This window comes from Streptomyces sp. NPDC035033, from assembly GCF_040636735.1.
GTDB lineage: Bacteria > Actinomycetota > Actinomycetes > Streptomycetales > Streptomycetaceae > Streptomyces.
On record NZ_JBEZUZ010000020.1, the window covers coordinates 1 to 42,393 of the forward strand.

General features: G+C 74.0%; 28 protein-coding genes. 14 read left to right on the forward strand and 14 right to left on the reverse strand.

The genetic code is table 11. The features are described from left to right. Positions 1-119: 119 nt before the first annotated feature. Genes AB0E83_RS11305 through AB0E83_RS11320 form a run of 4 tightly spaced genes read right to left on the reverse strand, consistent with a single transcriptional unit; the run spans position 120 to position 3,878 of the window. Complete coding sequence (locus AB0E83_RS11305) at positions 120-1,277, reverse strand: acetyl-CoA C-acetyltransferase (RefSeq protein WP_362109005.1); 1,158 nt, start codon at positions 1,275-1,277, stop codon at positions 120-122. Between the two features lie 29 nt (positions 1,278-1,306). Then, positions 1,307-1,903, reverse strand: a complete 597-nt coding sequence (locus AB0E83_RS11310; RefSeq protein ID WP_362109007.1) for a TetR/AcrR family transcriptional regulator — start codon at positions 1,901-1,903, stop codon at positions 1,307-1,309. After that, positions 1,900-2,715 (reverse strand): SDR family oxidoreductase, encoded by an 816-nt coding sequence (locus AB0E83_RS11315; protein ID WP_362109009.1) that lies wholly within the window; start codon positions 2,713-2,715, stop codon positions 1,900-1,902. The genes AB0E83_RS11310 and AB0E83_RS11315 overlap by 4 nt, the downstream gene beginning before the upstream one ends. Further along, the gene (locus AB0E83_RS11320; protein ID WP_362109011.1) at positions 2,712-3,878 is read right to left on the reverse strand and encodes an acyl-CoA dehydrogenase family protein; all 1,167 of its coding nucleotides are present in this window, start codon (positions 3,876-3,878) and stop codon (positions 2,712-2,714) included. The genes AB0E83_RS11315 and AB0E83_RS11320 overlap by 4 nt, the downstream gene beginning before the upstream one ends. Positions 3,879-3,923: 45 nt before the next feature. On the opposite strand from AB0E83_RS11320, the gene AB0E83_RS11325 reads away from it, so the two are divergent. Genes AB0E83_RS11325 through AB0E83_RS11340 form a run of 4 tightly spaced genes read left to right on the forward strand, consistent with a single transcriptional unit; the run spans position 3,924 to position 8,233 of the window. Further along, positions 3,924-4,958, forward strand: a complete 1,035-nt coding sequence (locus AB0E83_RS11325; protein ID WP_362109013.1) for an enoyl-CoA hydratase — start codon at positions 3,924-3,926, stop codon at positions 4,956-4,958. After that, the gene (locus AB0E83_RS11330) at positions 4,958-6,127 is read left to right on the forward strand and encodes an acyl-CoA dehydrogenase family protein (RefSeq protein WP_362109015.1); all 1,170 of its coding nucleotides are present in this window, start codon (positions 4,958-4,960) and stop codon (positions 6,125-6,127) included. The genes AB0E83_RS11325 and AB0E83_RS11330 overlap by 1 nt, the downstream gene beginning before the upstream one ends. Continuing rightward, on the forward strand, positions 6,127-7,113 hold the full coding sequence (locus tag AB0E83_RS11335; protein WP_362109017.1) for an acyl-CoA dehydrogenase family protein: 987 nt from the start codon (positions 6,127-6,129) through the stop codon (positions 7,111-7,113). The genes AB0E83_RS11330 and AB0E83_RS11335 overlap by 1 nt, the downstream gene beginning before the upstream one ends. Positions 7,114-7,150: 37 nt before the next feature. Then, positions 7,151-8,233 carry an acyl-CoA dehydrogenase family protein gene (locus AB0E83_RS11340; RefSeq protein WP_362109019.1) on the forward strand — a complete coding sequence of 361 codons (1,083 nt, stop codon included), beginning with the start codon at positions 7,151-7,153 and terminating at the stop codon, positions 8,231-8,233. An 82-nt stretch (positions 8,234-8,315) separates the two neighbouring features. On the opposite strand, the gene AB0E83_RS11345 is transcribed toward AB0E83_RS11340, so the two are convergent. The 8 genes from AB0E83_RS11345 to AB0E83_RS11380 are packed head-to-tail and all read right to left on the reverse strand — an operon-like array spanning position 8,316 to position 15,172. After that, positions 8,316-9,722 (reverse strand): condensation domain-containing protein, encoded by a 1,407-nt coding sequence (locus AB0E83_RS11345; protein WP_362109021.1) that lies wholly within the window; start codon positions 9,720-9,722, stop codon positions 8,316-8,318. 8 nt (positions 9,723-9,730) lie between these two features. Further along, positions 9,731-10,444 (reverse strand): 4'-phosphopantetheinyl transferase superfamily protein, encoded by a 714-nt coding sequence (locus AB0E83_RS11350; RefSeq protein ID WP_362109023.1) that lies wholly within the window; start codon positions 10,442-10,444, stop codon positions 9,731-9,733. Then, positions 10,441-11,112, reverse strand: coding sequence for a cysteine hydrolase (locus AB0E83_RS11355; protein ID WP_362109025.1), 672 nt, complete (start codon positions 11,110-11,112; stop codon positions 10,441-10,443). Before AB0E83_RS11355 ends, AB0E83_RS11350 begins: the two co-directional genes overlap by 4 nt. Then, positions 11,109-11,348 carry an acyl carrier protein gene (locus AB0E83_RS11360; RefSeq protein WP_362109027.1) on the reverse strand — a complete coding sequence of 80 codons (240 nt, stop codon included), beginning with the start codon at positions 11,346-11,348 and terminating at the stop codon, positions 11,109-11,111. Before AB0E83_RS11360 ends, AB0E83_RS11355 begins: the two co-directional genes overlap by 4 nt. 28 nt (positions 11,349-11,376) lie before the next feature. After that, on the reverse strand, positions 11,377-12,384 hold the full coding sequence (locus tag AB0E83_RS11365; protein ID WP_362109029.1) for a methyltransferase: 1,008 nt from the start codon (positions 12,382-12,384) through the stop codon (positions 11,377-11,379). A gap of 7 nt (positions 12,385-12,391) precedes the next feature. Then, positions 12,392-13,429, reverse strand: coding sequence for a nitronate monooxygenase (locus AB0E83_RS11370; protein WP_362109031.1), 1,038 nt, complete (start codon positions 13,427-13,429; stop codon positions 12,392-12,394). Further along, a complete protein-coding gene (locus AB0E83_RS11375; protein WP_362109033.1) occupies positions 13,416-14,267 on the reverse strand; it encodes an aminoacyl--tRNA ligase-related protein in 852 nt (283 codons plus the stop codon). Before AB0E83_RS11375 ends, AB0E83_RS11370 begins: the two co-directional genes overlap by 14 nt. 32 nt (positions 14,268-14,299) lie before the next feature. Continuing rightward, the gene (locus AB0E83_RS11380; protein ID WP_362109035.1) at positions 14,300-15,172 is read right to left on the reverse strand and encodes a diiron oxygenase; all 873 of its coding nucleotides are present in this window, start codon (positions 15,170-15,172) and stop codon (positions 14,300-14,302) included. 377 nt (positions 15,173-15,549) lie between these two features. Between AB0E83_RS11380 and AB0E83_RS11385 the strand changes: the two genes are divergently transcribed. From AB0E83_RS11385 to AB0E83_RS11425, 9 genes are all read left to right on the forward strand, one after another. Beyond that, positions 15,550-17,436, forward strand: coding sequence for an ABC transporter ATP-binding protein (locus AB0E83_RS11385; protein ID WP_362109037.1), 1,887 nt, complete (start codon positions 15,550-15,552; stop codon positions 17,434-17,436). Next, positions 17,433-19,235, forward strand: coding sequence for an ABC transporter ATP-binding protein (locus AB0E83_RS11390; protein ID WP_362109039.1), 1,803 nt, complete (start codon positions 17,433-17,435; stop codon positions 19,233-19,235). The genes AB0E83_RS11385 and AB0E83_RS11390 overlap by 4 nt, the downstream gene beginning before the upstream one ends. 28 nt (positions 19,236-19,263) lie before the next feature. Continuing rightward, positions 19,264-20,349, forward strand: coding sequence for a phytanoyl-CoA dioxygenase family protein (locus tag AB0E83_RS11395; RefSeq protein WP_362109041.1), 1,086 nt, complete (start codon positions 19,264-19,266; stop codon positions 20,347-20,349). Next, positions 20,331-21,674, forward strand: a complete 1,344-nt coding sequence (locus tag AB0E83_RS11400; protein ID WP_362109043.1) for a DUF6271 family protein — start codon at positions 20,331-20,333, stop codon at positions 21,672-21,674. Before AB0E83_RS11395 ends, AB0E83_RS11400 begins: the two co-directional genes overlap by 19 nt. Before the next feature lie 216 nt (positions 21,675-21,890). Beyond that, a complete protein-coding gene (locus AB0E83_RS11405; RefSeq protein ID WP_362109045.1) occupies positions 21,891-23,324 on the forward strand; it encodes a hypothetical protein in 1,434 nt (477 codons plus the stop codon). A gap of 3 nt (positions 23,325-23,327) precedes the next feature. Next, positions 23,328-27,239 (forward strand): AAA family ATPase, encoded by a 3,912-nt coding sequence (locus AB0E83_RS11410; RefSeq protein WP_362109047.1) that lies wholly within the window; start codon positions 23,328-23,330, stop codon positions 27,237-27,239. Then, positions 27,232-31,047: an AAA domain-containing protein gene (locus AB0E83_RS11415; RefSeq protein WP_362109049.1), complete on the forward strand. Its 3,816-nt coding sequence runs from the start codon at positions 27,232-27,234 to the stop codon at positions 31,045-31,047. Before AB0E83_RS11410 ends, AB0E83_RS11415 begins: the two co-directional genes overlap by 8 nt. Next, positions 31,044-34,232, forward strand: coding sequence for a hypothetical protein (locus AB0E83_RS11420; RefSeq protein ID WP_362109050.1), 3,189 nt, complete (start codon positions 31,044-31,046; stop codon positions 34,230-34,232). Before AB0E83_RS11415 ends, AB0E83_RS11420 begins: the two co-directional genes overlap by 4 nt. Beyond that, positions 34,229-36,721: an ATP-binding protein gene (locus AB0E83_RS11425; RefSeq protein WP_362109052.1), complete on the forward strand. Its 2,493-nt coding sequence runs from the start codon at positions 34,229-34,231 to the stop codon at positions 36,719-36,721. Before AB0E83_RS11420 ends, AB0E83_RS11425 begins: the two co-directional genes overlap by 4 nt. A 140-nt stretch (positions 36,722-36,861) precedes the next feature. Here AB0E83_RS11425 and AB0E83_RS11430 read toward each other — a convergent pair whose 3' ends face one another. After that, a complete protein-coding gene (locus AB0E83_RS11430) occupies positions 36,862-38,127 on the reverse strand; it encodes an acyltransferase family protein (protein WP_362109054.1) in 1,266 nt (421 codons plus the stop codon). Between the two features lie 2 nt (positions 38,128-38,129). Next, positions 38,130-40,205 carry a glycosyltransferase gene (locus AB0E83_RS11435; RefSeq protein ID WP_362109100.1) on the reverse strand — a complete coding sequence of 692 codons (2,076 nt, stop codon included), beginning with the start codon at positions 40,203-40,205 and terminating at the stop codon, positions 38,130-38,132. Positions 40,206-41,043: 838 nt separating this feature from the next. Between AB0E83_RS11435 and AB0E83_RS11440 the strand changes: the two genes are divergently transcribed. Then, positions 41,044-41,994 (forward strand): glycoside hydrolase family 16 protein, encoded by a 951-nt coding sequence (locus AB0E83_RS11440; RefSeq protein ID WP_362109056.1) that lies wholly within the window; start codon positions 41,044-41,046, stop codon positions 41,992-41,994. The last annotated feature ends 399 nt before the right edge of the window (positions 41,995-42,393 follow it).

Here is a 42,393-nt window from a genome sequence, read left to right on the forward strand (position 1 = left end):
GGCGCCGGGCGCCCGCCCCGCCCCCCCCCCCCCCGACTCCCCCCCCCCCGCCCCCCCCCGGCCCGCGGGGGCCCGTCCCCCCCCCCCGGCGGACGTCGTTCCGCACGCCCCGGACGGCGCTACAGCCGCTCGATGATCGTCACGTTCGCCTGGCCGCCGCCCTCGCACATGGTCTGGAGGCCGTAGCGGCCGCCGGTGCGCTCCAGTTCGTGGAGGAGGGTGGTGGCCAGCCTGGTGCCGGTGGCGCCGAGGGGGTGGCCCAGGGCGATCGCGCCGCCGTTGACGTTGACCTTCTCCGGGTCCGCGCCGGTCTCCTTCAGCCAGGCGAGGACGACCGGGGCGAACGCCTCGTTGATCTCCACCAGGTCGATGTCGTCCAGCGTCATCCCGGCCTTCTTCAGCGCGTACGCCGTCGCCGGGATCGGCGCCGACAGCATCCGGATCGGGTCCTCGCCGCGCACCGACAGGTGGTGGATCCGGGCGCGCGGGGTCAGCCCGTGCTCCCGTACCGCCCGCTCGCTCGCGAGGAGCATCGCCGAGGCGCCGTCGGAGACCTGCGAGGAGACGGCGGCGGTGATCCGGCCGCCCTCGACCACCGGCGCCAGGCCGGCCATCTTCTCCAGGCTCGTGTCGCGGCGCGGTCCCTCGTCGGTGGTGACGTCGCCGTACGGGACGATCTCGCGGTCGAAGCGGCCCTCGTCGACGGCCCGGACCGCGCGCCGGTGCGAGCGGAGCGCGAACTCCTCCATGTCCCGGCGGCTGATGTCCCACGTGGTGGCGATGAGTTCGGCGCCGTGGAACTGGTTGACGGGCTGGTCGCCGTAGCGGGCGCGCCAGCCCTCGGAGCCGGCGTACGGGCCCTCGGTCATCCCGAGGGGGACGGCGGCCTGGCGGCTGGCGAAGGCGATGGGGACCATCGACATGTTCTGGGTGCCGCCGGCGACCACCAGGTCCTGGGTGCCGGACAGGACGCCCTGCGCGGCGAAGTGGAGGGCCTGCTGGGAGGAGCCGCACTGGCGGTCGACGGTGACGCCGGGGACCTCCTCCGGGAGGCCGGCGGCGAGCCAGGCGGTGCGGGCGATGTCGCCGGCCTGCGGGCCGACGGTGTCGAGGCAGCCGAGGACGACGTCCTCGACGGCGGCCGGGTCGACGCCCGCGCGCTCCACCAGCGCCTTCAGCACGTGGGCGCCGAGGTCGGCGGGGTGGACGGCGCTGAGCCCGCCGTTGCGCCTGCCGACCGGGGTGCGGACGGCTTCCACGATGTAGGCCTCGGCCATGGTCACTCCTTGTTCGGGGGGAGGGGTCATCAGGGGTGTGCGTCCCGGAGGGCGATGCCTTCCAGGACCGTCGACAGGTACTGGCGGGCGATCTCCTCGGGGCTGTGCCGGCCGCCCGGCCGGTACCAGGAGGCCGCGACCCAGACGGTGTCGCGGACGAAGCGGTAGGTGAGCCGGACGTCGAGGTCGGCGCGGAAGACGCCGTCCCCGACGCCGCGCTCCAGCGTGCCGAGCCAGGCCCGCTCGAAGGGGCGCTGCGCGTCGGCGAGGTAGCGGAAGCGGGGCAGCTCGGCGAGGTGCCGGGACTCCTTCTGGTAGATGGCGACGGCGGCGCGGTGCCGGTCGATCTCGCGGAAGGACTCGGTGACGAGGGCCTCGATGGTCTCCCGGGGGCCGAGCCCGGCGGCGAGCACGGTGTCGTACCGCCCCCACAGTTCGGTGAGGAAGGCCCGCAGGATCTCGTCGAGCATCGACTCCTTGGAGTCGAAGTGGTAGTAGAGGCTGCCCGCGAGCAGGCCGGCCGCGTCCGCGATGCGGCGCACGGTGGTGGCGTCGTACCCCTGGGCGGCGAAGACCTCGGCGGCGGTGGCCAGGAGTTCGCGGCGCCGCTCGGGGGCCGGTCTCACGGGTGCCGGCTGCTGACCGAGAGGACCTCGCCGGTCAGGTAGGAGGAGTAGTCGCTGGCGAGGAAGACGACGGCGTTGGCGACCTCCCAGGGTTCCGCGTGCCGTCCGAAGGCCTCGCGGGAGGTGAGCTCGGCGAGGAGTTCGGGGGTGGTGACCTTGACCAGGTGGGGGTGCATGGCGAGGCTCGGGGCGACGGCGTTGACGCGGACGCCGTACGCGGCGGCCTCCAGCGCGGCGCAGCGGGTGAGGGCCATGACGCCGGCCTTGGCGGCGGCGTAGTGGGCCTGGCCCCGCTGGGCGCGCCAGCCGATGACGGAGGCGTTGTTGACGACGACGCCTCCGGTGCCGGCGTCCCGGAAGCGGCGGAGCGCGGCCCGGGTGCAGCGGAAGGTGCCGCCCAGGGTGACGTCGAGGACCTTGTCCCACTGCGCGTCGGTCATGTCCACGAGGTCGGTGGTGCCGCCGAGGCCGGCGTTGTTGACGACGACGTCGAGCCGTCCGTGCCGCTCCTCGACGAGGTCGAGGAGGGCGGCGACCTGGGCTTCGTCGGTGACGTCGCAGGGCAGGGCGGCGACCTTGTCGGCGCCGAACTCGGCGGCCAGTTCCGCCTCGGACTCCTTCAGGCGGCGGGCGTGGGCGTCGGAGAGGACGACCCTGGCGCCCTCCTCCAGGAGGCGGCGGGCGGTGGCGCCGCCGATGCCGGCGCCGGCGGCGGCGGTGACGACGGCGCTCCGGCCGGCGAGCAGCCCGTGGCCGGGGACGTAGGGCGGCGGCGTACCGAGCGGGGAGGGCTCGGGCGGGGAGGGGTTCACGGGCGGGCCTCCTTGGGCAGGCCGAGGACGCGCTCGGCGATGATGTTCCGCTGGATCTCGTTGGAGCCGGCGTAGAGGGTGTCCGCGCGGGAGAAGAGGAAGAGCCGCTGCCAGTCGGTGAGGTCGTACGGTCCGCCGGCGGCGAGCATGCCGCCGGCCCCGCAGACGTCCATGGCGAGTTCGCCCAGTTCGCGGTGCCAGGTGGCCCAGAAGATCTTGCCGATGGACGCCTCGGGGCCGGGGGCCCCGGCGGCGACGCCGCTCAGCATCCGCAGGGCGTTGAAGCGGATGGTCTCCAGGCCGGTCCAGGCGCGGGCGATGCGGTCGCGGACGACGGGGTCGGCGGCGGCGCCGTTGCGGCGGGCCAGCTCGATGACGGCCTCCAGTTCGCGGCGGAAGCCGACCTGCTGGCCGAGGGTGGAGACGCCCCGCTCGAAGCCGAGGGTCGCCATGGCCACCTTCCAGCCGTCGCCGGGGGCGCCGACGACGTGGGAGGCGTGGGTGCGGGCCCCGTCGAAGAAGACCTCGTTGAACTCGGAGGTGCCGGTGAGCTGGACGATCGGCCGGATCTCCACGCCGGGGGCGCGCAGCGGGACGAGCAGGTAGGACAGGCCGTGGTGGCGGGTGGAGCCGGGCTCGGTGCGGGCGACGACGAAGCACCAGTCGGACTCGTGCGCCTGTGACGTCCAGACCTTCTGGCCGGTGACGACCCAGTCGTCGCCGTCGCGTTCGGCCCGGGTCCGCACGCCCGCGAGGTCGGAGCCGGCGTCGGGCTCGGAGTAGCCCTGGCACCACAGTTCGTCGACGGCGACGATCCGGGGCAGGAAGCGCTCCCGCTGGGCGGGGGTGCCGAAGGCGATGAGGGTGGGGCCGAGGAGCTGTTCGCCGATGTGGCCGACGCGCGCGGGGGCGTCGGCGAGGGCGTACTCCTCGTGGAAGGCGACCTGTTCCTCCAGGCTCGCGCCGCGGCCGCCGTACTCCTTCGGCCAGCCGACGCAGGTCCAGCCGTGGGCGGCCATGTGCCGTTCCCAGGCGAGGCGTTCGGCGTGCGCCTCGTGCTCGCGCCCGGGTCCGCCGCGGCCCTTGAGGGCCGCGAACTCGCCGGTGAGGTGGGAGCGCAGCCAGCTGCGGACCTCTCTGCGGAACTCCTCGACGTTGCTCATGGCCGTACGTTAACCTACCAAACACTTGTTAGGGAAGGAGGGCGGATGTCCGCTGCCCGCACCACCGCACAGACCCCCCACCCGGAGCCCGAGGGCCCCGGGACGGGGGTCACCGAGACCGCCCGCGACGAGGCCGTACGCGACGAGGCCGCCCGGGGCGAAGCCGTACGCGACGAGGCCGCCCGGGGCGAGGCCGTACGCGACGAAGCCGGGCGCGACGAGGCCGGGCGCGACGACCCCGACCGCCCCGGACCGGTCCGCTACGAGCGGCGGGGCCCCGTCGCCGTCGTCACCATGGACCGGCCCCGCTACCGCAACGCCCAGAACTCCGCGATGACCTACGCCCTGGACCGCGCCTTCTACCGCGCGGCCGCCGACGACGAGGTCAAGGTCGTCGTCCTCGCCGGGGCCGGCGACCACTTCTCCGCCGGCCACGACATCGGCACCCCCGAACGGGACGCGCACCTGCCGTTCGAGCGCCGGGCGGGGCTCTGGTGGGACCACTCGGACAAGGCGGGCGCGGAGTCCCGCTTCGCCCGCGAGTCCGAGGTCTACCTGGGCATGTGCCGCCGCTGGCGCGAACTGCCCAAGCCCGTCGTCGCCTCCGTGCAGGGCGCCTGCGTCGCCGGCGGCCTGATGCTCGCCTGGATCTGCGACCTCGTCGTCGCCTCCGAGGACGCCTTCTTCGCCGACCCGGTGGTCCGCATGGGCATCCCCGGCGTCGAGTACTTCGCCCACCCCTGGGTGATGCCGCCGCGCGTCGCGAAGGAGTTCCTGTACACCGGCGACCGGATGTCCGCCCGCCGCGCCCACGAGGTCGGCATGGTCAACCACGTCGTCCCCCGCGCCGAACTCACCGAGAAGACCATGGAGTTGGCGAACCGGATCGCCACCATGCCCCGGATGGGCCTCGCCCTGGCCAAGCGCGCGGTCAACCAGGCCGAGGACCTCCAGGGCCTGCACACCGGCATGGACGCGGTCTTCGGACTGCACCACCTCGCGCACGCGCACAACGCCGAGACCGCCCGCGACGCGCTGGGCGGCATGGACATCCACGCGATGAAGGCGGCGGAAGCCTGATGGACCTCGACCACTCCGCGGCGGACGACGCCTTCCGGGCCGAGGCCCGCGCCTGGCTCGCCGCCCACGTGCCCTCCGTCCCGCTCCCCTCCCTGGAGACCGAGGAGGGCTTCGCCGCCCACCGGGAGTGGGAGCGGACCCTCGCCGCCGGCGGCTGGTCGGCGGTCTCCTGGCCCCGCGCCTACGGCGGCCGGGACGCCTCCGTCCTCCAGTGGCTGGTCTTCGAGGAGGAGTACTACGCGGCCGGCGCCCCCGGCCGGGTGAGCCAGAACGGCATCAACCTGCTCGCCCCCACCCTCTTCGAGCACGGCACCGACGCCCAGCGCGCCCGCGTGCTGCCCGCCATGGCCTCCGGCGAGGTCGTCTGGGCCCAGGCGTGGTCCGAGCCCGAGTCCGGCTCCGACCTCGCGAGCCTGCGCTCCACCGCCGTGCGCACCGACGGCGGCTGGCTGCTCCACGGCCAGAAGACCTGGTCCTCGCGGGCCGCCTTCGCCGACCGCGCCTTCGGCCTCTTCCGCAGCGACCCGGACACCGCGAAGCCGCACCAGGGCCTCACGTACCTGATGTTCCCCCTCGACGCGGAGGGCGTGACCGTCCGCCCGGTCGGCCGGCTCGACGGCAAGCCCGCCTTCGCGGAACTCTTCCTCGACGGGGTCTTCGTCCCCGACGAGGACGTCATCGGCGAGCCCGGCCAGGGGTGGCGGGTCGCGATGAGCACGGCGGGCAACGAGCGCGGCCTGACCCTGCGCAGCCCCGGCCGCTTCACCGCCGCCGCCGACCGGCTCGCCGCCCTGTGGCGGGAGCACGCCGACCCCGCCGACACCGCCCTGCGCGACCGGGTCGCGGACGCCGTCGTCGGCGCCCGCGCCTACCAGCTCTTCACCTGGGCCAACGCCTCCCGGATCGCCGCCGGGGGCACCCTCGGCGCCGAGTCCAGCCTCAACAAGGTCTTCTGGTCCGAACTCGACATCGCCCTCCACGAGACGGCGCTCGACCTCCTGGGCCCCGCGGGCGAGTTGGGCGACGACGCCGCCGACGCCCCGGCGCACGGGAGCTGGGCCGAGGGCTACACCTTCTCCCTCGCCGGCCCGATCTACGCCGGCACCAACGAGATCCAGCGCGACATCATCGCCGAGCGCCTGCTCGGCCTGCCGAAGGGACGCCGGTGATGCGCTTCCTGCCCGACGCCGAGCACCGCGACTTCGCCCGCACGCTGGACGCCCTGCTCACCGCGGCCGGCACCCCCGGCGCCGCCCGCGCCTGGGCGGCCGGCGACCACGCCCCGGGCCGCGCCCTCTGGTCCCGGCTCGCCGGGACCGGCGTCTTCGCCCTGGCCGTCCCCGAGGCGCACGGGGGCATGGGCCCGCTCCCCGTCGAACTGACCTTCGCCTTCGTCGAGTTGGGACGGCACGCGGTGCCCGGCCCGCTCGTGGAGACGGTGGCGGCGGCGGCCCTCCTCGGCCGGCTCGACCACCCCGAGGCCGCCGGCCGGCTGCCGCGCGCGGCCGCCGGCGAGGAGATCCTCTCCCTCTGCGTCCCGCGGGCCGGCGGCCCCTACGCGCTGGACGCCGACGCGGCCGACGCCGTCCTCGTCGTGGACGGCGACGCCCTGCTCCTCGCGGAGTCCGCCGGCCCCGTCCAGCCGTCGGCCGACCCGGTGCGCCGCCTGGCCCGCCCGCTCGGCGGCACGCTCCTGGCGCGCGGACCGGAGGTGACGGCCGCCGCCGCGTACGCCACCGGGCTCGCCGCCCTCACGACGGCGGCGCAGTCCCTCGGCCTCGGCCGGGCGCTGCTCGACCGGACCGTCGCCCACGCCCGGCAGCGCACCCAGTTCGGCGTCCCCATCGGCTCCTTCCAGGCCGTGAAGCACCGCCTCGCGGACACCCTCATCGCCCTGGAGTTCGCCCAACCCCTGGTGCACGCCGCCGCGTTGGCGCTCGCGGCCGGCTCCGAAGAAGCCCCCCGCGAGATCGCCGCCGCCAAGGTCGCCGCGGGCGAGGCCGCGTACGCCGCCGCCCGGACGGCCCTCCAGCTGCACGGCGCCGTCGGCTACACGGAGGAGCTGGACCTCTCCCTCTGGATCCGCAAGGCCCGCCCCCTCCGCGACGCCTGGGGCACCCCGGCCGCCTGCCGGGCCCGCGTCCTGGCCCCCTGACCCCCGCCCCTCCCTCCGGAAAGGAAGCGACGGCATCATGAGACTCACCGACGAGCACGAGGAACTGCGCGCGTCCGTCCGGGCGTCGCTCCGGCGCCACCCCGGCGGGGCGGCCTGGCGTCCGCTGGCCGGGCAGGTCGGGGTCGCGGGCCTGGCCGTGCCGGAGGAGTACGGCGGCGCGGGCTGCGGGGCCGTGGAGGTCCACGTGGTGATGGAGGAGCTGGGCCGGGAGCTGAGCCCCGTCCCGTACCTCGGCTCCGCCGTCCTCGCGGTCCGCGCGCTGCTGGCCTCCGGCGACCGGGCGGCCTGCGCCGACCTGCTGCCCGGCCTGGCCGCGGGCACCTCGGTGGCGGCCCTGGCCTGGGCGGAGTCCGGCTCCTGGGACCCGGCCGCGATCCGTACCCGCGCCGCTCCGGCCGCCGGAGGCTGGCGTCTGACGGGCGCGAAGGAGCACGTCCTGGACGGCGCCCGGGCCGACGTCCTCCTGGTGGCCGCCCGCACCCCCGCGGGCCCCTCCCTCTTCGCCGTCCGTCCGGACGCCCCCGGCGTGCGCCACGAGGAGACGGTCCCCATGGACACCACCCGCCTCCAGTCCCGCCTCCTGCTCACCGACGCGGAGGCCCGCCTCGTCGGCGCCGAGGGCGACGGCGGCCGCGTCCTGGCCGAGGTCCTGGACCACGCCTGCGCGGCCCTGGCCGCCGAACAGGTCGGCGCGGCGGCGAAGTGCCTCGAACTGACGGTGGCGTACGCCGGGGAGCGGGTCCAGTTCGGCCGCCCGATCGGCTCCTTCCAGGCCGTGAAGCACCGCCTGGCGGACGCCTACGTCCGCGTGGAGTCGGCCCGTTCGGCGGCCCTGGGCGCGGCCTTCGCCGCCGCGGCGTCCGGACCGGGACCGGAGCTGACCCGTCTGGCCGCCTCGGCGAAGTCGATCTGCTCGGAGGCGTTCTCCGAGGTCGCGGCCGAGACGATCCAGCTCCACGGCGGCATCGGCATCACCTGGGAACACGACGCCCACCGCTACTTCAAGCGCGCCCACGGCACGGCCCACCTCTTCGGCCCCCCGCACTGGCACCGCTCCCGGCTGGCCACCGCCCTCGGCCTGGCCCCGCCCGCCGCCTGACCCACCGCCCGCCGGGAACGGGAGGGACCGCGCCGCCCACCCGGCGCGGCCCCTTCCCGTTGCCGGCGGGCGGCGCGGCGGCTCAGCCCGCCGCGGCGGGCCGCGCGCGGAGGGAGGCGACCGCCTCGGCGGGGGTGATCGCGCCGTGGACGCTCTCCACGAGGAGGGCCTCCATGGCGCGGAGCAGGCCCTCGATCACCGGGACCGGGAGGTAGTGGGTGTCGGCCATGAGGAAGAGGTGGAGGCTGTCGGGCGAGTAGGGGGTGTGGACGAAGTACTTGGCGTCCTGGCGGGCCCAGGAGCCGATGAAGGTGATCTCGCTCTTCTCCCGGAGGGCGAGCAGGCCCTCGGCGTCGTCGTCGGCGAGGTCCGGCAGCTCGTCCCAGCGGTCCTGCATGCGGACGTCGTTGAAGAACGCCGACAGGTCGACGTCGCCGCCGCGGGCGGCGCGGACCCGCTCGCGCACCCGGTCCATGGCCTCCGGGTCGTACTCGCCGCTGCGGTAGGCGCTCATCGCCGTGAGGAACCCGCCGCGGACGGCCTCCTCGAAGGTGCCGTCGCCGACGGCCATGGTGAACAGCGCGTTCTCGGTCTGGGCGCCGACCATGCGCTGGAGGCGGGGTTCGTTGCGGTTGCCCGCGATGAGGAGCATGACCGCCCGGTCGTGGCCGGTGTACGCGGCGAGGGTGACGGCCGCGGCGGTGAGGAGCACCGTGCTGGTGCTGACCCGGCAGCGGTCGGCGAGCCGCTGGGCCGCCACGGCGCCGGCGACGGACTCCAGGCGGAGGCGCACGAAGCGCTCCGGGTCGTCCTCGGCGGCGGCGTCGGGCGGGGGCGGGAAGTCGAAGTGGGTGGCGGGGACGGTGCCGAGCGCGCGCTCCCAGTGGTCGAGGGCCGCCCGGCCGCGCCGGGCGCCCTCGCCCTCCTGCTGGTGGCGGGCCTGGTCGAGGGGCTGCCATGCGACGGGGTCGGGTTCCTCGCCGCGCAGCAGGCGGTTCAGGTCGTCCTCCAGGACGCGGACGCCGCTGAAGTCGCTGGCCTGGTGGGAGACGACCAGGACCAGCCAGGCGGGGCGCCCGCCGTCGGTGAGGATCGCGTACCGCATGCCGAACTCCTCGGCGTTGCGGAAGGGGGTGGCGGCGAGGTCGCGGGCGAAGGCCAGGGCCTCCTCCTCGCCGGCGCCGTCGGAGGGGTGCAGGCCGACGTCGAAGGTGCCGTCGCCGTGGACGGTCTGCGTCGGGCCCTCGGGCTTCTGCTCGAAGGTGGTGCGCAGGGCCTCGTGGCGGGCGACGAGCCGGCCCAGGACGGCGAGGACCCGGTCGGTGGTGATGCCTTCGGGGAGCCGGTGGGCGCGCGGGAGGTTGAAGTAGTGGGCCTCCTCGTCGAGCCAGCGGATGGATCTCCAGATCGCCTGCTGGCCCCAGCTCATGGGGGCCGTTCCGGAGCGCAGGCCGGAGAACGGGACCGTCAGGGTGGTGCGCGGTGACATGCGATTCCTCACAGGGGCGTCTCGGACGGGAGGTCGGTGGCGGTGAGGGGACGGGCCGGGACGGCGCTGACCACCGTCACCACGGCCTCGCGGTGTTCGTCGGTCCAGTCGAGGACGTGCGGGCCCTCCCCGCGGTCCGGGCGGTCGCCGGGTCCGTCCGGACCGCGGGGAGGGGCCGGCGCGGACGGGCCGGGGCCGCGGGGCGGCGGGGCGACCCCCGCCTTGAACAGGGCCTCCTTGCGCACCCACGTCCGCAGCAGGGCCCGGCCGGGGTCGGGGGCGGCGGCCACGGCCCGCTGCTCGGCGTCGGTCAGGAAGCGGGCGGGAGCACCGGGCGGGCCGGGCCGCCGGGCGGCCGGCTCCACGTCGACGCCGACCGCGCCGGGACCCACGGCGACGGCGACGAGTCCGTCGGCGTGGCTGAGGCTGACACCGGTGCCGGGGTGCCCGCGCAGGTAGGGACGGCCGTGCCCGTACCGGCCGCAGGCGGCGCAGAACTGGGCCGGGTCCAGTTCGTACGCCGGCCTGCCGGTCCACCGGGCCGCGCAGAGCCGCAGCAGCAGACGGGCCGCGAGGACGTCGTCGCGGCGGCCCGGCACCCGGATCAGGTCGAGGCGCCGCCGCTCCCACGGGGCGAGCAGTTCCTCGCCGAGGCCGGGGCGGGCGAGGACCTCGGCCGTGGTGGCGACGGCGGCGAGCGCGGGCCCGGTGCGGCGGGTCACGGCCGGGCGGCGGCCAGCAGGGCGGACACGTGGTCGGTGGTGAGCACCTGCACGCCGATGCCGGCGATCTCGGCGAGGCCCTGCTCGCTGGTGCGGGAGAGGGCGTCCTCGACGGCGATCAGCCGGAAGTCCCGCTCGCTGGCCTCGATGAGCGCGGCGCGCGGGCAGTTGGGCAGGTTGCAGCCGGCGACCACCAGGGTGTCCACGCCGTGTTCGGCGAGCAGCCCCTCCAGGGAGGTGCGGTAGAAGGCGCCCCAGCGCGGCTTGAAGACCGCGTACTCCCGCGGGCCGAGGAGCTGGTGGCCGGGGCCCCGCAGCAGTGCCTCCGGGTCGAGTTCGGGCGCGCCCTCGGGGGCGAGCCCGGGGGCGAGGGCGCTGCCGGGGGTGCCGGGGGCGACGACGGGCGTTCCGTCGGCGAGGAGGGTGCGGCGGACCAGGTCGGCGTTGCCCCCTCCCTTCTCGTACAGGCGGACGACGTGGAGGACGGGGCGTCCCGCGGCCCGGAACTCGTCCGTGAGGCGGCGTACCCGGGGCAGGATCTCGGTGGTGCCGGGGATGCCGTGGGGGCTTTCGGAGAGGAAGTCGTTCTGGAGGTCGATGGTGACGAGGGCCGATGTCGCGAGGTGCGGTGCGAGGTACGGGTCGTCGGTCGGGGCGGTGGTGCTCATGCCTGCGCCTCGGCGGGGGTGAGGAAACGCTCCTGGATGCGGTCGAGGGTGCAGAAGTCGTCGATGCTGACCTCCTGGAGGTCGATGGTGCGGCCGGAGACGCTCTCGAGGAGGTAGATGAACTCCAGGAAGTCGAGGGAGTCGATGAGGCGGGCCTCGATGAGGTCCTCGTCGCGGCCGATCGGGCCGTCGAGGCCGGGGTTCTTCTCGTGGATCCAGGCGATGACGCGTTCCATGGCGGTCTGCTCCTTCTTCTGGTGGGGGCTACTCGGGTTTCCGGCCGATGAGGAGGCGGGCGGAGGGTTCCGGGGTGCGGCGGGCCTCGACGTCGGCGAAGCCGGCCTCGGTCATCAGCTCGGTCATCTCCGGAGCGGTGTAGCTGCGGCCTCCGCTCCAGAGGACGAGGGCGGAGAGGTTGTGCAGGGTGGTGAAGACGGGGGCGGTGCGGGACTCCTCCAGGAAGTGGCCGTGGACGAGGACCCGGCCGCCGGGGCGCAGCGCGGCGAGGGCGCGGCGGAGGATGTCGAGGCCCTTGTCGTGGCTCTCCTGGTGCAGCACGTTGGAGAGGAGGACGACGTCGAGGTCGGTGCCGAAGGCGTCCTGGTAGTAGTCGCCCTCGCGGACGGTGACGCGGTCGGAGAGTCCGGCCCCGGCGATGGTGGCGCGGGCGATGGGGACGACCCCGGGCAGGTCCACGACCTCGCTGCGGGCCTCGGCCCACGCCTTGCACAGGGCGATGCTGTAGGTGCCGGCGCCGCCGCCGATGTCGGCGACGCGGACCGGGCCGGGGTCCTCCAGGGTGTCGGCGAGGTCCTGTGCGGTGCGGGCGTTGTAGACGTGCATGCCGAGGATGAAGTCCTCGACGTAGGCGGGGTCGTCGCCGAGCCGGGTGCCGCGGTGTTCGACGGCGTGGCCGAGGCGGACGGCTTCGCCGAGGTCGCCCCAGGGGCCGTACCAGCGGCTCATGACGTCGACCCAGCGGCTGATGGACTCGGGCGATCCGCTGGTCAGGAGCCGTGTGGCGACCGGCGCGTTGGAGTAGGCGCCGGTGCCGGGGTCGCGGACGAGGAGGCGGAGCGCGGTGGCGGCGTCGAGGAGCCGGCGGCAGGGCTCGGCGGGGAGGGAGAGCCCGGCGGCGAGGTCGTCGGCGGGGAGGGGGCCGTCGGCGAGGGCGTCGAAGACGCCGAGGCCGGTGGCGGAGAAGAGCACCTGGGCGTGCCAGTAGCCGAAGGCCATCTGGCTGATCTGGCTGAGCTGGAGGTCGGGGGCCATGGGTGGGTCACGTCCTTCCGAGGACGGCGGGAGGGGCCGGTTCGGCGGCGGTGGTCCGGCCGCGGTAGCGGGCGACGACGGCGGCGGCCGGGACGACGGCGTCGATGCGCGCGGTCCCGAGGCCGGCGTAGCGGGCCATGTCGTCGACGCGGCCCTCCGCCTCGGTGGTGGGCGCGGCGGCGGAGCCGAGGGGCACCGGCCGCCGGCGGCCGTCGGCGACGGTGGTCCAGGCGATGAAGCGGGCGGGCGGTGGTTCGGGGGCTTCGGTGACCGGCCCGCGCAGCACCCGGTGGGGGCGGCCGGGCCAGCCGATGGTGAAGCGTTCGGTGATGGTGGTGCCGTCCTCGCCGGTGGCGACGAGGGCCTGCTTGTACGCGGGGTGGGCGGCGGACTCGGCGGCGGCCACGAAGGCGGTGCCGCAGAGGCAGCCCGAGGCGCCGGCGTCGAGGAGGGGGGCGAGGTCGGCGGCGTCGTGGAGGCCGCCGGCGGCGAGGAGGACCTGGCCGGGGAGGGCGGCGGCGGTGCGGGCGAGCAGGTCGCGCAGCGGCAGGGTGCCGAGGTGGTGGCCGCCGGCCTCGGTCCCCTGGAGGGCGACGGCGGCGGCGCCCAGGTCGGTGGCGCGGGCGGCGTCCTCGGGGGTGCCGACCTGGACGAGGAGCCGGTGGCCGGCGTCGAGGACCCGGCGGACCTGGTCGAGGGGCGGGAGTCCGTAGCTGTTGAGGACCAGGGGGCGGTCGGCGGCGTCGACCACGGCCCGGAGCTGGCCGGCGAGGAGTCCGGCGGCGACTTCGGGGATGACGTTGACGCCGAAGGTCGCGGCCGTGCGGGCCGCCGTGTCCCGGACGAGCGCCGCGGCCTCGTCCGGGGCGGCCTTGTAGAGGGCGACGGTGCCGAGCGCGCCGGCGTCCGCGACGGCGGCGGCGAGCGCCGGCCCGGCGATGCCCCCCATGCCGGCCTGGACGAGGGGGAAGGGGACGCCGAGGGCGGCGGCGCCGCGCGCGAGGGCGGCTTCGCGCGCGGTGCCGACCGGCTCAGGAGCGGACATCGCGGAGCCTGTCCAGGGCCTGCTCGGCGGAGCCGTGGGCGAGGATCATGGCGTGCACCCAGCGCTCCACGCCGAAGGCGACGCAGGCGCTGTAGGCGGTGCCGTGCTCGCCGGCGGTGATGGCGAGGCGCTCGCCGAAGAAGTTGCGGTGGCGGTTGACGGAGGCGATGGCGGTGCCGTCGGGCGCGCTGAACTCGTGCTTGACCGGGTCGAGGGCCATGAGCTTCGCGCGGGAGCCGCCCTTGTCGTAGAAGGGGTCGTCGGCGGTGGCGCGGGTGAGGGTGAGGCCGAGGCGTTCGGCGAGCTCCTGGACGAAGGAGGCGCCCTGCTCCAGGTGGGCGACGGCGCCGTCCTTGGTGCCGAGGTAGAGCACCTCGCGCATGTGGAAGCCCCAGAGGCGGCGCAGGCCGTCGTAGTGGGTCTCGTTGCGGAAGCAGCGTCCCGCGGCGGAGAGGCGCAGCCCGTCCGCGCCGACGTCGGCGCCCTCCAGGGAGAGGAGCAGGCCGTAGCAGGTGGCGGAGGGGAGCAGGTGTCCGGTGGGCGTGAGCGCGAGGTCGCCGGCCGGGGTGCCCGCGGCGAGGTCGTCGAGGCCCTCGGGGGCGAAGCGGGCGGCGGAGACCCCGAGGTGGGGGAAGTTGCGGAAGTAGTCGAGCTTGGTCAGGCCCTCGACGGAGAGCAGCGGCGGGCCGACGACCTCGGGGGCGGCGAGCCGGGCGGCGAGGCCGCCGAGGAGTTCGTCGAGTCCGTGGAGGAGGGCGGTGCGGACCGGGTCGAGGGTGACGAGTCCGGCGCCGGGGCTTGTGAGCGGGAGGGCCGGCAGGGCGGTGGTGGGGCTCATGGGGCGTTCCTCTCGGGTGGTGGGCCTGCTGGTCAGTCGAGGACGCCGATGCGCCGGTAGAAGGTGGTGGTGCGGGAGACGATCGCGTCGTGGGCGGGCTTGCGCGCGGGGTCGGCGAGCAGTCGCGTCCGGAAGGCGAAGGGGTCGGCGATGCCGGCTTCGCGGTAGGCGTCGACGCTGTAGAGGGACTGCAGGGAGGTGGTGATGTACCGCTCGATGTAGGCGCGGGCCGCGTCGAGTTCGGCCGGGTCGCCCTCGGCCTTGAGGCGTTCGTAGAAGGCGCGGACGAGCTGGCAGCCGAAGGCGATGTGGCGGGACTCGTCCTGGTGGTGGACGCGGTTGATGGCGCGGATGGTCTCCGGCAGGGCGGTGTCGGCGGCCATCTTGCTGTTGAAGTGGTCGACGATCTGCTCGAAGATCAGGATGCGGCTGAAGACGATGAAGTTGCCGAGCAGGGCGGACTGTTCGCGGGCCGGGAAGGCCATGGAGCGGTCGGGGAAGAGCCGGCCCCCGTAGCGCAGGCAGAACTCGGCGAAGAACCACATGTGTTCGTTCTCCTCGCCGAGGAAGTGGTGGAAGAACGGGGTGGGGATCTCGTAGCCGGGTGCGTGGATCCGGTTGACGACCTCCGCCATGAGTTCGCGGATGCCGTGCACGTTCAGGCTGTAGAAGTTGATGCTCTCCCACTTGGCGAGGGCGAGGTACTGCTCGCGGGTGAGCTCGGCGGCGGCGTCGGTGCCGTGGACCGTCATCAGGTCCTCGCTCATCCACAGGGCGCCTTCGGGGATGGCGTCGGGCCACTCGAAGGTCTGGTACGGGTTGTAGTACTCGTTCTCGGCGGCGGTGGTGAGCCGCTGGACGGCACTGCGGACCTCTTCGTCCCACAGGGGTGCGGCGGTCGTCATGACTTTCCTCCGAGGATCGGGGCATGGGTGTACCGCGCGTCGGCAGGGCGGAGCGGCGGGCAGGGCCCACGGGCGGGTCGCGGCGACGGGGCGGGAGACTCGGCGAGTCGGAAACGGGCCGGGAGCGGACGGGAAGGGCCGGGTTGCGGCGGCCGCTCGCCTTGAGGTTAGTCACGCCCGGCGGCCCATGTCTAGACCAGAAGCGATCACTCGGGCGGGGGCTCGTCCGCTTCGTCGCGGACGCAAAACTTCCTCATGTCCAGCTGCCAATACGGCACTTGACAGTTCTGAAGGTCTGGACCAATCGTGTGGTGCGGTGCCACCCCGCCCGTCCGGGTGCGCTGTCGCGAACCACCCTTCCCGCAAGGAGAACGCGCTTGTCGCCGCCGATCGCCCCCACCGCCCCCGCTTCCCGGATCCGCTCCCGCACGAGGCGGACACGGGCTCTGCTCGGACTGCTGCCGCACGCGGGGGCCGGGCTGGTGTCGGCCGCCGTCGCCCTCAACCTCGTCATCGGCCTGCTGCCCCTCGCCTTCATCGTCTGGATGAGCGTGCTGCTCGACCGGCTGCCGCGGGCCGGCACCGGCGCCGGCGCCGTGCTCGCGGCCCTCTTCCTCGCGCTCGGCGCCTTCGTCCTCCAGCAGTTGCTCGCCCCCTTCCAGGCGGCGCTGGGCGAGGTCGTGACCCGCAGGGTGGACGGCCACTGCGTGACCGGGCTCATGGACACCGCGCTGCGCCGCGCGCCGATCTCCCTGCTGGAGAACGAGGAGACCCTGAAGCTGCTCAGCGACGCCCGCGGCGCCTTCGACCGGCTGCTGCCCACGCCCGGCGACGCGGCCGCCGGGGCGCTCGCGCTGGTCGCCCGCTACACCCAGCTCCTGGGCGCGGTGGTCCTCGTCGGCATCACGCTCTCCCCCTGGGCGGCGCTGCTGACCGGCGCCACCGCGCTCCTCCTGCGCTTCGGGCAGCGGGGGTCCCTCGGCCGGTTCGCCGGGCTGTACCAGGGCCTCGCCGGGGAGCGGCGGAGGATCGCGTACATGCTCAGGACGGCGGGCGGGACCGAGGCCGCCAAGGAGATCCGCGTCCTCGGCCTGTCGGGCTGGTTCGGCGCCCGGCACCACGCCGACATGCGCGGCTACCTGACCCCGCTGTGGGAGGGGCGGCGCCGGATCCTGATGGGCCCGTTCGTCGTGCTCGCCCTCGCCGGGCTGGCCGGCGGCTCCGGCGCCCTGCTGCTGCTCGCGGGACCCGCCGCACGCGGCGAACTGACGCTGCTGACCCTCGCGATCGCCCTCCAGGCCGTCCTCATCCCGCTGCGGTTCGGGGTGTACTTCCCCGAGTGCGACGTCCAGACCCAGTACGGCATGCAGGCGTACGACTCCCTCGCCGCCCTCACCGAGCGCGCGGCCGGGCCGGAGGCGGCGCCCCTGCCCGGAGCCCGCCGGCCCGCGTCCGGCGACGCGGTTCCCGCGCCGACCGGGGGCGTGCGCTTCGAGAACGTCGTCTTCCGCTACTCCCCCGACGGGCCCGCCGTCCTCGACGGACTGGACCTGGAGATCGAGGCCGGCCGCTCGACCGCGATCGTCGGCCTCAACGGCGCCGGGAAGACCACCCTGGTCAAGCTCCTCACCCGGCTCCACGAGCCCACCTCCGGCCGCGTCACCGCCGACGGCGCCGACCTGAACACCTGGACGGCGGCCGAGTGGCAGCGCCGGCTCGCCGTCACCTTCCAGAAGTTCAACCGGTACGAGCTGAGCCTGCGCGACAATGTGGTGCTCGGCGCGCCCGACACGGGGGACCCCGAGGACGGCGCCTTCGACGCCGCCGTGGCCCGCGCCGGCCTCGACGACGTCCTCGCCCGCCTCCCCCACGGCCCGGACACCGTGCTGTCCCGCCAGTACGAGGACGGCCTCGACCTCTCCGGCGGGCAGTGGCAGCGCGTCGCCCTGGCCCGCTCCTTCTACGCGGTCGAGCGCGGCGCCCGGCTGCTCGTCCTGGACGAGCCGACCTCACAGCTCGACGTCCGCGCCGAGGTCGAGTTCTTCGACCGCTTCCTCACCATGACCAAGGGCCTGACCAGCGTGGTCATCTCGCACCGGTTCTCCACCGTCCGCCGCGCCGACCGGATCGTCGTCCTGGAGCACGGCAGGGTCGCCGAGCAGGGCACCCACGAGGAACTGCTGGCCCTCGACGGCCGCTACGCCGAGCTGTTCCGCCTCCAGGCGCAGCGGTTCTCCGACCCCGTCCTGGAGGAATCCCGGTGACCACCCTCTTCCTCGCCGTCCGCACCCTGCTCCGGCTCGCGCACCGGCTCGACCCGCGCCGGCTGTACGTCTCGGCGGCCCTGCTCCTCGTCGGGCTGCTCGCCACCCCGGCCGTCGCCCTGCTGCTGCGCGCCTTCACCGACCACGCCCTCGACGGAGCCGTCGACACCGCGGCGTGGCTCGCCGCCGGCATCGCCGCCGCCCTCGTCCTCGAACTGTCCATGGGACACTTCGCCCACCTCTTCTACTTCGAGCTGGGAGAGCAGCAGGAGACCGAACTGCGCCAGGAGGTGCTGGCCGTCGCCAACGGCACGCACGGCCTGGAGCACCTGGACAGCCCGGAGTTCGCGGACACGCTCACCCTCGTCCGGGAGGAACTGCCGCGCACGCGGGCGGCGATGGAGGCCGTGCTCCAGCTCTGCGGGCTCGCCCTCCAGGCCGTCCTCACCACCGTCATCCTCGCCACCGTCAACCCGTGGCTGGCGCTGCTGCCCCTGGCGGCGGTCCCGCCCGTGCTGGTGGCCGACCGGGCCCAGGCCGTCCTCGACCGGGCCAAGGAGCGCGCGGCCGAACCCACCCGGCTCAGCCGTCATCTGCTCGCCCTGGCGACCTCCGAGCACTCGGTGCCCGAGGTCCGGCTCGGCGGCGCGGAACACGAACTGATGAGCCATCAGGCGCGGGCGTGGCAGCGCTCGACCGACCTGCTGCGCCGGGCCGCGCTGCGCGCCGCGGCCCTCCGCGCGAGCGGGCAGTTGCTGTTCGCACTCGCGTACGGAGGGGGGCTGTGGCTGGTGGTCCGGCAGGCCCTCGACGGCGCCGTCGACGCCGGCGACGTCATCCTCGTCATCACCCTCGCCGTGCAGGTGAGCGTGCAGGTGGCGAGCGCCCTCGGGCTGCTCGCGATGCTCCAGGGCGCGGGCCGCACCTTCGAGCGGCTGGAGCGGCTGCGCCGCTGGTCCGCCGTACCGGCCCCGGCCCCCGCCGCGGCTCCCGCGGCCACGATGGCCGCCGTCCCGGCCCGCCTCGAAGAGGGCATCCGGCTGGAGAACGTCTCCTTCCGCTACCCCGGCAGCGACCACGACGTCCTCACCGGCGTCGACCTGACCCTGCCCGCCGGCGCCACCGTCGCCCTGGTCGGCGAGAACGGCGCGGGCAAGAGCACCCTGGTCAAGCTGTTGTGCGGGATGTACCGCCCCACCACCGGACGCGTCCTGGTGGACGGCGTCGACCTGCGCGAGCTGGACACCGCGGCCTGGGCCGCGAGGATCGCCCCCCTCTTCCAGGACTTCGCCCGCTTCGAGCTGCCGCTGCGCGAGAACGTCGGCGTCGGCCGGCTGTCCGCGCTCGACGACGACGAGACGCTGCGCGGCGCGATCACCGCCGCCCGCGCCGACCGGGTGCTCGACCGGGTGCCCGGTGGTCTCGACGGCCTGCTCGGCAAGGGCTACGGCGACGGCGCCGAGCTCTCCGGCGGTCAGTGGCAGCTCCTCGGCCTGGCCCGCTGCCTGGTCCGCCGGGACCCGCTCCTGATGCTCCTCGACGAACCGGCCTCGGCCCTGGACGCGGCGGCCGAGCACGAGCTGTTCGAGCGGTTCACCGACGCGGCGGGCCGGGCGAGTTCGGACTCCGGTTCCCTGACCCTCTTCATCTCGCACCGCTTCTCCACCGTCCGCTCGGCCGACCTGATCGTCGTCCTGGAGAAGGGCACGGTCCGGGAGCGGGGCGGCCACGACGAACTCCTCGCCGCCCGCGGCCTCTACGCGGAACTCTTCGAACTCCAGGCCCGCGCCTACCAGTAGGCCGCCCTCCGACCCAGAGAAGGACCCGATGGACCTCGCGCAGACCCCGCCCGCCCTCCGCCGCCGGCGACCGCCCCGCCTGCACCGTGCGGCGACCGACCTGCCGTACTTCAGTGCGGACGGGGAGTCCTACCTCGCCCGGACCTCGCTGCGGGAGCTGAAGAAGTCCCGCCCCCTGCGGGTCCTGTCCGAGGAGGACTTCGCACACTGGCAGAGCTACGGCTACGTCATCGTCCGCGAAGCGATCCCCGCCACCACTGCCCGCCGCCTCCTCGACTTCACCTGGGACTTCCAGGGCCTCGACCCCCACGACCCCCACACCTGGTACGCCGACCGCCCCTTCCGCACCGCACTCGACCGACAACTCCACATCTACGGCTTCGTCGAGGCCTACCACCACCAACTCCTGTGGGACAACCGCCAGACCCCCCGCGTCTACGACGCCTTCGTCGACGTCTGGGACTGCGAAGAACTCTGGGTCACCCTCGACCGCCTCAACCTCAACCCACCCAACACCGGCAACCGCGACCGCGCCCTCATCGAACCCACCGACCGCGGCTTCGACATCGAACTCCACTGGGACATCGACACCACCCTCGACGTCCCGCCCCAACGCGTCCAGGGCATCATCGCCCTCACCACCACCACACCCGAGACCGGCGGCTTCCAGTGCGCCCCCGAACTCTTCCACCGCTTCGACCACTGGAAAACCCGCCAACCCGCCGACCGCGACCCCCTCCGCCCCACCACCGACCGCTCCGAGTTCCCCGTCGTCCGCCCCGACCTCAACCCCGGCGACCTCCTCATCTGGAACGGCCTCCTCGCCCACGGCGTCGCCCGCAACACCTCCACCCACGACGTCCGCGCCGTCCAATACCTCTCGATGATGCCCGCCCTGGAAGAACACACAGCACTGCGGAAGTCCCGCATCGACTCCTGGCGCCACCTGCGCACCCCCCGCTGGAACCGCACCCTCGTCGGCGACCCCGTCCTCCACGAATCCCAGCGCTACCCCACCGCCGAACTCACCCCCCTCGGCGCCCGCCTGCTCGGACTCGACCCCTGGCACCCCACCCCGGACCCCAGGGAGCCCGCGTGCACCGCGTCTGCCTAGCGCTGCCCACCGACCGGGCCTGCGCCGCCACGATCGCCGAACTCGGCGCCGAAGCGGCCTACGCGGTCCGCGCCTTCGACGGGGTCGAGGTCCACCTGGTCGTCCTCGACACGTCGGGGCCGGCGGTCCTCGCCGGGAACCGGGCGGCGGTCGACGCGCTGCCGCCCGTCCCGGGCGTCACCGTCCACCACCTCGACGAGCGCCGGCAGCGGGAGTTCCTGCACGAGGCCGTGCGGCGCTCCGGCGTCGTCGAGGCCGACCGGCTGCACCGCCTCCTCCTCCCGGACGGCGTGTCGTACGGCGCCTGCACCGACCGCCTCTTCCTGGTCGCGCGCGCCCTCGGCTGCGTCTCCGTCCACCGGCGCGACTCCGACGGCCGGTACCAGCACCACGACGGCGCGCCGCTCTTCCCGGTCCACCACGAGCTGGCGACGCTCGGCCGGCGCGCCGCCGACGTCGCGGCCGCCGGCCTCGTGACCCGGAGCCGGCTCGACCCGGCCCTCGCGGACCGCCGGGTGGTGCTGGCCGGCGGCTCGTTCATCGGCGAGATGTCGGTGGACCTCGACGGCATCCGCCAGGCCGACCCCGAGGTCTACCGCGAGGTCGTCGGCCTCTGGATCCCCGCCGACTGCCCCGAGCCGTGGCGGCGCGGGCTGGTCGAGGAGTCCTTCCGCGGTTCCCGCGCCGCCCCCTTCACCGGCGACCTGACGACGCTCACCACCGTCAGCCCGATGCGCGTCGACATGTGCAACATCGCCTTCGCCGAAGACGTGTACGCGCGCGTGCCGCTGCCACCGGCCACCGACACCATCGGCACCGACTACTTCCTCACCCACCTCGTGCACGACGCCCGGCTGCCCGGCGTCCAGCACAACCGCGACATCGTCAACCACTACACCGCCGAGCGGCGTACCGGCCCGGGCTTCCTCGCCTACCAGCTCCGCTTCGTGCGCTTCCTGCTCTCGATGCGGTACTTCCACGCGCTGTACGCCCGTTTCAGGGCGGCGCCCGACGACCTCCTCGACGCCACCGGGCGCGTGCGCGCCGCCGCCGTCGCCGCGCACGTCCGGGAGACCCTCCGGCTCGACCGGGCCGAGAACGTGCACCGCCTCGACGTCCTGGACCGCTCCTACCGCAAGCTGGGCGGCCGGTACGCATCCGTGGCGGACGCCCTGACGGCGGAACGCGGGTCCCTCCTCGACCGGGCGGAGGAGGACATGGCCGATTTCGCCTTCCTGATCGAGACCTGGCACCCCCTGATGCGAGCCGCCCCGTCCGCCGTGACCCGCCTCCTCGAAGACCCCCGACCGCCCTCCCGACGGTAGGCGGGCGCCCGGCGCACGACCGGTCCCCGTGCGCCGTCGCGCATGCCGTGTGGTCCCCGACCCGCCTCCAGGCTCGGTCTCCTCCCCTTCGCGATCCTTCCGTTCTCTTCGTCGAGCGGTCAGCACTGTGCTAGCTTCCTGCTCCGGTCATACGCTCAACTGGGGGGACCAGAGCCGTTGATGACACTCGGGGGCGAGAACACGAGCGGACGACGCGTGCCGGAACGACAGCTTCACGACGCCGTCGTCGTCGTTCCCGGCATCATGGGCAGCGCCCTCAGGGACGTCGAGAACGACACTCCCTTATGGGGGCTGGGCCGCCTCTTCCAGTACTCCGCCCGCACCCACGCGCGACGACTGCGCGCCCTGGCCGTCACGGACGCCGAACTGGCAGGTGAGACCGGCCGGGTCGAGGCGACCGGCGTGCTGAACATCGCCGACTGGTTCCCGGGACTCGGCCACGCCCAACCGTACAACGACCTGATCTCCAGGCTGAGACGAGCCGCCCTGCACAAGGCCGCGGTCCTGCCCTTCCCCTACGACTGGCGCCTGTCCGTCGAGCACAACGGCGCCCTGCTCGCCCGCGAGGTCCGCCGCCACCTGGACGACTGGCGGACACACGGCGCCCACCGCCGCTACCTCGACGAGCACCCCGAGGCGGGCCCCGCGAAGGTGCTGATCGTCGCTCACTCCATGGGCGGCCTGCTCGCCCGTGAGGTCCTTCACCGCGGCGGGATGAACGGCGACGTACGCGCGGTCATGACCGTGGGCACCCCGTTCGCCGGTTCGGTGAAGGCCGCCGTGATGCTCAACTCCGGCAAGGGCGCGCCCGGACTGCTGCCGCCGGCGGTGCTGCGTGAGGTCACCCCCACCATGCCGGGGCTGTACGACCTGCTGCCCGGCTACCGCTGTTGTGAGGACGGTGCCGACATGCGGGCTCCGGATGTCGACGACATCGTGGCGCTGGGCGGCCGGCGCGACCTGGCGCAGGCCTCCGCCGACTGGCGGGCGAGCAGGAGCGGCACCCTGCTGCCCGAGCACGTGATGGTGGTCGGCGTGGGGCAGCGGACCTGGCAGAGCTACCGGGTGGACGCCGGGGCCGCCGTGGCCCAGCGGTACATGTTCCGCCGGGACGCGGGCCGGCTCGCCCTCGACGCGAACGGCAGGCCCCGCACCCAGAATCGCAAGGGCGATGGCACCGTCTACCGGTTCGCCGCCCACCTGCGGGGCTCCGACGCCCGACCCGTCACCGTGTTCCAGGAACACAGCGCCCTCGCCCGCAGCGAGGGCGTCATCGACCTGGCCTGCGGCATGTTGAGCGGTCTGCGCCACCCCGGCGAACTGGGCGACATGCTCGGCGGTGAACGCGAGCTGGAGCTCCACACGCCCGAATGGGCCGACCCGGACACCGCGTTCACCATCGAGGTGGGCGGCGCCCCCGACGGCTCGGACCTGGAGTGCGTGGTGCGGGAGGTCAGCGGACTCGACACGGTCCAGTACCCCGCGCTGAAGCCGGTGCGCGGTACGGAAGGCGCCTGGACGGGGACGTGTCTGCCCGACCGGCCGGGGCTGTACGAGGTGGAGGTCCGCGGCGGGGTCGAGCCGATGCGGCGGCTCGTGCCCGTCCTGGCCGCGGAGCAGCACGGCTGACGCATGCCCGCGTACGACGAGACAGAGGTCGCCGAGTCCTTCGACGTGCACGGCCTGGCCATCGGACCGGTACTGGGCTACCCGGACGCGGACACCGCGGGCGAGGCCGACCGGGTCGCGGCCGTCCTGGAGCGGCTGGGCGGGACGGCCGTGTCCCCGCTGCCCAGGGAGACGGATCCGGCGCGGCCGGACGCGGGCGACGAACGGCTCCTGATGTCGCTGACGGAGGCGGACGAGGCGCTGGCCCGCTGGGCCGGGGAGCGGCGGGACCACGCCGGGCGGCCCTCGGTGCTGCTCTGGTTCGGCCACGGCGTCTCGGGGAACACCGGCCCCGCGCTGCTCGTCCCCGATGCCGGTCACAAGCGGCGGAACGCCCGGGTCACGCCGGACATGCTCGCCTACTACCTCCACGCCGAGCAGCAGTGCCGGAACACGGAGGAGGGGCACTGGGCGATCGTCGTGATCGAGGCGTGCAACTCGAAGAACTTCGCGAAGGAGCTGCACGCGAGGTTCCTGGGCTCCCGGGCTCCCGAGCTGTGCTCGCTGCTGCTGGTCGCCACGGGCAAGGCGGCGGCCCAGGGGTACCTGGGGACCTTCCGGAAGTCGCTGGAGAGCTACCTCGCGGGGAAGTCCTGGCAGGACAAGGTGCACACCCTGCGGGAACTGCAGTGCCACCTCAAGAGCCAGGTCTCCTACGCCGAACTCGTCGGCGAGGAGACCTCCCGCGAGCTGCCGTTGCGGTTGCGGGACGTGGTGCCTCTCGACGGGGCCGTCACCGTCGCGGAACACCAGCGGCGCCAGCGGGAGTTCGACGCGTCGCCGACCGATCCCCCGTACGCGGGTCACGACGGAGCGGGACGGGAAGCGGGCGTCCCCGCCGGGGACGACACCGGGTTCCTCGAAGTGGTCCCGGACTTCACCGGCCGTACCGCGGAGCTGGCCGCCGTCGCCGGCTGGTGGGGCGGCCCGGACGAGCCGCCGGTGCTCGTCGTCACCGGTCCGCCCGGCACCGGCAAGTCGGCCCTGCTCGGCGAGGTCCTGCGGCACTTACGGCAGGGCGGGGACCCGGCGTGGGCGGGTGCGCGCGTGAGCGCGGTGCTGCGGCTCACCGGGAGCACCGCGGCCGACGTCGTACGACAGCTCACGCAGATCCTCGGGGCGGGCGAGGGCGACGAGCCGACGGCGGCGGTGCCGGGCGATTCGGACCACGACCCCCTTGAGCCCCTCCTCCGCCGCCTGGCCGCCTCCGCGGGCCGGGCCGGCCCCGCACTGATCCTCGCCGACGCCCTGGACGAGGCCCGGGAACCCTTCCACGTCGCCTCGCTGCTGCGGGATCTGACCGGGGCCGAAGGCGTCCGGTTGCTCATCGGCACGCGAACCTCCCCGTACGACGAGGAGGCGTCCGGCGGCAGGGTCGACCTCCGGGCCGTCCTGGGCAGTGACACCGGGCGGGCCCGTGTGCTGGAGCTCGCCGCTGATCCGCAGGCCACCGCCGCGTACACCGCCCGCAAGGTGGAACACGTCCTCAGGGAGCACCCCCTCGGCGACGCGGTGCACCGGGGGACGGTCGTCCGCACGGTGTGCGAAGCCGTCGAGCGCCATGTGCGTGAGGGGTCCTGGCAGTTCCTGCACGCGGCCCTCGCCGTCGGCGAGATCGAGCAGCGGCCCGGGGTGCTGGCGCCGGACGCCGCCGCGCGATCGGCCCTGGAACGGCTGCTCGCCAGCGACCGGACGGGGCTGTTCGGGGCCGCGGTCGCCCGGATCACCGACGGACTGCCGGCGGCCGACCCGCTGCTGCGGGCCCTGGCACTGTCCCAGGGACGCGGCCTGCCCCGCGCCGACGGCGTCTGGGCCCACGCGGCGGCGGGCGTCGCCGGATCGGAGCGGCCCCCGACCGACGAGGAGCTGTCGCTGTTCCTCAGCCGGGCGGCGGCGTACGTCCTCCTGGACGGGGAGGACCGGCGCAGCGTCTACCGGCTGGCACACCGCACCTACACCGAACAGCTCCTGGCCACCAGCACCCCCGAACAGCGCCTGGGCATGCTGACCGCACTGCTCGACCTGGCGGCGGAGCAGTGCGCCGACGGCCAATCGATCAGCCCGCACCTCGAAGCGCGGCTCGCGCAGTACGCGGCCGACTGCGGCGCCCCCGGCTGGGCGGAACTGGCCGGCCGGCCCACGGTGCTCGACCGGCTCCCCGTGACCGGGCTGAGCGGACTGGCGCTCGCCCCGGGCGGGGACGGCGTGGTCACCCCCGCCGACCTCCCGGTCGAGGTGCTGGGCACCGTGGCCTCCGCCCACCTGATCCGGTCGTCCGGACCCGCCGACCGGCCGGGGCTGCGCCAGCTGGGCGGGCTGCGCGCCGTCGGCCGGCTTCATCCCGCCGGTGCCGGGGCCGCCTGGGAGGTGCGCTGGGGGCGGCTGCGGGCCCTGCCCCCGCACCTGAAGCTCGGCGGCGCCGACGGGGCCGTGTCGGCGCTGACCGCCCGGGCCTCGGCCCCGTGGCTGGTGACCGGGGCGCTCGACGGCACGGTGGTGGTGTGGGAGCCCTGGCGTGCGCACCGCCCCTCGCTGCTGCTGCGCGGCTGCGAGCGGCCGGTCAGCGCCCTGGCCGCATGGGGCGGGCGGACCGGCGACGAGGGCCCCGGTCTGCTGCTCGCCGCCCACGACGACCGCACCGTGCAGCTGTGGGACACCGGCCACGACGACCGGCCCGCGCCGCGTACGGTGACGGCCGCCCGCGAGGTCGTCCGGGTCGCGGCCGCCCTGACCGGAGGAGTGCGGCGGTTCGCGCTCGGTGGCGACGGCGGGTACCTGGCGCTCCTCGACGCGGACGGGGAGCGCGCCGAGGCCCTGTCGGCGGTTCCCTCCGGTGACGTGGTGGGGCTGGCGCCGCTGACGTCGGCCGGCGGACGGCAGTGGCTGGCGTCGGCCCACCGGTCGGGGGAGCTGGTCCTGTGGGACGTGCATGATTCCGAGCCGGTGCGGCTGTCCTCACTGCCCACCCGTCGGACGCTGAGGACGCTCACGGCGGTCACGGACGCCGGCGGAACGCTCCGGCTTGTCACGGCCGCCGAGGACGGCCCGGTGGAGTTCTGGCGGGTGAAGGAGACGCCCGAGGAGGGGGCCCTTCCGGTGGCCTCGTCCCAGCCGGGCGCGGAACACCTCCGGGCCCGCCTGCTGGCCGCGCTGCCCTCCCCGGACGGCGACACGCTGGTCGTCGGCGACGTCGACGGGAACGTCCATGTGCTGGGCCCGGACGGCGGGCCCCCGCGGCCCGCGGGCGGCGGCATCCCCAGGGCCGTGGCGACGGCCGTCCTGCGCGGGCCCGACGGCGGGGCCGTGTTGGCGACGGCGGTCGGGCGTGATCCGCTCGTCCACCTCTGGGTGCCCGGGACTGCCGACACCGCGGGTCCGGCCGTGCGATGGCCTCATGTCAGCCGCGTCCAGCGGCACTGGACGGCGGACGGCACGGAGGTCCTGGTGGTGCGGGAGTCCGACGGCTTACCGGCGGCCGCGTCCGCGTGGTCCGCCGTACGCGTCCTGCGGGCCGCGGACGGCGAGGACCTGACGGACCGGGTGCCGCGCGACACCCTCCCGGCGGGCGAGGCCCGCGAGGAGGCCGTGTGCCCCCCGTCCGTCGCCGAACGGCACACGAGCCGCGTGATGGACCGGGTGGCGTTGGAGGGCACGCCGGGCGAGGAGCGGTGGGCGAGCCTCGGCCGGGACGGCGACGTGCTGGTGTGGCGCCGCGGGCCGTCCGGTTCCTGGGATCTCGCGCACCGTATCCGCCTGGGTTCCCCGGGACTTCGTCTGACGGCCCTGTCCGGTGGGCGGCTGGCCGTCACCACGGACGACGGGATCGTCGTACTCGCCATCGGAGCCGTCGCGTCGAGGGAGGACACACATGGCTGACGACCTCGGGCCGGAGGAGATCACCGACGTACTGGAGAAGCTGTTCACCGGCGGTCAGGCGGTGTACGCCCCGGAGGGCGCGCCCCCCTACACGCTCGTCGGCAAGGTCGAGGAGGTCATCAAGGGCAAGCTGATCCGGTTCGTGCTCTCGCACCCCGATCTGATGCGCGACCGCGAGGTCTCGCTCTTCCTCCAGGTCGAAGGCGTGGTGGGCGAGTTGTGGGAGCACGAGGTCCGCAACCTGCTGCGGCTGCGGATGCTCGGGCATCCCGCGTTGCCGGTGATCGAGGACGGCAGGTTCGACCCGTCGCACCGGGTCGCCTTCATCATGACCCGCCAGGCCGGCAGGCCGCTTCCGGAGGAGGGCTGGGCCGATGTGCGCGAGTGGGCCACCGCCTTCCCGGTCGTGGCGTTCGAGCAGTTCAGCCTGCTCGTCGACGCCCTCAGCCAGTTGCACGGCACCAGGATCGTGCACCGGAACCTGACGCTGGCCGCCATCCGTATGACGTACGCGTCGGGCAAAGAGGCCCAGGCCTCCCTGTCCCTGGCCCGGTTCGAGCTCAGCGCCCTCCTCAACAACCTGCTGCACGCGGTCAACGGGCCCCAGAGCAGGGAGAAGTACGAGGAGGCCATGCGGGCCCTGTTCCACACCCCGCCGCCGGGCATCAGCCGGGCCCAGCACCTGGCGTACATCGCGCCGGAGACGTACCCGTCGGTCTTCGGCGACGTGCGGTCGCGCCGGCTCGACCACGGCAGCACCGACGTGTTCGGGCTGGGGGTGCTGGGTTGGGAGCTGTTCCTGGACTCCCTCACCGACCGGCTGCCCGAGGAGTGCGCGGCCGTCGACCGGGCCGGGCCCGACGAGCTGCCCAACGCCCTGGTCCGCCTGCACTCCGCGATGCGCCGCGAACTCAACGTCGACAACCGGCTCCCCCGCCCGCTGCGCGCGGCCCTGCTGGAGATGCTGGACCCGTCCCCCACCGGCCGCAGCTCCTCCTTCGAGGCGTCCGCGGCCCTGCAACGGCACTGGACGGCCATCTCCCTCGCCCTGGAGCCGGAGGACAGGGCCGAGGAGAAGCTCCAGCGGCCCCGGCTGGTGGCCTTCATGCCCGAGCAGTCCGTCGGCACCATTCACGAGACCCGGGGCTGGACCGACCATCGCACCGACACCCCCGAGGGCTGCCGGGAACTGCAGGAGTTCCTGGAACAGGAGTTGCAGCAAGCCGAGTTGGTGCACTGCCCCGGCGGCGCGGAGGGCTACGTACAGGACGGCGACCGCAGGACCCTGGCCGAGGCGGAGTGGGTCCTCATCGGCGCCCAGGCGGTGTGGTTCTGCGCGTACCTGTACCAGGAGTCGGTCATGCGCCGCAGGGTCGCCACCCACAAGGACACGCTGGTCATCAAGTACCTGGTGGACAAGCGGCACGCGGGCGATCTGCTGAAGACCTGGCCACGGCGGCGGATCGGCAAGTTCGACCTGGTGCCGTTCTATCTCGGCAAGTCGCTCGACGCGGAGCGCAAGGACCGTCCGTCCTGGGTGAGCCTGACCAGCTCCGTCACCACCGAGCGGGCCCTGGAGGACGCCGGGGTGCAGAAGATGCTGCGGAGCTTCTCCTTCATGCTGGAGTACCGGGGCACCGTGCTGAGGAGCCGCAACTACCCCTACCGGCTGGTGGAGGACAACGGCAGGTTCGTCCTGACCCACGACAAGGAGCGGGACCTCCGCTGGCTGCACGGCGATGCCCTGCTCACCGCGTACGCGGCCTCCGGCCGGCGGCGCAGGCCCCCGCTCGGCGACTTCGCGGACCAGCTCCTCGCGGAGAAGGAGTTCGCGCAGCTCGTCATCGCGGAGGACCGCAACAACAACGACTCGGGTTTCGTGGGGCCCTACTTCGGCGAGCGCACCGTCAAGGTGCGGATCAAGGAGCGGCTGGACGCCGACTCCTTCGTCGTCGAGGCGCCGTTCGGCCGGCGGAACCTGCCCGAGGTGGGCTGGCTGCGCCCCGACGACGACCGGGGCAGCGAGATCCAACTGCGCCGCGAGATCCGGGGCTACGACTCGCTCGTCCACAAGCCCGGCCTCGCGCGCACGCTGTACGAGCCGCGGTCCATCGCTCTGCGCGGCGGCCGTGCCCCCGCCCCGGCCGACGGCCACCCGAGGGAGGAACTGCGGGGCAGGGCCGACGACATCATCGCCGACATGCTGAAGCTGCACCCGTTCTACGCTCTCCAGGGCCCGCCCGGCACGGGCAAGAGCACCGTGGTGGCGCGGGCGCTGCGGAACTTCCTCAGCAGTGATCACGGGTCCCGGGTGCTGGTGAGCGCGCAGTCGAACGACGCCCTCGACCAGTTGGCCGGAAAGATCATCGAGGAGCTGAAGCCGAAGATCGAGGACCGCTCCATCCTGGTGCTGCGGGAGCTGTCGAGGGCCAGGGACCGCCACGACCTGCCGCCCGCCCTGCGTCGCCACACCGCGGAAGCCCTCGCCCAGGACCTGGTCGAGCACATCGAGAGGCGGGTCACGGCCGGCCACGAGGGGGCGCGGCCCGGCGAGGAGGACCTGATGGCCCGGTGGGCCAGGCTGGCCCGGGACATCTCGGTGGAGCTGACCGAGCGCATCAAGTCGGGTGCCGACATCGTGCTGGCCACCTGTTCGATCGCCGGCACCCTCACCGACGAGATCCGTGACCCGTCCGGCATGTTCGACTGGGTGATCATCGAGGAGGCGGCCAAGGCCTGGCCCACCGAGATCGTCATCCCGCTCGCGCTGGGCGTGCGCTGGACCCTCATCGGCGACTACCTGCAGCTCGGACCGCACCGGGCCCAGGACGTGGAGGCCTTCCTGGAGGGCCTGGCGTCCCACCAGCACGAGCGTGTTCGCCTGCACTACGAGCAGCGCGAGACCTACCTGGAGTTCGTGCAGTTGTTCCGGCGGTTCTTCGACGGGTACACCCCGGGCGTCGCCGCCGACGCCCGGCATCCCGTGGACGTGCTGGACATGCAGTTCCGTATGCACCGGGACATCTCGCTGCCGTTCGGCAGGGCCTTCTATCCCGCGGTCGCCGAGAACGACCCGGACGGCACCTTCCTGAAGACCGACCCGCAGATGCGTCAGGTCCACTCGCACACGAAGCCGGACTACCTCAAGGGCGTGCCGCTGGTGTGGCTGGACACCTCCCGGCACGACGACTGCGGCGACCTCGGCTACTGGTGGAACCCCGGTGAGGTGGAACTCGTCGAGGACCTGGTGCGCAGGATGGGCCTGGCGGACCGGAAGGACCCGAAGGAGCTGACGGTCCTGACGCCGTACCGCCGCCAGGTCGCGGAACTGGAGAAGGGCTTCCTGAAGGGGCGGGTGCACACCGTCCACTCGTTCCAGGGCGGCGAGGCGAAGACGGTGGTGCTCTCGCTGGTCCGCAGCAACGAGCGGGGCGCCGACTCCCGCCAGAACGTGGGCCACACCGCCCAGCCCGATGTGGTCAACGTGATGCTGTCGCGTGCCCGGAGCCTGCTCGTGGTCGTCGGGGACATGGCCCACTTCGAGCGGCACGGCGGGGCGGACTGGCAAGAGGTCATCCGGGTCTTCCGGACGGTGGGCCGGGTCGTCGACGCGTCGACCGGGGAGGTCGTCAGGCCTGGGACCACGGCGGCGGTCGTCCCGGCACAGCAGCCGGAGATCCCCGCCCGACAGGCCGCCACCGCGCAGATCCCCGCGCAGGCCTCCGGGGCGCCGGACGCCGGCACGGGCGAGACGGCTGAGACGGCTGAGACGGACGTGGCGAGCACGACGGCGGGAGAGACCACGTGACCGAGACGACCCTGATCGCCGTGCCCTGCCGGGTGATCACCCTCCAGGTGGAGCTCGGCGCCGACTCCGGGGCCTCGACCCTGGAGGCACTCGTCCTGGAGGCCGTGGCCGGCGGACGGCGGACGGTGAAGGAACTGGGCGAGCTGTTCTCGCTGCCGCACCGGCTCATGCTGGACGTGGTGCACGGCCTGTGGAGCCGGGGCTTCCTCGCCGTGGACTTCGCCACGCACGCGCTGGAGAGCACCCAGGCGGCGGAGGCGGTTCTCGGCGGGCAGGAGGGCCATGCGGCGCTGGCCACCAGCGTGCAACCGCGCAGGTTCCTGTTCGACCCGGTGACGGCCACCGTCCTTCCGTTCAAGCAGGGCCGCGAACGCGTGCCCCAAGGGGCGCTGGAGATGCCGCTCGCCCAGGGGATCTCGGAGGACGACCTGCCGCAGCCCGAACTCCTGCGTGCCGTCCGGCAGGCCGTCGACGACGACCGCACGGACGACGGCCGCAGCCGTGTGCTGAACGTGTCCTTCGCCAACCCGGTGCTCAGCCCGCCGCAGGCGGTGCGCTGGCGCACGGTGGAGACCGTCGTCAAACGGGACCCGGACACCGGTCTGCTCACGGCGGTGCCCGTCACGCCCCCGCCCGGGTGGGGGCGGCGGGCCCAGGAGTTGTTCCAGTCCCGGGTCACGGACCTGGTGCGCAACCGGCCGGACAGCAGGTTCTCCAAGCTGCTGACGAGCCGTCAGGCCCTTGAGGGGGGAAGCCCCGAGAGCCTGCGCGTGGTGATGCAGGGCCTGGACCGCCTGGCCGCGGAACTGACGAGTGCCCCCGACGAACGGGTGCCGAGCCTGCACGATGACCTGAGCCTCGCGGCGCTCCAGGTGCTGGAGGAGCTGGACGAGGCCCGACGGGGCCGCTGCTCGGTCGGCACGGTGGCCGCCGGCGCGGGCGTGGACTGGGTGGTGTCCCACCTGATCGAGGAGGCCGCCCATCAGGTGGTGCTGGCGCTGCCGGAGATCTCGTACGCCGCCCTGCACCCGGTGCTGCCTTCGCTCGAACTCGCCGCGAAGCGCGGGGTCACCCTCGTGTTCCTGTGGGGCAGCACCCCGTACTCGAAGCTGGAGTCGCGGGTGACGACGGCCCTGTTCGACCTCCAGTCGCGTTTTCCGGGGCACGTCCTGCTGGAACGGCGCAGCAGTTGCTGCGCCGCCTCGATGGTGGTCTGCGACGACCGGTCGGCGTACGTCGGCTCGCGCAGCGTCCTGTCGGAGGACACCGGCTCCGGCGTCCTGATCGAACCGGTGGACCACGGCGGCACACCGCCCGAGTGCGTGACGGAACTGCTGAGCTGGGCCCGTCGGACCTATCCGTACTGGCAGAAGGCCAGGGAGATCGCCTTGGCGCCGGCGGACTTCGGGCACCGCGACGGCTCCGGCACCCCGGCCCCGGACGCCGGACGCGACCGCGTCACGCTTCCGCTGCTGGACGACAAGTGGGACGAGGACGCCGTCGCGCACCGCACCGCCTGGGCGGCCGACTGGGGGCGGCTGCTCCGGCGACTGCGCGCGTCGGTCGACGAACTCCACCGGGGCGCGCCGGTGGTGCGCGCCGTCTGGGACGGCATGTACGTCGACCTGGCCCAGCGCCTCGTCTCCGGCGCGACCGAACGGCTCGCGGTCCTGGACGACGGGATCGAGCCCGAAGCGGTCGGGGACCAGCTCGCGCAGCGACTCACCGAACTGCGCGACAACGGCGTGGTGGTGCACCTCCAGCACCCGCCGGCCGGCAAGGGCAGCCACCAGGTCAACGGGCGGTACGGCGACGTGCAGAAGCGGCTGGCCCGCGAACGCACCCTGCGCTCCACCCCGGCCCGGGCACGGGCGGTCCTCAGCGACCACGAGCTGGTCGTCGGCAGTCACCACCCGCTGGGCGACCGGGCCGTGGACCCCGCACGCGGTCCCGCCCCCGCGCAGCTGGGCCTGCACATCGTCGGCACCGCGTTCACCGCCGAGTTCGCCCGGGAACTGGGCATTCCCGACTGGTACGGCGAGGACGCCGCGGAGTTGCCGGCCTACCTGCCGCCGCTGCCGGCCCTGGGCGCGGCGCCCGTGGACGACGACCCGTGGACCGTGCTCGCCAACCGCCGCGCCAGGGACGAGCCCGCGGACGTCCTGCGTCGCGAGTCCGCCGCGCTGCTGCTGGGCGGCACGGACGGCGGGGAGGAGCGGCGGCTGTGGGCGCGCTGGCTGCTCCACGACGCATGGGCGCGCGGCGCCTTCATGGAGGCGTACCTGCTGGCCCCGTTGCTCGGCGGACCGGGCGGGATGTCCGTGGACCTGGCCGCCGTCGCCGTGCCCGTGGAACACGGCCCGCTCGGCTACCAGCTCTATGCGAGCACCGTCGAACTCGACGGCGCCCCGGCCGAGCACCGCACGGTCGCCCTGGTCGGTGCGATCGCCGAGATGCTGCTGCACGGCGGGCCCACGGGCTCGGACGTCTGCGACGTCCTGCTGGACGGCGACGGACCGGGCCGTGACCTGCCCCCGGCGTGGGCGCGCCTCGGCGCCGCGGCCCGTGCCTGTTTCGGCGAGGAACCGGCTCCGCTGCCGCTGAGCGACGCCAGGGAATGGGCGGCACGTCAGGAGAGGCTGACCGACACCCAGGACCGCTGGGGCCGGCTGGCGGCGGAGCTGGACGACTTCGAGCAGATCAAGCACCACTTCACCTTCCAGGACGGTGAGAAGCTGCACCGTACGCTGTTCCGCCCGGGCCGCATGCTGGCGCTGCTCCGGGAGGCGGTCGGCCACGAGTCCCCGCCGGGCCCCCTCACCGAGGAGGTCCTGGCGCTGCCGCGCAGCCAGCAAGAGGTCAGGGCCGTGATGGATCAACTCGCGGTGGAGGTGGGCGTGCGGAAGATCGAGTGGCGCAACCACATGACGTACGCGCGCAAGGTCGCCGGCCTCCTCGCCGAGGCACGCGAACTCACGGCCGTCTCCGTCGACAGCGCCGGCCACCGGCCCGGACGGCTGCCCGTGCTCACCGACCGTCAGCGCGATTTCGCCCGGCACCTCGACCGCGACTGGCACCGGCTGCTGTCGGAGGCGGAGGCACTCGGCGAGCTGGCCTGCCGTCCGGCCAAGGCTCTGCTGGAGAGCCTGTCCGTGCTGCCGAAGGTCGGGAAGGAGAGGGCATGAGCGAGGAGAGCACGGTGAGCGACGGTCCCGTGGCCCCGGTCGACCGGTCCCTGCTGGAGACCTGGCCCGGCCGCTTCCGTTTCCCGGATGTGCTGGTCCGCCTCGTCGCGGAGACGGAACCGGACGGCGCGGAGCTCGCCCGTGCCGTCCTGTCCCGTGCCGGCGGCAGGCCGCCCCGTGCGGTGTGCGAGGAGCTGGTGGAGCGGGGCGAGTTCGAGGCCGCCGCGTACGTGCAGGTGGACTGCCTGGACCTGGGCGTCCACGAGAAGGAGGCGCTGCGGCGGAAGCTGGAGGCGGCACGGGCCGCGGCAGGAGAGGACGTCCGCCAGCGCGTCCGGGAACTGGAGCGTCGTGCCGCGGCGGCCGGCGTCACCGTCGACGCCCTCGACGTCGCCGCTCTCGTCGCCCGCGCCCCGTCCCGCAGGGCCGCCGCCGACAGCGACCTGAGCGCGGCGGCGGCCGCGCTGGCGCGGCAGGTGGAACCGATCGCCGTGGAGCTGCGTGCCTGGCTCGAACAGCAGGCCGCCGACGCCACCGCGCCGCGCGGCGGGCCCACCGCCAAGCGGGTCGAGGCCCTGATCGAGGCCGGTGAACTGGTCGCGGCCCGGACGCTGCTGAAGCGTGAGCCGCTCGGCTCGCCCATTCCCGAGTCGGCCACCCCGCTGCCGCCGTGGGATCCGCGGTGGAACCCGGACGAGTTCCTCGAGTACCACCTGAATCCGGCGGCGGCCCGGCCTCCGGAGTTCGCCTCCTGGGAGGCCGCCGACAGCAGTGGCAAGGACGTGCTGGCCGCTTACGACACCCTGCAGAGGGACGACTCCGCCCAGGCCGCCGAGAAGTTCGCCGACGCCCTCAACCGCTTCCTCGGCGCCCCGGTCCGGGACGGGGTGGCCCGCCGGGTCGACACCAGCCGTTTCCATCACACGTACTTCGACGGACTGTTCGCCGCTGAGGCCCTGTCCCCGCTGCACCCGACCGGACGAGTCGACCTGTACGTCGGCGGACCGGGCACCGCGGCCCTGCCGGACCGGCTCGCGGAACAGCCGCCGCACGTCGCCGTCGCCCCCGGGCTCACGGCCCAGGACTACACCGACCGTCAGGCCACGGCGGTGCTGTCGCTGCGCGATCTGCTCCGGCTCGTCGTCCTGCCCGACGACCGGGCCGCCGCCCTGCTGGGCGTCCTCGCCCGTCAGTGGCCGGTGACCGCGCTGATCGGGGACCGCGGCGCCGACCTGGCCGCCGTTCTCGGCGACGAACCGGACACCGCCTGGCGGACCCTGCGCTGGATCACCCACCTCTCGCTCGGCGGAGGCCACGCCGTCGCGCAGGCCCTGGAGAACTGCACGGCCATGGATCCGGCGTCGCTGCGGGTCATGCTCCGCTACGCGGAACACCGGACGGCCGCCACCGGCGCCGATCTGTGGTCCGCCGCGGACGGCGGCTGGCAGCGGGACGAAGCGCTCGTCCAGGCCCTCCAGGAGGAACTGGTGGCCCGCTGCGGCGATCCGGCCGCCGAGGCCGCCTGGTGGGCGGCGCTGGCCGCCGGCGATCCCGCGACCGGGGAGGTCAGCGCGGAGGACCTTCTCCTGTTGGTCGAGGCGTGCACGGAATGGCCGCAGGCCAGGGATCAGGTGCGCGCGGGTGTCGACGCGTTGGTGGCGCGCGGCCTGCTCGTCCGCGCCGGGGACGGGACGGACGAACACCTGACCGTGCCACGGAGCGGCATCGTCCGCATGCTGCGGGCGGGGGCCGAGCAGCAGCTGACCGGCCTGCTCGCCCGCCTGATGCACGCGCGGGACGAGCAGGACACGGAAGAGGTGGCCTCCCCCGTCGGGCCCCGGGCCCCCATGAGCTGGACTCCGTGGGAACGCAACCGCTTCGCGACGGTACCGGCCCTCGCCCGCTTCACGACGGCCGAGAACAACGGCGCGGACGGCGACGAGCCGGCCGCGCCGACCGCCGAGGCGGAGGCCGAACTGCACGCCCAGGACCCCGCGGCGCTGGTCGGGGCCGTGGAGCCGTCGGCCACCGAACTGGCGCCGGTGCTCGACTCACTGGCCGCGCAGTGCCGCGACCAGTACCCGGGCACGGTCCTGGACGTACGCTGCCCGCCCGCGCTCTCCGTGGACGTGCCCGAACCCGTGCTGCGGGCCGTGCTCTACGAGGTGCTCGACAACGCGGCCGGAGTGGTGACGGGCACGGACGCCGGCCTGGTCCAGATCGTGGCGAGAACGGAGAGTCCCGAGGTACTGGTCGAGGTGCAGGACAGCGGCCCGGGCCTGCCCGCCGGATCCCGCGGCCGCAGGATCTTCGCCCTCAGCGCGGCCGGCCGCGAGCAGGGCCGCAGCGGAGGTCTGTACCGCGCTCGGCAGCTTCTACGGGCCTTCGCCACGCCCTCGGTCGAGACGGAGCTGGAGGTCTTCGAGTCGACCCACCCCACCCTCACGGGCGCCGCGCTGCGGCTCGTGCTGCCGGAGCACGTCCGATGACGTGACCGGACGCCGCCGATCAGGACGGACCGGTCCCCCTCACGGTGCCGGCGCCGACCACGCATCGACGCTTCGCCGACGCGGGCGGAGGCGGCGGGCCGCACCTGAACGCCGTGGAGACGGCCCCGGCCCCGGTCGCGTCAGGCGGCGGCCCGGCGGCGGCCCCGGACGCGGCGCGGGTACGGGAAGAGCCGCGGGGAGCGCTTCGCGGCCACGTCCTCGACCCAGCCGAAGGCCAGCACCAGCAGTCCGGTCAGGGGGATCGCCACCATCAGCGGGAACCACTGGCTGCTCAGCAGCCACCGGAAGTGCTCGTAGAAGAAGCCCACGGACCAGAGGGGGTCGATCAGGGGGATGGCGGCCACCAGCGCGGTCTGGTGCCAGAGGTAGACACTGACGGCGCGTGCGTTGAGCAGGCTGATCAGGCCGTTCCAACGTTCCAGCGGCCGGGGCCACCGGTCCCAGGAGGGGCTGATGTGGAGCAGGAGGGCGACGAAGCCGAAGGACCACAGCGCCTGGGCGACCGGCCAGCTCTCGATGTCGGTGTGCACGGTCGGGTCGACCGGCCGGGTCTGGAGGTACCACCAGCCGGCCACCATGATCAGCGGCGCGACGGACGGCACGACGTACTGCGGGATCTTCCTGAGCAGGCCCTCCTGGTGGGCCATGCCGAGGATCCAGCAGGCGCCGAAGGTGCCGAAGTCGCTGGCGTTCTCCCAGACCCGGCCGTAGAGGAACTCCTGGTCGATGAAGAACGTGTGCATGACGATCACCAGGCCGAGCGGCGCGCACAGCGTCACCACCGGCATCCGCCGCAGCGCCCACAGCATCAGCGGTGACAGCAGGACGAACCAGAGGTACGCGCGGAGGTACCAGAGCGGCACGATGATCTGCACGGCCCAGCCCTGCCCCACGAGGTGGTCGAAGCCGCTCAGCGCTTCGGCGTACGGCGGGGTGCTCAGCGGCAGGATCCAGAACAGCAGCTTGCCCCACCACCACGCGGGGTGCCCCTCGGCGTCGGGCCCGTCGCCGTCGAGGATCTGGGCGGTGACCACGATTGCGGCGAACAGCCAGAGCGGCGGCAGCAGGCGGCGCAGGCGGCCCCGGATGACGCCGAGGGCGGGCCGGCTGAGGGAGCGGGTCATCAGCGACCCGGCCAGCGCGAACATCACGCCCATCGACGGGAAGACGAGCGGCAGCCAGAACCAGCCGAAGTTGTGGTAGAGCACCACGCGTCCCAGCGCCAGGGCGCGCAGCATGTCGAGGTAGCGGTCCCGGCCGCCCTTGGCGCCGGACGGTGCCGTCGGGACGGACTCCGCCTGCGGCGCCTCTTGGGGACGCGGAAAGGCGGGGACGCGCAGCCGGAGGGTGTCGTGGGTGCCCACGGACTCGAAGGACGCGGTCATGGTCAGGCCTCCACCGGTGCGGCGACCTCGCCGGTGCGCCGGAGCTTCTGCCAGCGCAGCCGGCCACCGGTCAGCGCGGTGATCGTGGACTGCAGCAGGACGATGTACATCAGCTGCCGGTAGACCAGCTGCTGGATCGGCAGGCTGATCAGGTGCAGGGGCTTCTCGCCGTCGAGCCGGAAGGCGTACCACGACAGCAGGGCCTGGAGCAGGATGAAGCCGCCCCAGCTGGCGAGGGTGATCGGCGCGTCCGCGAACAGCACGCCGTACAGCAGGAACATGTCGACCAGCGGCGCGAGCAGCGGGGCGACCACGCCGAACAGCACGACGAGCGGCAGCCCGAGCCGGCCGAAGCGGCCGGCCGGACCCCGGGAGGTCACGGCCCGGCGGTGCTTCCACATCGCCTGCATGCTGCCGTAGCTCCAGCGGTACCGCTGGGACCAGAGCTGCTGGAGGCTGGCGGGGGCCTCGGTCCAGGCGCGGGCGCGCTCGGCGTAGACGATCCGCCAGCCGTCGCAGAGCACCGCCATGGTGATGTCGGTGTCCTCGGCGAGGGTGTCGTCGCTCATCCCGCCGACCCGCCGCAGGGCCTCCTTGCGGAAGGCGCCGACCGCGCCGGGGATGGTCGGGATGACGTTGAGCATGTCGTACATCCGGCGGTCCAGGTTGTGGCCGAGGACGTACTCGATGTGCTGCCAGGCGCCGATCAGGCTGTCGCGGTTGCCGACCTTGGCGTTGCCGGCGACCGCGCCGATCGTCGCGTCGCCGAACGGCTGGACCAGCTCGCGCACGGTGGACGGCTCGAAGACGGTGTCGCCGTCCATCATCACGACGATGTCGTAGGACGCGGCCGCGATGCCGGTGTTGAGCGCGCTGGACTTGCCGCCGTTGGCCTGGCGGATCAGCCGGACGAACGGCAGAGCCATCGCCTCGACGATGTCCGCCGTGCCGTCCGTGGAGCCGTCGTCGATGACGATGACCTCGATCGGATGGTCGCTGGAGGCCAGCGAGTTGAGGGTGTTCGCGATGCACTCGCGTTCGTTGTACGCCGGGACGAGGACGGTGACCGGCTCGGTGACGGGTGCCCCCCACGCGTCCCGCCGCCGGGCGCGCCGGGCGTGGAGCGGGGCGAGGACGAGCATCAGCGCGAACCGGCCGAAGTTGAGGAAGCCGACGACGGCGAGGAGCGCGACCAGGACCGGCAGGGTGAGCACGGCGGCCTGGCTGGCCCAGATGAACACCTTGCCCGCCCACAGGCGGTAGCCGTGCACCGGCACGTTGGCGTCGGTGGCGCCGAGCGCCTCGGAGACGGTGGCGAAGCGGTAGCCCTCGCCCTGGAGCTTGTCGATGATCCGTTCGAGCGCGGCGAGGGTCTCGGTGCGGTCGCCGCCCGCGTCGTGGAGCAGGACCAGCGCGCCCGCGCCCGGCTTGCGCGGCATGGCCGCCTCGACGATCGCGTCGACGCCGGGGCGCTTCCAGTCGTCGGTGTCGCGGTCGATGAACGCGGTGAGGTAGCCGCGGGAGCCCACGTACTTGACCACCGGGTAGTTCCAGTCGTCGAGCGCCGAGGCGTCGGAGGAGTACGGCGGGCGGAACAGCGCGCTGTGGATGCCCGCGACGCCGGCCAGCGCCAGCTGCGTCTGCGCCAGCTCCCAGCTGATCCGCGTCTCGGACTGGTACACGAGGTCGGGGTGGGTGAAGGTGTGCACGCCGATCTCGTGGCCGGCCGCGACGATCTGCCGGATCAGCTCCGGGTGGCGCGTGGTCATCGCGCCGGTCACGAAGAAGACGGCGTGGACGTCGCGGGCCGCGAGCACGTCCAGGATCTTCGGGGTCCACTCCGGCGAGGGGCCGTCGTCGAAGCTCAGCACCACGGTGCGGTCGGGGACCTGGTAGCTCACCGGGTGGTCGTTCCTGTCGCCGCGCGCGTCGATGATCGGGCCGCCCTTGAGCAGGGTCTCCGGCACGGTCGTCTTGTCGACCGAGGTCGCGATCCGGGTGTCGTGGAACGCCTCGTTGGTGGCGAGGCCGCGGAGGACGAGGAGCGCGAGCAGGCAGGCCAGCAGGGACAGCGGCATGAAGAAGCGCAGCGGCGGCGCGGCCAGTCGGCGCGGTCTCAGCAGGGACTGCCGACGGCGCTGGTGGCGGGACAAGGGCGCTCCTGGAAATGGGTGGTGCGGACGATCGGGCACGCCCGACCGGCCCGCAGCGGCGCTCCGGGCGGCACGGCGGTCGCGGTGTGCCGGGGGATGTCATGGCGTCCGGCGGGTCGGCCGGACTCTTCGGGCGGGGTTGTCCGGCGCCCGCTAGGGCCAGAAGGGGGGCAGGGGCCCCGAGGTGGGCAAGTACGCGGGCCCCGGCGGGATCTCCATCGCCGGGGCGTCCGACTGCGTCCCGATCAGGCTGCCGCCCATGGCGGCCGCCAGGATCGCGCCGACCACGGAGACGGGCCAGCCAAAGCGCCGGAACAGACGGCTGCGGAGGCCCGACTGGTCGACGAACACCGGTGCCGGAACGGGCTCCTGAGGACTGGATTCAGCCACGCCGGGGCGTGCCGGGTATGCCGGTTCACGCCCGAAGGAGGGGGAGGTCTGGCGCAACTCGTGTGGCCTTTTTGTGCAGGGACGGAGACGGCTGAAGCGTAGAGCGAACCGTATCGGACAGCACTGTTCGGTTGACGAGAGATGTCCGCTTTTGGCATGACCCGATCGAAGGCCGTAACCGGATCGGTATGTCGGCGCGCGCGTTCCGGCCCCCGGAGGGCCGGGTCGGGCACGCGCGAAAGGGTGGCCGGAACGCTTCGCTAGGATGGCGCCTCACTTCCCGTGAACAGCGTTCGACGCCCGCGCGAGGGGCGTGCCCCGCCCCCGCCCCGACGGCGTCGACGCCCCACGTCCCACGCCCCGAGGAGCCCGCGTGAGCCAGCCCCGCCGCATCTCTCGTCGCCGTGCGCGGACGGCGCTCGCGCTGCCCGTCCTCCTGTGCGCGCTCGCCGCGTGTTCCGCCGGCTCCGGGACCGGCGGGAGCACGGACGCCGCCGGGCCCGCGCGGGACGCCTCGCCGACGCCCACCGGGCCGCCGGACACCCTGTTCGACGATTTCGACTACACCGGCGCCGACGACCCCTCCTTCGCCGCGCACGGCTGGGAGGTCCGCACCGGCGGGGGCGGCCCGGGGATCAAGGGCACCTGGAGCGCCGACGGCGCCTCCTTCTCCTCCGACCCGACGGCCGAGGGGGACAAGGTCCTGCGGCTGCGCTCCACCACCGACGGCACGAAGCAGGGCACCACCCAGGTCGAGGTCCAGACCACGAGCCGGAACTTCCTCACGGGCACCTACGCCGCCCGGGTCCACTTCAGCGACGAGCCCACGAGCGGACGCGACGGCGACCACGTCGTCCAGACCTTCTTCCCGATCTCCCCCTCGGACTCCTCGGAGAACTACAGCGAACTGGACTTCGAGTACCTGCCGAACGGCGGCTGGGGTTCCACGGGTCCGCAGCTCGACACCGTCACCTGGTACAAGGCCGACCCGCCGGACCGGGTCCACAACACCCTCCAGCGGCGCCTCGGGGGCTGGCACACCCTGGTGATCACCGCCATGGACGGGAAGGTCACCTACTCCCTGGACGGCGAGAAGGTGTTCACCAGCTCCGGCAAGTACGTCCCGCGCGACCGGATGGACATCCACTTCAGCAACTGGTTCATCGACCTCCCCTTCGCCGGCGGCCCGCGCACCTGGGACATGAAGGTCGACTGGGTCTACCACAAGGCCGGCGAGGCCGTCTCCCCGGCGGAGATCCAGAAGCGGGTCGCCGACTTCCGCACCGCCGGCACCGCCCACGTCGACACCGTCCCGAAGCCCTGACGGTTCCCCCCTCACGGGGCGGCGGCACGCAGGGGATCCACCGGGTGCGCGTCCCCGGCGACGCGCACCACGACGAGACGGCGCTCTCCGGTCCCGCCCCCGCACGGGCCGGCGAGGGCCGCCGAGTCGGCCGTACGCCTCCTGCGGCCCGCCGCGCCCCTCACGGGCGACGACGGGCCGCGCCCGAACGCGCCGTCCACCCGGCCGACCCGATCACGGCCGCCCGCCGACGGCCGGGACGGGTCGACCCCCGGCCCGTCCCCGAAAACGGTCGAGGGGGCGGTTTTTATTTATAAGAAAAAGCCCCCCGACCCCCCCCGTGGCCAAATAGGGTCGAGACGGTATTTTACAGCCAGCCCCAGCCCCCCGGGGTGTGGGGTTGTTTAATTTTTAAGAGAT

What these genes read in the sequence shown, in the direction of transcription:
- AB0E83_RS11305 (WP_362109005.1), bottom strand. Translation starts at nt 1,277, where the DNA reads ATGGCCGAGGCCTACATCGTGGAAGCCGTCCGCACCCCGGTCGGCAGG.
- AB0E83_RS11320 (WP_362109011.1), bottom strand. Translation starts at nt 3,878, where the DNA reads ATGAGCAACGTCGAGGAGTTCCGCAGAGAGGTCCGCAGCTGGCTGCGC.
- AB0E83_RS11325 (WP_362109013.1), top strand. Translation starts at nt 3,924, where the DNA reads ATGTCCGCTGCCCGCACCACCGCACAGACCCCCCACCCGGAGCCCGAG.
- AB0E83_RS11330 (WP_362109015.1), top strand. Translation starts at nt 4,958, where the DNA reads ATGGACCTCGACCACTCCGCGGCGGACGACGCCTTCCGGGCCGAGGCC.
- AB0E83_RS11335 (WP_362109017.1), top strand. Translation starts at nt 6,127, where the DNA reads ATGCGCTTCCTGCCCGACGCCGAGCACCGCGACTTCGCCCGCACGCTG.
- AB0E83_RS11340 (WP_362109019.1), top strand. Translation starts at nt 7,151, where the DNA reads ATGAGACTCACCGACGAGCACGAGGAACTGCGCGCGTCCGTCCGGGCG.
- AB0E83_RS11345 (WP_362109021.1), bottom strand. Translation starts at nt 9,722, where the DNA reads ATGTCACCGCGCACCACCCTGACGGTCCCGTTCTCCGGCCTGCGCTCC.
- AB0E83_RS11355 (WP_362109025.1), bottom strand. Translation starts at nt 11,112, where the DNA reads ATGAGCACCACCGCCCCGACCGACGACCCGTACCTCGCACCGCACCTC.
- AB0E83_RS11360 (WP_362109027.1), bottom strand. Translation starts at nt 11,348, where the DNA reads ATGGAACGCGTCATCGCCTGGATCCACGAGAAGAACCCCGGCCTCGAC.
- AB0E83_RS11365 (WP_362109029.1), bottom strand. Translation starts at nt 12,384, where the DNA reads ATGGCCCCCGACCTCCAGCTCAGCCAGATCAGCCAGATGGCCTTCGGC.
- AB0E83_RS11370 (WP_362109031.1), bottom strand. Translation starts at nt 13,429, where the DNA reads ATGTCCGCTCCTGAGCCGGTCGGCACCGCGCGCGAAGCCGCCCTCGCG.
- AB0E83_RS11375 (WP_362109033.1), bottom strand. Translation starts at nt 14,267, where the DNA reads ATGAGCCCCACCACCGCCCTGCCGGCCCTCCCGCTCACAAGCCCCGGC.
- AB0E83_RS11380 (WP_362109035.1), bottom strand. Translation starts at nt 15,172, where the DNA reads ATGACGACCGCCGCACCCCTGTGGGACGAAGAGGTCCGCAGTGCCGTC.
- AB0E83_RS11395 (WP_362109041.1), top strand. Translation starts at nt 19,264, where the DNA reads ATGGACCTCGCGCAGACCCCGCCCGCCCTCCGCCGCCGGCGACCGCCC.
- AB0E83_RS11410 (WP_362109047.1), top strand. Translation starts at nt 23,328, where the DNA reads ATGCCCGCGTACGACGAGACAGAGGTCGCCGAGTCCTTCGACGTGCAC.
- AB0E83_RS11415 (WP_362109049.1), top strand. Translation starts at nt 27,232, where the DNA reads ATGGCTGACGACCTCGGGCCGGAGGAGATCACCGACGTACTGGAGAAG.
- AB0E83_RS11425 (WP_362109052.1), top strand. Translation starts at nt 34,229, where the DNA reads ATGAGCGAGGAGAGCACGGTGAGCGACGGTCCCGTGGCCCCGGTCGAC.
- AB0E83_RS11430 (WP_362109054.1), bottom strand. Translation starts at nt 38,127, where the DNA reads ATGACCGCGTCCTTCGAGTCCGTGGGCACCCACGACACCCTCCGGCTG.
- AB0E83_RS11435 (WP_362109100.1), bottom strand. Translation starts at nt 40,205, where the DNA reads ATGCCGCTGTCCCTGCTGGCCTGCCTGCTCGCGCTCCTCGTCCTCCGC.